Here is a 57,550-nt window from a genome sequence, read left to right as displayed (position 1 = left end):
GGCTTCATAGGTCGCCTCCAGCCCCGTCTGCCCCACCAGGTCCGTCGGCCGGTAGGTGGGATCCTGGCGGAGCTGCTCGGGCGTCACGGGGCCTAAGTACCCCAACACGTGGCTGGCCAGGGCCCCTTCGGGCTTGGGGTAGGTCCTGGCCGGCTCCTGCTCCACCAGCACGCCGGGCAGCTCGTCCCGGTGCTCTTCTAAGCTGATCACCTCGGCCCGGGTGAGGTCCCGCTTGATCCGGATGGGCTCGTAGGCGTACCCATCGGCGGTCCGCAGGGCTTCCAGGATCTCCTCGGGCGTCATGTGGATCAGCTCGCCGAAGCGTTGGAGGAGGTCCTGATCGGTGGGATCGAACCGGCCGGGGAGAACGGAAGCGGTGAAGCTGCTCCGGATGGTAGCCAGGGGCCGGCCGTGCCGGTCCAGGATCTCGCCCCGGGGGGCGGGGATGGGGAGCTGGCGGAGGCGGTTGCTGACGGCGAGCTCCTGGAAGTGGGGCCCCCGGACCACCTGGAGGTACCAGAGCCGGAGGCTGAGAACGACGAAGACGATGGCCGTCACCCAGAAAAGGGTCCGCACCGGCCTGGTCTCTTCCCGTGCCCGCGCCACTCCGTCCGCCCCCTCGGTCCCTGCCGGTGCGGGCGAGGGCCCCTACTCTTCGGGCCGCAACCGGCGACCTTCATCCAAAATGGGCCCCATCCGCCGGATCAGGGCCAAGACCGCTGGCACCAAGGGAACGGCGAGCAGGGCCCCGTACCACCCGGTGGCCAGCGCTGAAAGAAGAAAACCCTCCTGCCACGGTGCCGCCAGGCCGTAGACGGAGGCCCCGGCCACATAGAGCCCCTGCTCCAGGATCGTCCCGAGAAGGACCGCCACGACCGGAACCAGCCAGTTCTCGCTGAAGATCCGCCGGCCCAGCAGGCCGCTGACCCAGCCCACCACGCCCCGGGAGAGCAACCCCAAGCCCACCAGACGCCCCGCCAGAAGATCGACCAGGAGCCCGCCCACACCCCCCAAGACCGCCCCGGTCCGGGGGCCTCCGTAGAGGCCGAAGAGGACGGCGAGGACGGTGACCAGGTCGGGCCGGGCCCCAAAGAGGGTGAAGGTGGGGAAGAAGGCGGACTGCAGGAGCACTGCGGCGAGGAGCATGCCCCCGGCCACCATCAGGCTGCGGTGGTCCCCGTCCACCGGTCACCCCTCCCCTTCTTCGGCCTCCGGCGGCGGCTCCACCAGCACCAGCACCACATCCAGGCGCTTGAGATCGGCGAAGGGGACCGCGTAGCCCGTCTGGCTGAGGCCATACGCCTCGGACTCCACCCGGGTGAGGCGGCCGATGGGAATCCCCGGCGCGTAGATGGAGGAGAGGCCCGAGGTGACCAGGATCTCCCCGGCGCTCAAGCTCGCGTGCGCGTCCAGGGGCCGCACCCGGAGCTCTTCCTCGTAGGAGCCTGTCCCCTCCACCAGGACCAGCTCCCCGCCGGGCTCGGTCCGGGCCCCCACCGCGCTGGAAGTGTGGGTGATGAGGATCACGTCCGCCGTCCGGGCGGTGGTGAGGCCCACCCGGCCCACCAAGCCCTCGGCGCTGACGACGGGCTGGCCCTCCTGAAGCCCGTGGACCCGGCCCCGGTTGATGGTGACCACCTTCAGCCAGTTGTTGGGCGAGCGGGCGATCACCTCGGCCGCCACCCACTCGCCCGGGCGCTCCCGGGCCAGGGAGAGGGCCGCCCGGAGCCGCTCATTCTCCCGCTCCAGCTGGTGGAGCCGGAGAAGATCCTGCTCTAAGGCGGCCAGCTGCTCCTGCAGGTGCCGGTTGGTCTCCTCCAGCCGCCGCCAGCCCTGCACCCGCTCCCAACTGGCCTCCAGCCAGTGGGCGGTCCGGGCCAGCGCCGTCTGGAAGGGGGCCAGCCCCTCCCGGACCACCCACTCCACCGGGCTGAACCGGATCCGGTCGTAGGCGGTCGCGTAAATGGAAGCGCTCACGGCCAGGAGCACCAGAATGAAGGCCGCCACCCGCCAGCTGAACCGCACGGCTCCCCCTCACCTCACGGGCCGGGTCCCCAGGGACCGGTAACGCTGTGGGAGAAGACCTCCCTCTTTACCCTTCGGCACGTCGCGGTCCGGTGGTCACCCGGCTGAGGAGGTCGAAATGCTCCAGGGCCACGCCCGTTCCGATGGCCACCGCGGTGGTGGGGTTCTCGGTGACGTGGACGGGCATCTTGGTCTCCTCCGCGATCAGCCGGTCCAAGCCCTTGAGCAGGGCGCCGCCCCCGGCCATCACGATCCCCTTCTCCATCACGTCGGCCGCGAGCTCGGGCGGCGTCCGCTCCAAGGTCTGACGGACCGCCTCCACGATGGTGGCCACGGGCTCGGCAATGGCTTCCCGGATCTCCTGGGAGGTGAGGGTGATGGTCTTAGGCAGCCCCGTCACCAGGTCCCGCCCCCGGACCTCCATGGTCATCTCTTCTTCGGGAGGGAAGGCGGTGCCGATGGTCTGCTTCACCTGCTCCGCCGTCCGCTCGCCCAAAAGGACGTTGTAGGTCCGGCGGACGTGCTGGATGATGGCCTCGTCCAGCTCATCCCCCGCCACCCGGATGGAGCGGTGGGCGACGATGCCACCCAGGGAGATGACCGCCACCTCGGTGGTGCCGCCGCCGATGTCCACAATCATGTTCCCGGTGGGCTCCTGCACGGGCAGGCCCGCACCGATGGCGGCCGCCATGGGCTCCTCGAGAACCCGGGCATCCCGGGCCCCCGCGGAGAGGGCCGCATCGATGACCGCCCGCTTCTCCACCTCGGTCACGCCCGAGGGCACACCGATGACCACCCGGGGACGGAACAGGCCCCCGCCCTGCATGGCCCGCCGGATAAAGTGGCGGAGCATCTTCTCCGTTGTCTCAAAATCGGCGATGACCCCGTCCTTCAGGGGGCGGACCGCCACAATGTTGCCCGGGGTGCGGCCCACCATCCGCTTGGCCTCTTCCCCCACCGCCAACACACTGCGGGTGTGGGTGTCCAGGGCGACCACCGATGGCTCGTGCACCACCACGCCCCGGTTCTTGATGTAGACCAGGGTGTTGGCCGTCCCCAGGTCGACACCCATATCTCTGTACCTGCCCAGCATCTTCCGGCCCCTTCCCTCTACCGCTCGAGGAGTCCCTTCGCCCGAAAGCTCACGAAGCCTCCCTGGGCGACGATGATGTGATCGACCACCTCGATCCCCAGGATCTCACCGGCCCGGCAGAGCCGGCGGGTCACCCCAAGATCGGGAGCACTCGGTTCGGGATCGCCACTGGGATGATTGTGGGCCAGGATCACCGACGCCGCGCTCCGCTTGATGGCCTCTTTGAAGACCTCCCGGGGGTGGACCGGCGCTGAGTCCAGCCCCCCGACGGCCACCACATGCTGGTGGATCAGCCGATTCCGGGCATCCAAGAGCAGAACCCGGAACTGCTCCCGGTCCAGGTGGGCCATCTCCACCCGCAAGAAAGCCGCCACCCGTTCAGGACGGTCCAAGGTGATCCGGTGGGGCACCTGCCCCGCCAGGCGGCGGCCCAGCTCCACCGCCGCCCGCACCTGAGCCGCCTTGGCCAGCCCAATGCCGGGGACCGCCCGCAGCTCTTCCACGCTGGCCTCGGCCAGGGACCGCCCGTCCCCGAACTGGACCAGAAGGCGCCGGGCCAGCTCCAAGGCCGACTCGGCCTGGCTCCCCGTCCCCAAGAGGATGGCCAAGAGCTCCTGGTCGCTCAGGGCCTCGGCCCCCAGCCGCTGCAGCCGTTCCCGGGGGCGCAAGGCTTCAGGCAACTCCCGGATGGTCAGACGCCGCCTCGTGGCAGGCAAGAGCGTTTCCTCCTTCACGCTCCCCCTGCGAGGCTCACCGGGCCCCCCTGGCCAGCTCCGCCTGGGCCGCCCGGAGCTCCTCCGCCAGGCGGGCCAGGGGCAACCCCATGACACTGAAGAAGCAGCCCTCAACCCGGCTGACAAAGGAGGCCGCCTGCTCCTGGATGCCGTACGCGCCCGCCTTGTCCATGGGCGCCCCCGTGGCCACGTACGCCTCGATCTCCCGGTCATCCAAGGGGCGGAACCAGACCCGGGTGCTCTCGTGGCCCGTCCGCCGCACCCCGGGCCCGACCAAGGCCAGCCCGGTGTGCACCCAGTGGTGCCGCCCGCTCAACAGCCGGAGCATGGCCACGGCCTCGTCCCGGTCCCGGGGCTTGCCCAGGCTCCGGCCGTCCACGTCCACAACGGTGTCGGCGCCGATGACCAGGCTCTCAGGATGGTCCCGGAAGACGGCCTCCGCCTTGGCCAGGGCCAAGCGTTCCACCCGGATCTCGGGCGGCGCCTCGGGAGCCACCTCATCTTCAGCGACGTTGGCGGGGATCACCTGGAAAGGGACGCCCAACTTCTCCAGCAGCAGCTTCCGGCGGGGAGAGACAGAGGCCAGGATGATCCGGGGCTGCTCCCCGTGCCGAGCGCCTTCTGTCCCCGTAGCCAGGGCGTTATATTCCACCATCTTGCGTGGATCTCCTTGTCTCCTCGTCGTTGCCACAAAAAGGGCTGGGCACCCCTGCCCAGCCCCATCCAGCCCCGCGGGCCTCACCCTTGAGCCGCTTCGACCCGGCCCGGGCTCGGCAGCGCTTCCACCAGTTTCCGGCCCAGGTCCGCGAAGACCTCCCCGATGACCGGATCGGTCAGGGCCGCCGGCGTGCCGACGTCGCCCCCTTCCCGCACGCTGAGGGTCATGGGGATCTTGGCCAGAAGCGGCACCGCCAGCTCCTCCGCCAGCCGCTGGCCGCCCCCTTCTCCGAAGAAGGCCGTCGGCTCGCCGCAGTGCGGGCAGATAAAGGTGGACATGTTCTCCACCACGCCCAGCACCCGCTGCTCCGCCTTCCGGGCCATGTGGGCCGCCCGGCTCGCCACCCCGGAGGCGACCGTCTGGGGCGTGGTCACAATGACCAAGCCGGCCTTGGGCATGAGCCGGGCCACGTCCAGAGCCATGTCGCCCGTGCCCGGCGGCAGGTCGACCAGGAGGTAGTGGGGCTCGCCCCAGAGAACGTCGGCAACGAACTGGTTCAGGACCTTCCCCAGCATGGGCCCCCGCCAGATGATGGGGGTTCCCTCATCGACGAAGTTGCCCATGGAGATGACCTTCACATCGTGGGCGACCATGGGGATGATCTTGCCGTCGACGACGGTGGGCTGCCGGCCCGAAAGGCCAAACATACGCGAGATGCTGAACCCATAAATGTCCGCGTCGAGGAGGCCCACCTCATAGCCCAGCCTGGCCAGGGTGACGGCCAGGTTGGCGGTGATGGTGGACTTGCCCACCCCGCCCTTGCCGCTGGCCACCGCGATGATCTGGGTCTGGGACTCGGGGGCCAGGACGGGCGCCCGTTCCACGGTGTTGTTGAAGAGGTTGGCCCGCTCCTGGGGATCCATCTCCACCAGCTCGACCACCACCTCGCCCACACCGGGCATCCCCGCCAGGCGCTCCTTCACCATGCCCTCGATCACCGCCTGGAGCGGGCAGTTCATGGTGGTCAGCTTGATCTCTACGATGACCCGGTCGCCGTCGGCCTCCACCCGGCCCACCATGCCCAGGTCGCTCAAGGGGCGCCGCAGCTCAGGCTCCCGCAGCTCCCCAACCGCCTTCCGTACCGCCTCCAGATCGACCAACGAAACCCCTCCCTACAGCCTCGGCCGGCCGTTCCCATTCTAATGGTTCCTGGGATCCTTGCCAAGGACGAGGCGCTCTCGGATGGCTGGCTGCCGCGCCTTTCCCATGGGGCTGGGGCTCCTCGCCAGCGGGCGCTGGCTCCACCTTCCCGACTCTGCCGGCCCTTGAGGTCGCCGGGCGAGGAGACCCAGCCCCAGAGGGACCGTGTCGCGACACCCTGGCTCCGGAGACCGGTCGGCCCGCCCCCTACCCCAGCCCAGCCCGGTACCGCCGGAGGAGCCAGAGGAAGAAGGGGACGCCGGCCAGGGCGGTGACCACGCCCACGGGGAGCTCGACGGGGCTGAGGAGCATGCGGGCCAGGGTGTCGCTGGCCACCAGGAGCGCGGCGCCCAGGAGGCCGGCCAACGGAATGAGGAGCCGGTGGTCGGGGCCGGTCACCAGCCGGACCGCGTGGGGCACGATCAGCCCCACAAAGCCGATGACGCCCGCGGCGGAGACGGCGGCCGCGGCCATCACCGACGCGGTGAAGAGCAACCGCCGCTGAACCCGCTCGGGCTCCACCCCCAGGTGGTAGGCCGCGTCCTCGCCCAACAAGAGCACGTTCAGCTCCCGCGCGTGGGCGAGGGCGAGGAGGAGCCCGCCGGCGACGTAGGGAGCCACCTGCCCCACCTCCCGCCAGCCCGCGCTGGCCAGGCTCCCCAGGAGCCAGAAGAGGGCCTTGTCCGCACTCTCCCGGTGGAGGGTGAGGAGGAGGGAGACGATGGCCGAACAGAAGGCGGAGACGGCCACGCCCGCCAGGAGGAGGGCCGTGAGGGGGGCCCGGTCGCCCACCCGGGCCAGGCGGTAGACGGTCACCACCGCCGCCAGGGCGAAGAGGAGGGCGACGGCGGGCACCGTGTGGTCGCTCAGCCAGGGCACGGCCGGGGCAAGGGTGACGGCCAGGACGGCCCCCACGGACGCGCCGCCCGAAACGCCCAGGATGTAGGGGTCGGCCATGGGGTTGCGGAAGAGCCCCTGCAGGGTGGTGCCCGCCACCCCCAGGGCGCCTCCGATGAGGACACCCAAGACCACCCGCGGCAGGCGGACCTGGAAGAAGATCACCTCGTAGCTGGCTGGCCACGTGGGCTCGAGCCGGAGCCACCCCAGGCGCCGCAGGGTCATCTGGGCCAGGGTGCCCGGGCCGATGGCGGCAGGCCCCAAAGCCAGCGCGGTGATGGCGGCGCCGGCCAGGATGGCCAGGGCCAAGGCAACGGCGACGGCGGGGCTGGGGCTGAGCCTGGGGCGCGGCTGAAGATCGGCCGGTGTCACGCCGTTCCCTCCTGGGCGGCCCCAGGGGCCTGGACGGTGCCGCCCGCCTCGCCGCCTTCCAGCGGGAGGAGGTGGACGGCCGGGGTCTCCACCGCCGGATGACGGCCCAACATCACCCGGGTTCCGTAGACTGCTTCCAGGATGGGAACGGCCAGCACCTGGGCCGGCGGGCCATCGGCCACCACCCGGCCCCCGGCCAGGAGGACCAGGCGGGGGGCGTAAAGGCTGGCCAGGTTCAGGTCGTGGAGGACGGCCACCACCGTCACCCCTTCCTCCCGGCAGAGGCGGGCCAAGAGGTCCAAAACCTCCACCTGGTGGCCGATGTCCAAGTGGCTCGTGGGCTCATCCAGGAGGAGGAGCTGGGGCTCCTGGGCCAGGGCCCGGGCCAGGACCACCCGCTGGCGCTCGCCCGCGGAGAGCTGGTTGAAGGGCCGTCCCGCCAGGTGGACCACCCCCGCCCGGCCCATCGCCTCCCGGACCTTCCGGCGATCGGCGGGCCCTTCCCGCTGGAAGCGCCCCAGGTGGGGCGTCCGGCCCATGGCGACCACCTGTTCCACCGGAAGGGCGAACGGCGCCGGCTCTTCCTGGGCGACCACCGCCACCCGGCGGGCCAGCGCGGGAACGGACCACTGGGCCAAGGGCCGGCCCCACAGGTGGATCTCGCCACCCCAGGAGGGGAGGCGCCCGGTGATGGCCCGCAAGAGGGTGGACTTGCCTGAACCGTTGGGACCGATGAGGGCCACCAACTCGCCCCGCTGGACGACCAGGGAGAGGTCGTGTAAGACGGTGGTGCCGCCGTACCCGGCGGTCAGCCGGCGGATGGCCACGAGCGGCCGGTCGGGCGTGAGGCGTTGGTCCTGGAAGGTCTGGCGCACCGGGATCCCTCTTTCCGCGCGCCCTCAAGAGAAAACCCGGCCTGCAAGCCGGGGGAAGGAACCAGGGCCCGACGGGATCCGGCTCAGACGGTTCCCCCATCCCTCGGAGGGCGTCGTCTGATGGGCGCGTGGCAGGTCTCCTGGCTCCCGGATCATCGCCAGCCCTCACCTTCCCCAGCTCCAGCCAGGTGGTCTGTCGAGGGGGGCTCCCCGGTCACAGTGGCGGGGCCGCTCGGGATTCCCACCCGATTCCCTATTCTCCGCCCCGGAGGGCGGCACCCCGCGCCCGTCTTCCATGCTCTTGTCCATCATACGGCCGGTCCCCCGGCCCGTCAATGGACCCCCGTCACCGGCCCCCTCCGTCGCCCGGCCAGGTGGTGAGCACCGTTCCCGGATAGTAGTGGGCCAGGATCTCCCGATAGGTCCGGCCGGCCCGGGCCAGCCCGTCCGCCCCGTACTGGGACATGCCCACGCCGTGCCCGTAGCCCCGCAGCAGGAATCGGGCGCCGTTCCCCTCCCAGATCACCTCGAACCACGTCGAGGGCAAGCCCAGGGCCTCCCGGATCTGGCGTCCCGTGTAGATCCGAGAGCCGTACTGGACCCGTTCCACCCGGCCCGAGGGGTACCGGCTCAGCACGAAGAGCGGCGGCTCCTCGCCCCGCCACTCCAAGGGACCCAGGCGGCCCGCCAGTTGGGCCCGATCGATGAACCGCTCCGTCTGGGCGTAGGGGCCCCGGGCGCCGTAGGGGTCGTAAAGGCTGACCAGGTACGGCAGCGCCTCCCGCCAGACGTTCTCCGACGCCTCGGTCTGGCCGCCGCTGGTGGAGTGGTACGCGGCAAAGATGGGCTCGCCCTGGTAGGTGAGGATCTCGCCCTCGGTCGCCAGGACCGCCTCGGCGATCTTCCGCCAGGCGAAGGGATACCGCCACCAGCCCCAGCGGCGCCGCAACGCCTCCTGGGAGCTCCACGCCTGGTCCCGGGAGGCCTGGTCGGTCAGGGCCGTCCCGTCGGTGGCCCTGGGTTGGACGAGGCTCCGCACCGCCAGGGTCCGGGCGGCGACGGCCTGGGCCTTCAGCGCCTCAGGATGGAAGGTGACGGGCATCTCCGCGGCCACCACCCCGGCCACGTAAAGCTCCAGGGGGATGGCCTCCACCTGGCCCAGGTCGCTCCGCCAGAGGGCGACCGGCGGTCCCTCCAAGGGTGGCAGGGGCGGCCAGAGCGCGGTGAAGACGGCCAGCCCCAGGCCCAGCAGGAGGCCGGCCAGGGCCACCCACCCGTAGACCGACCGGGAGGCCCGGCGGGCGGCCGCTCGCAGGCGGACGGTGGTGTTGGCCAGGCGGCTCATGGCGATCGCTGGATGAACGCGTCCGGGTAGCCCGCCGCGCGCAGGGCCTCCAGACGGGCGGCCGCCCCCGCCTCGCTGCGGAAGGCGCCCGCCTGGACCCGGTAGGGCGGGCCCGATGTGATGCTGGCCTCGAAGCCCTGGGCCTGCAGCTGCTCCACCAGCGCTTGGGCCCGGTCCCGATCCATGAAAGCCCCGACCTGCACCCGGTAGAGGCCGCCGGAGCTCTCTCCGCTCCCGCTGGACGGCGCCGACGAGGCCGGCGCCGGGGCCGGGGCGCTCGACGACGGGGCACTCGAGGAAGAGGTGGTTGAGGCGGGCCGCTCCTGAGTCCGGGCCGCGGGCGTGGTGGCCGGACTGCTGACGGCCACCGAGGATGGCGGCGGCGGTGAAGAGACCAGGGTCTCCCCCACCGACGGCTGGGGCATGGTCAACAGCGAGATCAGGTAGTAGCCCAGGCCGTATCCGATGGCCAAGGCCACCAAACCGACCAAGGCCACCTGCAGGCGGAAGGGAATCCCCCGACGTTTGGGCCGCCGCACCCGCCGGGTCGCCCCGTCGCGTTCACCTCTCATGCCTGTTCCCCCCGCCTCTTACTTCCCTAGCCGGTCAGGCGCTCCTGCCGTGGAACCATCTTTCCCCCGAGGCCAGCCGGGCCTTCACCTCGCCCACCAGATAGAGGGAGCCGCAAAGGCAAATCCAGTCGCGGGGCCCCCGCACCCGGTGGGCCTGGCGGAGCGCAGCCACGGGATCGGCGACGGTCCAGACCTGGGAACAGTGAGCCCGGGCGGCCGCGGCGATCCGTTCGGGCGCCAGCGGAGGCAGGCGGCCCTGCCCCGTTTGGGTGACCACCACCCCCGCGGCCAGGGGGGCCAAGGCCGCCAGCATGGCATCCACCGGCTTGTCTTCCATGCAGCTGAAGACCAGGTAGAGGGAAGGCCTCTCCCCCTCCCCGGCCCCGGGGCCGAAGCAGGGAGCCAGGGCCTGGGCCAGCGCCCGGGCCCCTTCAGGGTTGTGGGCCCCGTCGAGGATGAGCCGTCCCGGGACGATCTCGAACCGCCCGGGCCAGCGCAAGCCCCGCCAGCCCTCCTCCAGCCAGCGGACCGCCTCCCGCTCCCAGGCCACCGACTGCCCACCCTCGGGGTCCCCCCGCCGGGCGGCCAGGGTGAGCACCGCGGCGGCGGCCACCGCGCCGTTGAGGGCCTGGTGGGCCCCACCCAGGGGCAGCTGGAGCTGGTGGGTGCTGCCCCAGGGGGTCGCCACGCGGAAGCGGACCCGCCCCAGCTCCACGTCGTCCACCTGGTAGGCGAAGGCGCCGGGCCCGCGGCCCTCCACCACCCGGACCACCGGCGCGCCCACCGCCTCCGCCTGGGCGAGGAGCACCTCCAAGGCCTCGGGCGGCTGGGGGGCCAGAACCACCGGCCGGTCCGCCTTGATGATCCCCGCCTTCTCCCCCGCGATGGCGGCCAGGCTGCCCCCGAGGACCTCCATGTGATCGTGGCCGATGGGGGTGATCACGGCCAGCTCCGGCACCACCAGGTTGGTGGCGTCCCAGCGGCCGCCCAAGCCCGTCTCCAGGACCGCCCACGCCACCCCCTGGCGGGCGAAGTGGTCGAAGGCGATGGCCGTCGCCACCTCAAACTGGGTGGGTCGGCCCACCTCCGGGGTGGCGGCCGCTCGCTCGGCCAGGGGGCGGACCCGCTCCACCCCCTCGGCCAGCGCCTCATCGCTGATGGGCTGGCCGTTCACCCGGATCCGTTCGTGGAAGCGGACCAGGTGGGGCGAGGTGTACAGCCCCACCCGGAAGCCCGCGGCCTGCAAGGCGGCCGCGATGGCCGCAGCCGTCGAGCCCTTGCCGTTGGTCCCCGCCACATGGATGCTCCGGAAGGCCCGCTGGGGCTCGCCCAGGCCCTGGGCCAGGAAGGCGATCCGCTCCAGCCCCGGCCGGGAACCGAACCGGGCCAGGTCGGCCAGGTAGGCCAAGGCCTGGGCCGCCGGCCCGGTCTCCGCCACCGGTTCATGCCCCATGGGCGCCGTTCCCACCCGCGCCCGCCCGCTCCAGGGCGGCCAGCTGGTCAAGCAGCTTGGCCTCCTTGGCCTCCGCCTCGGCCAGGCGGGCCTCCTGCTGCTGGACCACGTGGGCCGGCGCCTTCTCCTTGAAGCCGGGTCGCTCCAAGAGGGCCCGGGCCCGGGCGGCCTCCTCCCGGGCGGCGGCCAGCTCCTTCTCCAGGCGGGCCCGCTCCTTCTCCAGATCGACCAGACCCGCCAGGGGGAGGTAGATCTCCACCCCGCCCGCCACCGCGGTGACCGCCGCCTCCCGCTCGGGCACCGCGCCGCCGGGCGCCACCAGCTCCAGCCGCTCCAGCCGGGCCAAGGCGCGGATCTCCCGCTCCATAGCCTGAAGGGCCTCCAGAAGGGCGGGCTCCGCCCGAAGGACGGCCGTCACTCTCCGGGAAGGCTCCACGCCCCGCTCTGCCCGGAGGTTCCGGATGGCCCGGATCACCTCCAGCACCCGGCCCACCTGCTTCTCCGCCTCGGGATCCTCCAGGCCCTGGGGCCGGGGCCAGGCCGCCCGGGCCAAGGTGGGGCCATGGACAGGCAGGCGCTGCCAGATCTCCTCGGTCAGGTAGGGCATGAAGGGGTGGAGGAGGCGGAGGCTTCCGTCCAGGACCGCGAAGAGGGTGGCCTGGGCAGCCCGGCGCTGGCGGGCCGCCTCGCTCTCCGGATCATCGCCCCCCTGGTAGAGCCGGGGCTTGACCAGCTCAATGTAGGCATCGCACAGGTCGCTCCAGATAAACTCGTAGAGGACCTGGGCCGCCTCACCCGGGTCGAACCGCTCCAAGAGCCGGTGGACCTCGGAAGCCGCCCACTGGTACCGGGACAGAATCCAGCGGTCGGCCAAGGTGAGGGCCTCCCGCTCCTTCCAGGCCTGCAGGCCGTCAGGCGACCCGGCCAGGGCTTCCAGGGCCGCCCGGTCGGCATCGGCCAGGTTCAAGATGGCAAAGCGCGACGCGTTCCAGACCTTGTTGGCGAAGTTCCGGGCCGACTCCACCCGATCGGTGCGGAAGCGGAGGTCGTTACCGGGCCCCACCCCCTGGACCAGGCTGAACCGGAGCGCGTCGGCCCCGTACTCGGCGATGACCTCCATGGGGTCCACACCGTTCCCCAGGGACTTGCTCATCTTCCGGCCCAGGCTGTCCCGGACGATGCCGTGGATGAGCACGGTGGGGAAGGGAGGCTCGCCCATGAACTCGATCCCCATCATGATCATCCGGGCCACCCAGAAGAAGATGATCTCGTAGCCCGTCACCAAGAGGTCCGTCGGGTAGAAGCGGCGCAGGTCCGGGGTGTCGTCGGGCCAGCCCAGGGTGGCGAAGGGCCAGAGGGCCGAGCTGAACCAGGTGTCCAGCACGTCCGGATCCTGCTCCAGCCGCTCCGACCCACACTCGGGGCAGCGGACCAGATCCTCCTCGGACGCGCTCTGGGTGCCACAGGCCTGGCAGGTCCACACAGGGATGCGGTGGCCCCACCACAGCTGGCGGGAGATGCACCAATCCCGGACGTTCCGCATCCAGTGGAGGTACATGCGGGTAAAGTGCTCGGGCACGAAGCGGACCCGGCCTTCCTCCACCGCCCGGATGGCCGGCTCGGCCAGGGGCTTCATGCGGACGAACCACTGGCGGGAGACCAGCGGCTCCACCACCGTGCCGCACCGGTAGCAGCGGCCTGGGGCATGGCGGAGGGGCTCCTCGCCCACCAGGAAGCCGCCCGCCCGCAGGGCCTCCAGCACCGCCTGCCGGGCCTCCTCCCGGGTAAGGCCTTGGAAGCGGCCCGCCTCGGCGGTCATGCGGGCATCCTGGCCGATCACCTGGATCTGGGGCAGGTTGTGCCGCTGGCCGATCTCAAAGTCCGTCGGGTCGTGGGCCGGCGTCACCTTGACCGCGCCCGTCCCGAAAGCGGGATCCACCGCCTCGTCGGCCACCACCGGGATCTCCCGGTCCATCAAGGGCAGCCGCACCCGCCGGCCGATCCAGGCGCGGTACCGCTCATCCTCGGGGTGGACGGCCACCGCGGTATCGCCCAGCATGGTCTCGGGCCGGGTGGTCGCCACCCGGATCTCCCCCTCCCCTTCGGCCGCCGGGTAGCGGAGGGTCCAGAGGCGCCCCTCTTCCTCCTCGTGCTCCACCTCGATGTCCGAGAGGGTGGTCTGGCACCGGGGGCACCAGTGGACGATGTAGTCCCCCTGGTAGATCAAGCCCTTCCGGTAAAGGTGGACGAAGACGTGGCGCACCGCCCGGGAGCAGCCCTCATCCATGGTGAAGCGCTCCCGCTCCCAGTCGCACGAGGCGCCCAGGCCCTTCAACTGCTCGAGGATCCGCCCGCCGTAGTGGTGCTTCCACTGCCAGACCCGCTCCACAAAGGCCTCCCGGCCCAGATCATGCCGGCTGAGCCCTTCCTTGGCCAGCTCCTCCTCCACCCGCACCTGGGTGGCGATGCCCGCGTGGTCCGTCCCCGGCAGCCAGAGGGTCTCCTTCCCCTGCATCCGGTGCCACCGGGCGAAGATGTCCTGCAGGGTCTGGTCCAGGGCGTGGCCCACGTGGAGCACCCCCGTCACGTTGGGCGGGGGGATGACCATGGAGAACCGGGGCTTGTCGCTGTCGACCCGGGCATGGAAGACCCGGTTCTCCTCCCACCAGCGGGTCCAGCGCTCCTCCGCCTGGCGGGGGTCGTACCGGTGGGGCATGGCCGCCGGACCGGCCTCGGTCTGGTTCGCGGCCAGCGGCTCCTCACCGCTGGTCGTCTTGGATTGGGCACCGTGCGTCGCCATACCATCCACTCCTCACAAGAAAAAAGCCCTTCCGTCCAAGGACGAAAGGGGCAACCTTCCGCGGTACCACCTTGCTTCCCGCCCCGCTGGGCGGGCGCTCAGATCGCTGTAACGGCGCGACCGGCCGGGCCTACCGCCGCGCTTCGACCCGGCAGCTCAGGGGCGACCTTCGGCACCGACCACCCAGGAGGCCTTCCAGCCTACGAGCCTCCCTCTCTAGGGGCGCTTCCGGCGCCTACTCCTCCCCGTCCTCGCTTTCTCCGCTCTCCCAGGTTAGCGATATTCTACCGACCGCCTCCTCGGGGTGTCAAGCCCGGCCCCATCCGCTGGGGGAGCCGGGTCATGGCGGGGGGCGTCGGCCTGGGGAGCCGACTGGGACCTGGCCTCTTGGGCGTTCGACGCGGGGCCCAGCCAGTACCACTGGCCATCCCGGCGCTCAAAGCGCTGGAGGCCCTGATCCGTCTCGAAGAGAAACCGCTCCGCCCCATCGGGCTCCGCCGGCTCGTGGGCCACCAGGGCCCGGACGCGGAAAAGCTCCTCGCCACTCCAGAATGAGGCGGGCAGGAGGTTCCCCTGGCGGAAGCCCGGAACGGCCAGACGCCGGACGACCGGCTCCGGGGGCTCCCAGCGCGGTTCCGGCGGCCGGTGGCAGGCGGCCGCCACCTCAGCCGCCTCCGGCCCCAGGCGGGCGGCGGCGACGATCCGGTTCTTCCCTTGGGCCTTCGCCACCCGCAGGGCGATATCGGCCCGTTGCACCAGAGTCTCCGGATCGCTCCCGTCGGCTGGGAAGCTGACCGCGCCGCCGCTGAAGGTGATGGTGAGGCAGCCGTCGAGGAACGCCCGCTGGGCCACCTGGCGCTGGAGGCGCTGGCCCACCTCCAGGGCGGCTTCCAGGCCCGTCTCGGGCAAGAGGAGAAGGAACTCCTCGCCCCCGTAGCGGAAGACCACGTCCATGGCCCGGGCGTTCTCCCGCAGCACCTGGCCGAACTCGGCCAGCAACCGGTCCCCCGCCGGATGACCGAAGCGCTCATTCACCGATTTGAAATCGTCCAAATCGAGAAACAAAAGACTGAACGACCGGTGGTACCGCTGGGCCCGGTTCAGCTCCTCGACGAGCCGGACTTCCAGGTACCGGCGGTTGTAGAGCCCGGTCAGCTCATCGGTCAGGATCAGGTGTTGCAGGCGCCCGATCTCGTGGCGAAGACGGGTCAAGGTCTTCTCCACATCGTTCAGCAGCGCCTGGAAATCACCCGACATCGATTGGGGCCTCTGGCCCTCGGGGGCGCCGCGCTGCAGGGTCCAACCCGCTCCCGTCTACTAAGCTTCTGGCACGTGCACATTCTACCATATTGTCGAACAAAGACAAGCGAGGAGTCCCCGCGCCGGTCTGCCCTCAGGCCCTCGCCGGGAGGGAGGTGGGTTGGGCTGAAGACGGCGGGCCAGGAGCCCGGGGGGCGAGGCCTCGGGCCCCGCCTCCCCGCGCCGCCGGGTCCAGTCTCAGGTGAGGTACGCTTCCAGCTGGTGAGCGAGGCCTTCCCGCCGCAGCTTGCGCAGGGCCTGAGCCTGGATCTGGCGGACCCGTTCCTTGGAGACGTCGATCTCCCGGCCTACCTCGGCCAGGGTCATGGGCTGGCCCCCGTCCAGGCCGAACCGGCGCCGGAGGACCTGGAGCTCCTTCTCGTTGAGGATGGAGAGCAGCTCGTTCAGCTCCTCCTGGAGGCTGCTCTGGGGCACCTGCTCATCGGGGTTGGCCGCGTCCTCATCCTCGATGATGTCGCCCAGGCTGAACCCGTCCTCGTTGATGGGGTTCTCCAGGGAGAGGGGCTCATAGGTGGCCTGGCGCACCTGGCGGATCTGCTCCACATCCATCTCCAGGGCTTCGGCTAGCTCGTAGTCCGTCGGCTCCCGGCCCTCCTCCCGGAGGTAGGTCTCCCGCAGGCTGAGGATCTTGCGGACCACATCAAACTTGTTCACGGGCAGGCGGATCCCTGAGGACTGGTCCAGAACCGCCCGCCGGATCCGCTGGGTGATCCACCAGGTGGCGTAGGTGCTGAACCGGTTGCCCCGGCGCCAGTCGAACTTCTCGACAGCCCGGATCAACCCCAGGTTCCCCTCCTGGATCAGGTCCAGGAGCGGAACTCCCCGATGGGCGTACCGCTTGGCAATGCTCACCACCAGCCGGAGGTTGGCCTCGATCAGCCGGCGGCGGGCGTCCTCATCCCCCTGCTCGGCCGCCTTGGCCAGCTCCACCTCCTCCTCCGGCGTGAGGAGCGGGACCTGGCCCATGTCGGTCAGGTAGGTCTGGAGCAGGTCTTCGCCCACCGACAGCTCCTCGGCGGCTCCTCGGGAGGAGCGGGCCTCCCGGGCTACGGACGGCTCCTCGGCAACGGCACGCATCTCAACCCACCTCCTGCGGGCGATGCTCCTCCAGAGGCCTGGAGGGCTCAGCTTCGTGGTGTGCTTGATCGTCGGCGGCAGGATCGGCTCGGTTCACCCTCTGGCAGGAGGGGCAGATCCCGTACACCTCATGGCGCTCCCGGAGAACCTGGAAGCCGGCCTTCTCCCGGGCCACCTGGGCCACCCGCTCCAAGCCCTCCACCGGCAGGTCCAGGATCCGCCGGCACTGGAGGCAGACCATGTTGAGGTGGAGGTCGGGCTGGCCATCGTACCGGGTCACCTCACCGCCGAAGGCCAGCTCGCCCACCAGTCCCAGCTCCACCAGCAAGTCCAAGGTCTTGTAGACGGTCGCGGGACTCATGGTCGGGTAGCGATCCTGAAGGGCCCGGTAGATCTCCTCCGCGCTGGGGTGCTCATCGGTGGTGACCAAGTACTCGTAGATCCCCACCCGCTGGGGCGTCACCCGGTAGCCCCGCGCCGCCAGCAGCTCCCGGAATGCTTGGACTCGGTGGTTCATGGGATCTCACACCTATAAATATTGGTTATCTATAGCGATTGTACCCAGGGCCCACGCGACCGTCAAGCGCTCGCCGGTGAAACCCGAGTAGATCGGTTGGTTTTCTCTACGAATAAATCTACCATGGGTCTTAGGGGTCGTCAACCCACGGCTGGAAAAAGGCGAGAAGGCAGGCGGGTCACGCCGGGCCGGAGGCTTCCCGGTCCGATCGGGGACGGTCCCCGTCGCCGTCCGACGGTTTCTGGCAGTTGGGACAGAGGCCGAAGAGGAGGAGGGAGTGGTCCACCACCCGGAAGCCCGTCTCCCGCTCCACCGCCCGTTCCACCCGGTCGAGGAGGTCCTGTTCGAACTCGAGAATCTGGCCGCACTCCAGGCAGATGAGGTGGTGGTGGTAGTGGCCCGCGCCTTCGGGGTGGAACTCGTACCGGGCCACCCCCTCGCCGGCGTCCAGCCGGCGGACCACGCCCAGGCGGGCGAAGAGGTCAAGGGTGCGGTAGACGGTGGCCAGGCCCAGCTCCGGCGCGCGGTTGCGGGCCTCCAAGTAGACTTCTTCGGCGGTGAGGTGGGTGTCGGCGTGATCCAGAAGCACCCGGAGCACCGTCTCCCGCTGGGGGGTCAACCGTTGGTCCTGCTGGGCCAGCCGCTCCCGGACGTACTCGATGGGGTCGCTCATCTGTCGGCCCCCTTTACAGCGCCCCGAGGCGCAGGTAGAAACCCCCGACCAGCATCAGAAGGCCCAAGCCCCACCAAAAGACTTCCAGAAGTTGGGGCTTGCCCCTGGTAGCGTACCGCACATCCCCCTCCCAGGGCAAGTCGTCTCCCTGGAGGCGCCCCCGGAGCCAGAGGAGCCCCAGACCTACGGCCAGAAGGGCCCCCCACTGGTCGTACCCCAACCTCCAGAACCGCTCCCCTTCCCGCAGAAAGCCGGCCCCGAACCGGATGAGCCCGTCACCCACCAGCCAGAAGAGGAACTGCTCCCCGTCGAACCGGATCCGGCGGCGGCGCCGCCACAGGAACACAAAGAGAAGGTAGAGAGCCACCAGCCAGTAGACCTGGAGGGGGTGGACCTGCACCCCCGCCGGTGAGGTGACGCTCCAGGGCAGCCCCGTCCGGCGCCCGAAGAGATCGGAGCCCACCAGGGCCACCGCGCTGCCTAAGGCCACTCCGGGGGCCAGGGCATCCAGCAGGCGGTAGAAGGCGCCCCGTTCCCGCTGCCAGACCCAGGCCAGGAGGAGCAGCGCGGGAACAGCCCCGTAGAAGGTGAGGCCCCCATCCTGCAAGAGGAGGATCTCCCAGGGGAAGGTCCGGTAGTACTGGCGGTTGAGCAGGACGAAACCGGCCCGGGCCCCCACCAGGCCGACAACGATGCCCACCGCCAGGAAGTCCCCCATCCGCTCGGCCGGGATCCCCCGCCGCCGGCCCTCCCGGATGGCGACCAGCGCCGCCAGCAGGAAGCCCAGCGCCAGGGTGAGGCCGAAGGTGTAGACGGGCAGGGGCCCAATCTGGACCAGAACCTCGCTCACCGTCCATCCCTCCCGCGGGCCCGGCGGGCCTGCCCTCGGATGGGCAGGGTGGAGCCCGCCCTGCGCTCCCGGGGGGCCCCCTCCGCCTGGGGTGCCCGCCCGCCCAGCTCGGTCAAGAGGAGCCCCGCCAGGACCAGAACCCCGCCCAGCAGACCCGCCTCCGTCATCCGCTCACCCAGGAAGAGCCAGGCCAACAGGGCCCCAAAGAGGGGCTCGGTGCCCAGGATGATGCCCACCCGGGTGGGATCGGTCCGGTGCTGGTAGCGGATCTGAACCCAGAGGGCGACCGCGGTGGCCGGGACGGCCAGGTAGGCCAGGCCCAGCCAGAGACGGGGCGGGTGGCGGAGGGGCAGCCCCTCGAAGGCGATGGCCGCGGGCAGGCTGAGGAGCGCCACGGTGGCCAGCTCCACCCCGGCGAGGAGGAGCGGGTCGTGCTGGGCGCCCCACCGGTCCACGAGGAGGATCTGGAGGGCGAAGGCCGCCGCGCCCAGGAGCACCAGGAGGTCCCCCGGGGCCGGCAGCCACCCCTCGCCGCCGGGCAGGCTGAGGCAGGCCAGCCCTCCGGTGGCCACCGCCACCCCCGCCCAGACGGCCGGGGCCGGCCGCCGGTGGAAGAAGAGGGCGCCCAGCAAAGGGACGAAGACCACGCCCAAGGCGGTGAGGAAGGCCGCCTTGGAGGCGGTGGTGAGCCGCAGGCCCGCGGTCTGGAAGAAGTACCCGGCCCAGAGGCTCACGCCCAAGAGGAGGCCGTGCCGGAGCAGGCTCCGGAAGGCAGGACGGTCCAGCCGGCCTCCCCGGGTCCAGGCGGGCAGCAGGAGGAGGATGGCCGCCGCGGTGAAGCGCAGGGTGAGGAGGGTGTGGGGTGGCACCTGGCCGACCAGGGCCTTGATGACCGGGAAGGTCCCGCCCCAGACCGCGGCCACCCCCAGGAGCAGGAGCTCCGCCTGCCACGAGGAGGGGCCAGCCCGCCGGACCACCATCCCTACCCTCCGACCCCGAGCCGCTCGTGCAAGAGCTCCCGCACCTGCTGGGGGTTGGCCTTCCCCTGGCTGAGGCGCATCACCTGGCCCATGAGGAAGCCGATGGCCTTGGTCTGCCCGGCCCGGATGTCCTCGACGGGCTTGGGGTTCTCGGCGATCACCCGGTCGACGAGGGCTTCCAGCTCGCTCCGGTCGCTGATCTGCTCCAGGCCCCGCTCAGCCACGATCTCCCGGGCGCCCCGCCCCGAGGCGACCATCTCCTCCAGGACCGACTTGGCCGCCGCTTGGTTGATCACCCCTTGCCGCAGGAGGCCCAAGAGCTCCGCCAGCCCTTGGACCGAAACGGGGAGCTCCACCACCTCGCCCCCCTCGGTCTTGGCCCAGCGGAGGACCTCGCCCATCACCCAGTTGCTGGCCAGCTTGGCGTCACCCACCTCCTGGGCAACCGCCTCGAAGAAGTCGGCCACCAGCCGGGAGCTGGTGAGCACCGAGGCGTCGTACTCGGGCAGGCCGTAGCTGGCGACGAACCGCTCCCGCCGGGCGGCGGGGAGCTCGGGCAGTTCGGCCCGCCAGCCCTCGATTCGCTCCTGGGTGAGGACCAGGGGGACCAGGTCGGGCTCGGTGAAGTACCGGTAGTCGTCGGCCTCCTCCTTGGCCCGCATGGCCACCGTCACCTGCCGGGCTTCATCCCAGGCCCGGGTCTCAGGCCGAACCGCCTCCCCGCTGCGGATCACCTCCGCCTGGCGCTGGGCCTCGTAGGTGAGGGCCCGGACCACCGCCCGGAAGGAGTTCATGTTCTTCACTTCCGTCTTGGTCCCCAGCGCCGTTGAACCCTTGGGGCGGAGGGAGATGTTGGCGTCGCAACGGAGGGAGCCCTCTTCCATGCGCACGTCGGAGACGCCGATGTACCGCAGGATGGTCCGGAGCTCCTCCAGGAAGAGGCGGGCCTCCTCGGGACTCCGCAGGTCAGGGGCGGTGACGATCTCGATGAGGGGGATGCCCGCCCGGTTGTAGTCCACATGAGTCGCTTCCGAGCCGATGATGCTGTCCCCCGAGTGGACCAGCTTGCCCGCCTCCTCCTCCAGGTGGACCCGGACGATGCCGATCCTGCGGAGCCCCTCGGGTGTCGTGATGGTAACCGCCCCGTTCCGGCAGAGGGGCCGCTCGTGCTGGGAGATTTGATACGCCTTGGGCAGGTCCGGGTAGAAGTAGTTCTTCCGGGCGAAGAGGCTCCGCTCGGTGATCTGGCAGCCCAGGGCGAGCCCCGCCTTCACCGCGTACTCCACCGCCCGCGCGTTCAAGACGGGGAGGGTCCCCGGCAAGCCCAGGCAGACGGGGCAGACCTGGGTGTTGGGGGGCGCCCCGAAGGTGGTGGCGCAGCCGCAGAAGAGCTTGGACTGGGTGGCCAGCTCCACGTGGACTTCCAGGCCGATGACCGCCTCCAGATCCCCCAGATCCAACATCTCCAGCTGAGCCTCAGCCATGGATGGTCACCTCCCCTGCGCCGGTCCCCAGGTGGGCCAGAGGCGGCACCGCCGCCCGGCAGCCTGCCACCTGCTCGAAGGCGTAGGCCGCCCGCAAGAGCCCCGCCTCATCCAGATAGCGGCCGATAAGCTGGAGGCCCACCGGCAGCCCGCCGGCGTCCTGACCGCAGGGCAGGGAGATGGCCGGCAGGCCCGCCAGGTTGACGGGCACCGTGCACAGGTCGCTCTGGTACATGCGCATGGGACGTTCCAGCCGCTCCCCGAGGCGGAAGGCGGTGGTGGGCGTGGTGGGCGTCGCCAGCACGTCCACCTGCTCGAACGCCCGTTCGAAGTCCTGGCGGATCAGGGTCCGGACCTTGAGGGCCTGGAGGTAGTACGTCTGGTAGGCGCCGGCCGAAAGCACGTAGGTGCCCAAAAGGATCCGCCGCTTCACCTCGAGGCCCAGGCCCTCCCCCCGGGTGGCCAGGAACATCTCAGTCACGTCCTTGGCCGGCCGGCCGTCGGGCTGGGCCCGGAACCCGTACCGGACCCCGTCGTAGCGGCCCAGGTTGGAACTGGCCTCTGCCGGGGCGAGAACCAAGTAGCAGGCCAGGGCGTGCTCCACCGTGGGGAGGGAGAGCTCCACCACCTCGGCCCCCGCTTCGGCCATCCGGTCCACCGCCTGGCGGACCGCCTGCCGCACCGCCGGGTCGATCTGATCCCCGAAGAACTGGACGGGCAGGCCGATCCGCAGGCCCCGGGGCTCAGCCTGGAGTGCCTTCCGGTAGGCGGGCACCGGCGCGTCCACCGAGGTGGAGTCGGCCAGATCGTGGCCGGCAAGCACCTCCAGGAGGTGGGCCGCGTCGGTCACGTCCCGGGTGAGGATCCCCACCTGGTCCAAAGAGGACGCGAAGGGGATGAGCCCGTACCGGGAGACACGCCCGTAGCTGGGCTTCAGGCCCACCACCCCGCAGAAGGCCGCGGGCTGGCGGATGCTGCCCCCCGTGTCGCTCCCCAGGGCCCAGGGCACCTGGCCAGCCGCCACCGCCGCGGCCGAGCCGCCGCTGGAGCCCCCGGGCACCCGCTCCCGGTCCCAGGGGTTCCGGGTGGGGCCGAAGGCCGACGCCTCGGTGGAGGCGCCCATAGCAAACTCATCCAGGTTGGTCTTCCCCACCAAGGGCAGGCCTGCCTCATGGAGCCGGGCCACCGCGGTGGCGCTGTAGGGCGGCCGGAAGTTCTCCAGCGCCCGGGAGCCGGCGGTGGTGGGCACCCCTTCGGTACAGAGGTTGTCCTTCACCGCCACGGGGATCCCCGCCAGGGGGTGGACGGGCTCCCCCTGGGCCCGGCGCCGGTCCACCTCCCGGGCCGTCGCCAGGGCCTGCTCAGGGGTCCGGGCGAGGAAGGCGTGCACATGGGGCTCCAGCCGCTCCATCCGGTCCAAGTAGGCTTGGGTCACCTCTTCAGCCGAGATCTCCCGCCGCTCGAGCCGCTCCGCCAGTTCGTGGGCATGCTGCAGGATCTCCATCACGACTCCTCCAGAATCCGGGGAACTCGGAAGAACCCATCGCGGGTCTCGGGGGCGTTGGCCAGCACCTGCCCCTGGGGCAAGGAGGGCCGGACCGTATCGGGCCGGAGCACGCTCTCCTGAGGCACCAGGTGGGTGGTGGGCTCCACGCCCTCGGTAAGCACCTCCCGCAACCGGTCAAAGGCCTCCAGGATCAGGGAGAGATCCCGCTGGAGGTGCTCCTTCTCCTCATCGGTCAGCCCCAGGTGGGCGAGCCTTGCCACCCGCTCCACATCTTCCCGGGTCAGCCGAAGTTCCTGGCTCATCTCGGGGTCACCTCGCTCCCAACCTGGCGCTGGGCCTCCTCCACCATGGCCCGGAAGGTGGCCTCATCCACCACGGGCCGGCCCAACTGCCGCGCTTTCTCCAACTTGGAACCGGGATCGGTGCCCACCACCACGTAATCGGTCTTCCGGCTGACCGATCCCACCACCTGCCCGCCCAGGCTCTCAATGAGCTTGGTCGCCTCCGCCCGGGTCCAGCCCTCCAGGGTGCCGGTCAGGACGAAGGTCCACCCCTGCCAGGGCAAGGGGGTCCCCTCCCGGGCCTGGGAGGCCGCGGTCATCACCACGCCGGCGGCCGCCAGCCGATCCACCAGGCGCCGGTTCTGCTCCTCGCCGAACCACTGGAGGATGGCCTCGGCCATCTTCTCCCCCACGTCCTCGACGGCCAGAAGCTCCTCCCGGGTGGCCTGGCGGAGCCGCTCCATGCTCCCGAAGTGCTGGGCCAGGGTCTGCGCGGCCCGCTGCCCCACCAGGCGGATCCCCAGGGCGAAGAGGAGCCGCTCCAACCCCCGTCCCTTGCTCCGCTCAATGGCAGCCACCAGGTTGGCCGCCGACTTGGCCCCCATCCGCTCCAGCTGGGCCAGCTCCTCGGCTCGGAGTTGGTAGAGGTCGGCCGCGTCCTTCACCCAGCCCCGCTCCACCAGCTGCCGGATCACCGCCGGGCCGAGACCGTCGATGTCCATGGCGTTCCGGGAGCCGAAGTGGATCAGCCCCTCCACCAGCTGGGCGGGGCAGGCGGAGCCCATGCAGCGGGCGATGGCCTCCCCCGGGGGCCGGTAAACCTTGGCGCCGCAGACGGGGCAGTGGTCGGGCATCTGGAAGAGGCGCTCCTCCCCCGTCCGCCGCTCGGGCAAGACCCGGACCAGCTCGGGGATCACGTCGCCCGCCTTCTGGATGACGACCATGTCACCAATACGGATATCCTTCTCCCGGATGTAGTCCTCGTTGTGGAGGGTGGCCCGGGAGACGGTGGAGCCCGCCACCCGCACCGGCTCCAGCACCGCGTAGGGGGTCACCGCCCCGGTGCGGCCCACGTTGACCCGAATGTCCAGGAGGCGGGTGACGGCCTGCTCCGCCGGGAACTTGTAGGCGATGGCCCACCGGGGCGCATGGGAGGTGGCTCCCAGCTGGGCCTGCTCGTCCAGCCGGTCCACCTTGATGACGATGCCGTCCGTCTCGTAATCCAGCTGGTGGCGGAGGTCGGTCCACTGGGTGATGGTCTCCACCACCTCGTCCAGGGTGGCACACCGCCGCACGTGGGGGTTGGTCCGGAGGCCCAGCTCCCGCAGGAGCTGAAGGCTCTCCCACTGGGTGGCCGGCCGGGGCGCCCCTTCCACGTCCGCCACCGTGTAGGTGAAGATGCTCAAGGGCCGCCGGGCGGTGATGCTGGGATCCAGCTGGCGGACCGAGCCGGCCGCGGCGTTGCGGGGGTTGGCGAAGAGGGGCTCGCCCGTTGCCTCCCGCTCCTGGTTGAGCTGTTCGAAGGCGGAGCGGACCATGTAGACCTCGCCCCGCACCTCCAGGTTGACGGGCCGGCGGAGCCGCAGGGGGATGGCCCGGATGGTCTTGAGGTTGGCCGTCACATCCTCCCCCGTGCGCCCGTCGCCCCGGGTGGCCCCCCGGACCAGGAGGCCCTCCCGGTAGGTGAGGGCGACGGCCAGGCCGTCGATCTTCAGCTCCACCACGTACCCGCTGGGCTTGTGGCCCAACATCCGGGTGATGCGGGCCTCCCAGGCGGCCAAATCTTCGGTGTCAAAGGCGTTGTCCAGGGAGAGGAGCGGGATCCGGTGCTCCACCGGGGTGAACCCTGCCGCGGGCGGCGCCCCCACCCGCTGGGTGGGCGAGTCGGGCGTGACCCACTCGGGGTACTGGGCCTCCAGCTCCCGCAGCTCCTCCATGAGCTGGTCGTACTCCGCGTCGGTGATCTCCGGATCGTCGAGGACGTAGTAGCGGTAGTTGTGATGCTCGATCAGGCGGCGCAGCTCCTCCAGCCGCTGGCGGGCGGCGTCGCGAGCGGTGTGGGTGGTCACGGCCGTCACCTCCGCAGTCACCCAGATTCCCTGCCGGGCCCACCCTTCCTGCCGTTGCCAGGTCTGAGCCTCTGGTCTCCATCATAGCTTTGCGGTGGTCCGGCCTGGAAGGGGAGGCACGCTCCGTGGTCATCACCCGGCGCCAGCTCCTGCGCTCTGCCCTGGCCGTCCTGGTGGCGGCGCCCACCGTGGCGGCGGCCCGCCGCCTCCTGGGGGGCAGCCGGCCCGCCTGGGTGCCCGCCGCGCCGCCGCCGGAGGTGGTCTACTGGCCCGGCGCCCGGGAGGAAGGCCCGCGGCTGGGCGCCCGGGCCGCCATCCTCCTGGAGGTTTCCACCGGAACCATCCTCTATGCCCGGAACGAGCACCAGCGACGGGCGCCCGCCAGCACCACCAAGATCGTCACCGCGCTCCTGGCGGTGGAGCGGGGCGGCCTGGACGAGCCGGTCCAGGTGAGCCCCCAGGCGGCCGGCACCCGGGGGTCCAGCGCCCACCTCCGGGCGGGCCAGACCCTCTCCCTGCTGGACCTGCTCCACGCCATGATGCTCCCCTCGGGGAACGACGCGGCCGTCGCGGTGGCGGAACACCTGGCCGGGTCCGTCCCCGCCTTCGCCCGGCTGATGAACCAGCGGGTTCGAGAGCTCGGCGCCCGCAACAGCCTCTTCCAGAACCCCCACGGGCTGGACGCGGCCGGCCACTACAGCACCGCCTACGATCTGGCGCTCATCACCCGGACGGCCATGACCTACCCGGTCTTCGCCCAGATCGTCCGCACCCGGGAGCACCGGACGGAAGGGGGCCACTGGAGCAACACCAACCGTCTCCTCTGGAGCTACGAGGGGACGGTGGGCGTCAAGACGGGGACCACCAGCGACGCCGGCCATTGCCTGGTGAGCGCCGCCAACCGGGACGGCTTGGAGCTGTTGAGCGTCGTCCTGGCCAGCCCCGACCGCTGGTCCGAGTCCACCCGGCTGCTCGAGTGGGGCTTCACCACCTTCCGGCGCCTGGAGCTGGCCCAAGCTCACGAGCCGTTGGTGGAGGCGGCGGCGCCCGGCACCGACGAGCCCATCCCCCTGGCCTCGCCCCAGCCCGTCCAGATCCTGGTCCGGCACGACCAAGTCCACGACGTCCACCTGCGGATCCGGCTGGCCCCCGTCACCCTGCCGGTCCGCCGCTTCGAGCCCCTGGGCCAGGTGGACCTGCTCCTGGGAGACCAGCTGGTCCGGACCCTCCCCCTGGAGGCGGCCGCCTCGGTGGGGCGGCCTGCCTGGTGGCGGCGGTTCCTGGGCCTGGGGGCGTGAGCTTATCCCGCCGGCTCCAGCGGGGCCAGGGAGCGGATGAAGGTCCGGATCCCCTGGTCGGGGAAGGCGACGGTCACCTTCTCGTCCCGGCCCGAGGGCTCCACCCGGACCACCGTCCCCACGCCGAAGTGCTTGTGGCGCACCCGCTGCCCCGGCCGGAAGCCCCCCGGCAGACCTTGGGCCGGCTCAGCCTCCGCCGTCTCGGAGGCGTCCCCCGCCCCCTCGTCCAGCAGGCCCCGGACCCCCACAAAGGTGAGGTCTTTTCGCAGGTGCTCGGGGATCTCTTCAATGAAGCGGCTCATGGCGTTGAGGTTGGTGGAGCCGTAGAGGGTCCGCTGCCGGGCGCAGGTGAGGAAAAGGAGCTCTTCCGCCCGGGTCATGCCCACGTAGGCCAGCCGCCGCTCCTCCTCAATCTCGCCCGGCTCCCAGACGGCCCGGCTGTGGGGAAAGACCCCCTCCTCCATCCCCACCAGGAAGACCACGGGGAACTCCAGCCCTTTGGCGGCATGGAGGGTCATCATGGTGATCTTGCCCGTCTCCTCGTCGTAGGCGTCTGCGTCGGAGACGAGGGCCACCTGCTCCAGGAAGGCGGCCAACTGGCCGGGCTGGCCGCCCGTCTGGTCGTCGAATTGTTGGGTGACGGTGAGGAACTCCTGGACGTTTTGGAGGCGGCTCTCCCCGTCGGGGCCCGGCTCCGCCTGGAGCTCGGCCAGGTACCCCGACTCGTGGAGGACTCGCTCCACCAGCTCGGTCACCGTCAGCTGCGCCGCCTTCTCCCGGAGCCCCTCCATCAGGGCGTAGAACTCGGCCAGCCGGCGGCGGTACTGGACCGAAAGACCTTCCACCCGCCCGGCGTGTCCCATCGCGGCGTAGAGGCTGAGAGGTCGGCCCGTCTCGTCGAGCTGCTGGCGCGCGTAGGCCTCCACCTTGGCCAGGGTGGCCGGGCCGATCCCCCGCCGGGGCACGTTGAGGATCCGCTCCAGGCTCACCCGGTCCCGGGGGTTGGCCAGCACCCGCAGGTAGGCCAACAGGTCTTTGATCTCTTTCCGGTCGTAAAAGCGCAAGCCCGCGACGATCTGGTAGGGCAGCCCCCGCCGGACGAACTCCTCCTCGAAGGCCCGGGACTGGGCGTGGGTCCGGTAGAGAAGGGTGAAGTCGCCGTAGCTCCGCCCCTGCCGGTGGAGGAGCTCGATGACGTTGGCGACGAAGGCCGCCTCCTGCCGTTCGTCCACCGCCTGGTAGACGTAGACGGGATCCCCCTTGGGCCCGTCCGTCCAGAGCCGCTTGGGCGGCCGGCCCGGGTTGTTGGCGATGACGTGGTTGGCCGCCTCCAGGATGTGGCCTGTGGAGCGGTAGTTCTGCTCCATCAGGACCACATGGGCATCGGGATAATCCCGCTCGAAGTCAAGGATGTTCCGGATGTCCGCCCCCCGCCAGCCGTAGATGGACTGGTCCGCGTCGCCCACCACGCACAGGTTCCGGTGGGCGGCGGCCAGCCGGTTGATCAAGAGGTACTGAGCGTGGTTGGTATCCTGGTACTCATCCACCAAGATGTGCTGGAAGCGGTTCTGGTACTTCTTGAGGACCTCGGGCGCTTCGGCCAGCATGCGGTTGGCCTGGATCAAGAGGTCGTCGAAGTCCAGGGCGTTGGCCTCGGCCAGGCCCTCCTGGTAGAGCCGGTAGACCCGGGCCACGGTCCGCTCCCAGGCGTCCACCGCCCGGTCGGCATAGGCCTCGGGCGAGATGAGCTCGTTCTTGGCCGTGCTGATGGCGGCCAGGATGGAGCGGGGTTCGTACCGCTTGGGGTCGATGTTCAGCTCCTTCATCACCCGGCGGACCAAACTCAACTGGTCGGAGCCATCGAAGATGGAGAAATCGGGCCGCAGCCCGATGCTCGGCCCGGACTGGCGGAGCATCCGGACGCAGGTGGCGTGGAAGGTGCCAATCCATGCCTGCTCGGCCTTGGGTCCGATGAGCCGCTCGATCCGCTGGCGCATCTCGGCGGCCGCCTTGTTGGTGAAGGTCACGGCCAGAATGGCATGGGCCGGCACGCCCCTGGCCTCAATCAAGTAGGCAATCCGGTAGGTGAGGACCCGGGTCTTCCCCGACCCGGCCCCGGCGATGACCAAGAGGGGGCCATCGCCATGCTCCACCGCCTCCCGCTGCCGCGGGTTCAACCCTTCGAGCCAATCGGTCACCGTCACGCCTCCTGGCAAGTCCCGGCACGGGTTCCATTATAGACGGCCCCCAGCGGGATGTCACGCGTCCCGGGGCCCCTCCGGCGAGGACCCCAGGGAGCGCGGTTCTGCCGAGGGTCCAGACCGATCGGCCGGGCCGAAGGGCCGGGCCTCGTCCCGCGACCCCGGCAGGAGCCTGCCTCCGGGCGGCTCCTCCTCGGCCAGGCCCACGATCCGTCGGGCCAGGTCGGTCTTCAGGTTTACCTCCTCCCCGGTCGCCAGCTGGACCACCGGACGGGCGGGGACCCCGTCGTTCAGCCGGACCACCCGGCCCACCTGGCCGGTATTGAGGCGGACCCGGCTGCCCACCGGGTAGGGGGCCACCCGGGCCAGGAAGGTGCGGACCACTGTGGGATCGAAGCTGCGGCCCGCCTCCGCCTCGATGTAGCCCAACACCTGGTGGACAGGCCGGGCTGGCCGGTAGACCCGGTCGGTGGTGAGCGCGTCGAAGACGTCCACCACCGCCACCACCCGGGCCCACAGGTGAATCTTCTCCCCGGTCAGACCCCGGGGGTAGCCGCTTCCGTCCCACCGCTCATGGTGCTGGTAGGCCACATGGGCCGCCCGCCGGTCGAAGGCGGGGTTGCGGCGCAGGATGTCAAAACCGTACACTGTGTGGCGCTGAATCTCTTGGAACTCCCCCGGGCTGAGCTGGGTGGGCTTGTTCCACAAGGCGTCGGCGATCCGCACCTTCCCCACATCGTGGAGGAGGGCCCCCAAGCAGAGGCCCACCAGCGACCGGTGATCCAGCCCCAGATGGATACCCATGAAGGAGGCGGTCACCGCCACCCCCACCGAGTGGCTGAAGAGGTACCCCTCCACCGCCCGGATGTCGGCCAGTTGGAGGATCACATCCCTGTTGGCCAGGACCTCATCCACAATCTGCCTGACCACCAGGCTGAGGCGCCGGCCCTCCTGGACCGGGTTGACCAGGCCCGCCTTGAGCCGGGTCATGTACTGCTGGACCGCCTGGTACGCCTGCCCGCGGGTCCGCTCCGAAACCACCTCGGTGGCCTCCGCCACCACCTTGGGGTCCACGTCGCCCGGCTCCCGGACGTAGAGGGTGCTGATCCCCAACTCCTCCAGCCGGTGCAAGACCCGGGCGGTGAGGACCACCCCCGGCGCCAAAAGCGTCCGCCCCTCGGCGGAGACGGGCCGGGCCAGGACCATCCCTGGCCGGGCATGCTTGACCAGGAGCCACCTCACCCGCGCTGCCTCCCCACCAGCCACCCTCGCGTGCCGCTTCTGAGACTGTTGCGAATGCCAAGAGCCTTCCGTCCGATCACGGCCGCTTTAGAGTTCCCATTCGTACGCATACTTCCGAGTCCCTGCCGCAATTCTAATAGGAAGGTCATCGGGCGACGAAGTTCGAAAGTGTTATCGGCACTGGATGAGACTGGGGGTAGGGGCATGCGAGTCGTCATCGCGCCCGATTCGTTCAAAGGCAGCCTAAGTGCGGTGGAGGTGGCGGAAGCCTTGGCCCGGGGGGTCCGCCGGGCCTGGCCCGCGGCCCAGGTGGAGCTCCTGCCCGTCGCCGACGGGGGCGAGGGCTGGGTGGAGACTCTGGTGCGGGCCACCGGCGGCCGCTTGGTGACCCGCCAGGTGACGGGCCCCCTGGGCGAGCCGGTGGAGGCCCAGTACGGCCTCTTCCAGCAGGACGGTGAGGAAGTGGCCGTCATCGAGATGGCGGCCGCCTCGGGGCTCACCCTGGTGCCGCCGGACCGGCGGGATCCCCGGGTGACCACCACCCGGGGGACGGGCGAGCTGATCCGGGATGCCCTGGATCAGGGAGCCCGGCGCTTGCTGGTGGGCATCGGCGGGAGCGCCACCAACGACGGAGGAGCGGGCATGGCCCAAGCCCTGGGGGTCCGCTTTCTGGATGAGGCGGGGGCCGAGCTGCCCCCCGGCGGGGCGGCGCTGGCCCGTCTGGCCCGGGTCGACCTGAGCGGCCTCGACCCCCGCCTGGCCCAGACCGAGGTGGTGGTCGCCTGCGATGTGGACAACCCCCTCACAGGCGAGCGGGGCGCCGCGGCGGTCTACGGCCCCCAGAAGGGGGCCACCCCCGAGATGGTCCAGGAGCTGGACGCGGCCTTGGCCCACTTCGCCGACGTGGTGGAAGGGGTGATCGGCCGCTCCTTCCGGGAGCTGCCCGGGGCGGGCGCGGCCGGTGGCTTGGGCTTCGGCCTCATGGCCTTCGCCGGGGCCCGCCTGCAGCGGGGCATCGAGCTGGCTCTCGAGACCCTCCAGGCCGACCGGCACTTCGCCTGGGCCTCCCTGGTCATCACGGGCGAGGGCCGGATCGACCGCCAGACCCTCCACGGCAAGGTCCCCTTCGGGGTGGCCCGGCGGGCGGCCGCCTTCGGCGTCCCCGTGGTGGCCGTGGCCGGGTGTGTGGGCAGCCTCACCCCGGAGGAGCTGGACGCCCTCCGGGCCGCGGGCTTGGCGGCCATCATTCCCGTGGTGGAGAGCCCCTGCACCCTGGACGAGGCGATGAATCCCGACGAGACCCGGAAGCGTCTGGAACGGACTGGTGAGCGCTTGGCCCGGCTCGTTGGCATCGGGCTGGCTTTGAAGGCTCAAGGATAACCTACCCACCAAGGGAGGTGCGGCCTGTGGTTCAAGGCGGTTGGTTACTGGTCATCCTCCTGGCGGCCATCGTCTTCATCATCTGGGGGACCGCCAAGCTTCGGCTTCATGCGTTCCTCGTCCTCTTGCTGGCCGCCTACGGCGTCGGGTTGGTGGCCGGGTTGCCGGCCAACGATGTGATCGGAGCCATCACGTCCGGCTTCGGCGGCACCTTGAGCAGCATCGGCATCGTCATCGCCGCGGGGACCATCATCGGCTTCATCCTGGAGCGGAACGGCGGCGCCCGGGTGATGGCCGACGCGGTGCTCAAGGTGCTGGGTGAGGCCCGCTCCGCGCTGGCCATGGCGGTCACCGGCGCGGTGGTCTCCATCCCCGTCTTCTGCGACTCGGGCTTCGTCATTCTCTCGCCCCTGAACCGGTCCCTCGCCGCCCGGTCGGGCAAGTCCATGGCCCTCTACGCGGTGGCCCTCAGCATGGGGCTCTACGCCACCCACGTCTTCGTCCCGCCCACGCCGGGCCCCATCGCGGCCGCGGGCACCCTGGGCGCCGACCTGGGCCTGGTCATCCTCCTGGGCCTGGTGGTCTCCATTCCGGTGGTGGCGGCGACCTACTGGTACGCCACCGTGATGGGGCGGCGGATCCAGATCGATCCCCCCGCGGCGACGGCCGGCGAGGGGTCGGAGGCGCCGGAGCGGCGGCCCTCTGTCGCGGCCTCCTTCGCCCCCATCCTGGTCCCCGTCATCCTCATCGCCCTCAAGTCCGTCGCCGACTACCCCACCCGGCCTTTGGGGACGGGCTTCGTCGCCGACTTCTTCAGCTTCCTGGGCAATCCGGTGACGGCCCTGCTGCTCGGCGTCTTCCTGGCCTTCTGGGCCACGGCCCGGTGGGATGAGACGGTCATCCGGGACTGGGTGGAGACGGGCTTGAGGAGTGCGGGGAACATCATCCTGATCACCGGCGCGGGTGGCGCCTTGGGGAAGGTCCTCCAGACAACGCCCATCGCCGATTACCTGGGAACGAGCCTGGCTGCCTTCAACCTGGGCATCTTCCTCCCCTTCCTCATCGCCGCCGCCCTGAAGACGGCCCAGGGCTCGTCGACGGTGGCCATCATCACCACCTCGGCCATCGTCTCGCCGCTTCTCCCCGCTCTGGGGCTGGGCGGAGGGCTGGGGCCCGTCCTGGCGGTGCTCGCCATCGGCGCCGGCTCCATGACCGTCTCCCACGCCAACGACTCCTACTTCTGGGTTGTCTCCCAGTTCTCGGGGATGAACGTGGCGCAAGCCTACCGGCTCCAGACGGTGGCCAGCGGCATCGCCGGCGTGGTGGGGATCCTCTCCGTCTGGATTCTCAGCCTCATCCTCCTCTGACCGCTCGCTTGAGGCCTCAACGGTTCGTCCGGTGAGGCTCCCGGGCCGGCGACGGGCTCACCCGTCGCCGGCCCTTTTGTGTCCTGAAACCTCCGGGGCGGCCAGAAGCCGCCGTTCTGCGGGTTTCCAGCGCCTCGCCCGTGGGGGCAGGAGGAAAAAGGGGAACCCTCCGCCATGGGGAAAGAGAGGCACAAAACGGCAGAGGAGGATCCCCCGTGGGCCCGTTGCGCCCGTCCATCCCGCCCCAACCTGTCGAGTCTGGCCGTCGCGAAGCTTTCGCCGCCCGGGCGCCTCGGGCGGTGGCACTCCTCTTGGCGATCGTGCTCACCGCTGTCCTGGCACCAGGGGGGGCCGGCGCCGCCCGCCGCTTCACCCTGGAGACGGAGCACTTCCTCGTCCACTTTGATGGCGGGTATGAGGCGCTGGCCCACGAGGTGGCCCGCATCGCCGAGGAGGTCCACCGGGAGCTGGCGCCCCGGGTCGGCCACGTGCCGTCGGAGAAGACCCACCTGGTCCTGGCCGACACCACCGACCTGGCCAACGGCACGGCCGACCCCCTCCTCTACCCCAAGATCACCCTCTTCCCTGCGTCGCCCACGTTCTTCAGCCCCTATGGGTCGGGGATCAGCCCCCGCATGCGCGAGTGGCTCCGCCTGGTCATCCTCCACGAGTACGCCCACGTGCTCCACCTGGACATGAACGACGGCCCAGGGCGGGTGATGGCCCTCCTCTTCGGGCGGGTCCCCATCCTCACCAACCCCATGATGCTGCAGAGCTTCGCCTTCATCGAGGGGTTCGCCACCTACCAGGAGACGGTGGCCGATCTGGGCGGCCGGGGCCACGATCCCTACTACCACATGTTCCTGCGGGCCATGGTCTTGGAGGACGATCTCCTCCGGCTGGACCAGATCTTGGGCCATTACCCCTTGGAGCGGTGGAAGCCGGGCGGGATCGTCTACCTGTACGGCTACAGTTTGTGGGCGTTCATGGCGAGCCGCTCCGGCGAGGAGGCCTTGGAGGCCTTCAACCGGGCTTTCGCCCGGACCACGTCCTTGGACCAGGCCTTCCAGGAGGCCCTCGGAACCACTCCGGAGGCCTTCTACCAAGAGTGGCAGGCTCACCTGCGGCGGGTGTACGAGCCGGAGATCGAACGGCTCCGGGCTGAAGGCCTCACCCCCACCCAGCCCCTCGGGGGGCAGGGGTATGTGCCCGAGTCGCCCGTCGCCTCCCCCGACGGACGGCGTCTGGCCTACGTCACCGTCCACGGGCCTGTGGCGCCGGCCCTCCGGCTGATGGCGTGGGACGGGGAGACCGTGCGGGATCGGCAGCTGGTGGCGGGGCTCCTCATGGGCCCCATCGCCTGGTCGCCCGACGGGCAGAGCCTCTACTACGCCAAGGTGGAGGCGGATGGCGGCCGAACCTTCACCGACCTCTACGCCTACCATCTGGCCACCGGCCGGGAGGAGCGGCTCACCCGGGGCCTGCGGGCCTTCGGCCCCGCCCCCTCCCCTGACGGCCGGCGGTTGGTCTTCTCCAGCCGGGAGGGGCCCACCACCCGGCTCCTGGAGGTGGACCTGGCCGGCCCCTGGCCGGTGGAGCCCGACAGTTCCCGGCTCCGGGAGCTCCTCCCGGCCCGCGGGGAGCGCCAGGTGCTGGCTTTCGGCTGGTTCCCCGGAGGTGACGGCATCCTGGTGGCCAGCCACGAGCCCGGCGGGGGCATGGACCTCCTCCGCCTGGACCGGGCCACGGGCCGCCTGGAGCCCCTGGTGGTGGGGAGCCGGGCCCGGGGCGGCCCCGGGGTGGTCCACCAGAACGCCCAGTTCACCCCCGACGGGCGCTGGATCCTCTTCGACTCGGACCAGACGGGGATCCCCACCCTCTACGCCTACGAGCTGGCGTCCGGCCAGATCGTCCAGGTCGCCCGCACCCTTACAGGTCTCTTCGACCCCACCGTGATCCAGACCGACGAGGGGCCCCGGCTGGTGGCCATGGAGTACACGGCCAGGGGCTACCGCCTCAGCCTCCTGCCCTTCTCGCCGGCCCTCTGGACGCGGGTGGACCCGCCGGTCACGGCCCGGGATCCGGCGGAGGTGCCCGGCGTCGCTGCCCCACTCCTGGACCCTGACGAGCCGGACCCGGCAGCCCCGGTGGCCCCCAAGCCCCAGGGTGGGTCCCCAAGTCCCGGGCAGGGGGTTGGGTCGTCCAGCGCCGTCCGCCCCTACCGCCCCTGGGACTCTCTGCGGCCCCGGTTCGCCTTGCCCTTGATCCTCGAGGATGAGGCAGGCCCGGTGGTGGGCGCCCTCACCCTGGGCTACGATGCCTACCGGGAGCGGGTCTACGCCCTGACCGGCGGCTTGGGCCTGGTCAGCGGGCGCCCCTGGGTCGCCTTCGAGTACCAGGGGCCCCTCTTCGGCCACCCTCAGGCCACCTGGGCCCTGGGGGTCCGGCAAGAGACCCTCTTGGAAGACGGGAAGAAGGCCGGCCGGCTGGAGCGGGAGCTTCAGCTGGGCCTGGCCTACACCTGGCCGGGGGTGCTGGCGGCCACCTCGGTGGCAGCCACCGCCAAGCTCTGGGACGATGAGCCCGTCGGGGATGGATCGGGCCTGGCCGGGCCCGGCCAGGCGGTCACCCTGGGGGTGGGCCGGGAACAGGCTTGGCCGGTGGATGGACGCTCCTTCACCCTGGCCAGCGGCCTCTCCCTCACGGGCTTCCGGGAAGGCGCCGATGGGAGCCGGCAGGGCGTGGTCGCCACCTGGCGGGAACAGGCCGCTTTCAGCTGGAACCTGGGCCGGCAGCGGCTGGTGCTGGACGGGGTGGTGGGAACGGCCAGCCTGGAGGAGGCCCTGGCCGTCGGGGATCCTACGGCCTCCCGGGCCGTGGATCGAAGCCTCTGGACCCTCCAGGCCCACGGGCCCACCCTGACAGGGCGCCACGCCCTCCGGGTCACCCTCGGCCTGGAGAGCCAGCTGTACCGGTTCAGCCGGGGGGTGGGCACCTGGCCCCTCTTCTTCGACGACCTGGGCGGGCGGCTCTACCTGGAGGGAGGAGCCGTCTGGAGCGACACCGAGGCTGCCCTCCAAAGGCGTTGGGGAGCGGGCGCCGAGCTCACCCTGACCACGTACCTGGGGTACGCCACCCCCCTGACCCTGGGGGTGGGCGTGGCCTCCTCCATCGAGCCCGCCGGCAGCCCCACCCTCTACCTACGGGTGGACCTGACCGATCCCGTGGGCGCTGGAGCAGGCGGGAGGCTCAGCGGGGCCGGGGCGGCCGCGGTGGCCGGTCTGGGCCGTGGCGGCGGGTAAGCTCCGCCTCCACCTGTTCCAGGCCCACCCCCCGCTCCACCATGAGGACGGCCAGGTGGTAGAGGAGGTCGCCGATCTCGCCCACCAGCCCGTCCCGGTCGCCGTTCTTGGCGGCGACCACCACCTCCGTCGCCTCCTCGCCCACCTTCTTCAGGATCTTGTCCAGGCCTTGCTCGAAGAGGTAGGTGGTGTAGGAGCCGGGGCGGGGCCGGGCCTGGCGGTCCCGGACCACCTCCAGAAGCCGCGGCAGGGTGACGGGCCCGGAAGCCAAGGGGCCTTCGGCCGCGCCCCGAGCCCCGTCGGGAGTTCCGACGCCAGCCGTCCCTGGGTCCCCAGCCCCCCTGGCCTCCTCGGGACCGGCCTCCCCCTCTTGCGCTGGGGTCGGGAGGGGCTGGTGGAAGCAGCTCCACGCCCCGGTGTGGCAGGCGCCGGTGCCCTCCTGGGCCACCCGGACCAGAAGGGCGTCCCGGTCGCAATCGGCCCGCACCTCCACCACCCGCTGGCGGTTGCCTGAGGTCGCCCCCTTGGGCCAGAGCTCCTGGCGGGAGCGGCTCCAAAACCAGGTGGTGCCCGTGGCCAGGGTCTTCTGGAGGGCTTCCCGGTTCATGTAGGCCAGCATCAAGACCGCCTGGTCCTCGCCAGCCGACTGGACCACCACCGGGATCAACCCGTCGGGCCCGAAGCGGAGCCCGCCGGCCAACCCTTCCTCCGTTGAAGGGATCCCGTGACGAACGGGCACCCCCGCCTGGGCCAGGTACGCCTTGGCCTCGGCCACCGTGTGCCGTCCGTCGTGGAAGATGGAGGCGGCCAGGACCCCGTCCGCCTCCCCCTCTTGAAGGGCCGCCCGGAGGTGCTCCAAGGTCCCCGCCCCACCCGAGGCAATGACAGGGATCCGGACCGCCCGGGCCACCGCCCGGGTCAGCTCCAGGTCGTAGCCGGCCTGGGTCCCGTCGGCATCCATGCTGGTGAGGAGGATCTCGCCCGCGCCCAGCGCCTCCACCACCCGGGCCCAGGCGACGGGCTCCAGCCCCGCAGCCTCCCGTCCCCCGTGGGTGACCACTTCCCACCGGGGCGTCCCGTCCCGATCCCCGCCGGCCACCCGCCGGGCGTCAATGGCGACGACGATCCGGGCGCTGCCGAAGCGCTCAGCCGCCTCCCGGACCAGAACCGGCTGGGCCACCGCCGCGGTGTTGAGGACCACCTTGTCGGCGCCCGCCTGGAGCACCGCCTCGATGGCCTCCAAGCTGCTGATGCCGCCGCCCACGGTGAAGGGGATGGAGAGCTTCTGAGCCACCGCCCGGACCCAGTCGAGGCGGGTGGCCCGGCCCTCCGGGGTGGCGGAGATGTCGAGGAAGACCAGCTCGTCCGCGCCCGCCTGGTCGTAGCGCAGGGCGAGCTCCACCGGGTCCCCGGCATCCCGCAGGTTGGCGAAGTGGACCCCCTTCATCACTCGGCCGCCCGCCACATCGAGGCAGGGGATGACCCGCTTAACCCGCACCGGCCACCACCTCCAGGGCCTCCTCCAAGGTCAAGCAGCCCTCGTAAAGCGCCCGCCCCACAATGACACCGGTGAGGCCCATAGGTTCGAGGGCTTTCAGCTGGCGGAGGTGCTCCAACCGGCCCACCCCACCCGCCGCCACAACAGGCAGCCCCAAACCCAAAAACGGCCTCAAGGTCTCCAGATCGGGCCCGGCCAGGGTCCCATCCCGCCCCACCGCGGTCACCACCAGGCCCCCGGCCCCCGCCTCGCGCGCCCAGCGGGCGATGGCCAGGCCGTCCTGCTCCCCCTCCTCCTCCCAGCCGGCCACCGCCAGCCGGCCCTCCCGCAGGTCGAGGGAGACCCACGCCCGGCCGCCCAGGGCCTCAAGGATCCGGGCCGCCCTTTCGGGCGCCCGGACCACCACCGTCCCCAAGATGACCCGCTCCACCCCCAGGGCCAGGGCCGCCTGGGCCGCCTCCAGGCTCCGGATGCCCCCGCCCAGCTGGACGGGCACCGCCACCGCCTGGCAGACCCGGGCGACCGCCTGGCCGTTGGGCGTGGCGCCGGGAGCCGCGCCTGAGCGGGCGCCGTCCAGGTCCACCAGGTGGAGGCGCTGGGCCCCCGCGGCCACCCACTGGCGGGCCGCCTCCACCGGGTCCAGGGGGTAGCGGTGCTCCTGGTGGAACGCCCCCTGGACCAGCCGGACCACCCGGCCCTCCCGCAGGTCGATGGCGGGGATCAGCTCCACGGGCCCCCACCCCCCGCCCCGGGATGGGACTCCGGTGCCGGTTGGGAACCAGCGGCTGGGGCCGGGCCTGGAAGGCCACCCGCCTCCTCGTCGTCCACCAGGCGCCCCTTGGTGGAGGGCACCCCTTCCACCCGAGGGTCCAAGCCTGTCGCCTGGTCCAAGGCCCGGGCGACGGCCTTGAAGGCCGCCTCCACCACGTGGTGGTCGTTCTCCCCCTCCAGCTGGTGGATGTGGAGGGCGAAGCCGCCCCGGGTGGCCAGGGCCCGGAAGAACTCGGGCACCAGCTGGGTCTCCATGGTCCCCAGCCGGGGCCCCTGCAAGGCCAGGCGGCAGACCAGGTACGGCCGGCCCGACAGGTCCACCACCGCCCGGACCAGGGCCTCATCCATGGGGATGGTCGCCTCGCCGAACCGCCGGATCCCCCGGCCCTCCCCCACGGCCCGGCGGAAGGCCTCCCCAAGGCAGAGGCCCACATCCTCCACGGTGTGGTGCGCGTCCACGTGGAGGTCCCCCTGGGCCTCCACCGTCAGGTCAAAGAGCCCGTGCCGGGCGAAGCTCTCCAGCATGTGGTCGAAGAAGCCCACCCCGGTGGTGACGGCCGCCTTACCCTTGCCGTCCAGGTTGAGGACCACCCGGATCTGGGTCTCCCGGGTCGCCCGCTGGTAGGCCGCCTGGCGGGCCGGCTCCCGCCCGGTCTCCCTCATCCTTCCGCCTCCTTTTCCTGGGCCTCGCCCGCCACCCCCTGGGCCTCCAGGCGGAGGGCCACTGCCCGGGCGTGAGCCTCCAGCCCCTCGGCCCGGGCCAGCTGGACCACCGGGGGCCCATCCCGCCGGAGGGCCTCCCGGGTGTAGGCCACCAGGCTGGTCCGCTTGAGGAAGGTCTGGACGCTCAGGCCCGAGCTGAACCGGGCCGCGCCGTTGGTGGGCAGGATATGGTCCGGCCCCGCCAGGTAGTCGCCTAGGGGCTCGCTCGACCAGTGGCCTAGGAAGATGGCCCCCGCCGACTCCACCATCCCCACCCAGCGCCAGGGGTCGGCAACGGCCAGCTCCAGGTGCTCGGGCGCGAGGCGCCCCGCCCAGGTGACGGCCTCCTCCAGGTCCCGGCAGAGGAGGGCCTTCCCCCAGCGCTGGAGGGCCTCCCGGGCCACCGCCCCGTTGGGGGCGGGGAGTTCCGCCAGCTGCCGGCGAAGGGCGCCCTCCACCGCCTCCAGGAGGGGCGCACTGGGGGTGATGAGAACCGCGGAGGCCTGGGGATCGTGCTCCGCCTGGGCAAGAAGATCGGCGGCCACCCAGTGGGGGTTGGCCCCGTCGTCGGCCACCACCAGCACCTCGCTGGGACCGGGGAGCCCGTCGATGCCCACCTGGCCGAAGACCTCCCGCTTGGCCAGGGTGACGAAGAGGTTGCCCGGCCCCACGATCAGCTCCACCGGCTCCAGCACCCCGGGCAGGCCATAGGCCAGCGCGCCCACCCCTTGGGCCCCGCCTGCCCGGAGGATCTGGGTGACCCCCGCTTCCGCAGCCGCGGCCAGGATGGCCGGGTGGATGCTCCCGTCGGGCCGGGGCGGGGTGGCGACGATGATCTCCTCCACCCCCGCCACCCGGGCGGGGACCGCCCCCATGAGGAGGCTGGAGAAAAGAGGCGCCCGGCCACCCGGCACGTAGAGCCCCGCCCGCCGGACAGGCCGGACCTGCTGGCCCAAGAGGAGCCCCGTCTCATCCACCTGGTGCCAGGAGCGGGCCACCGGCTCGGCCCGGTGGAAGGCCTCGATCCGTTCCTTGGCCAGCCTGATGCGGGCGAGCAGGGCCGGGGAGACCTGGCGCCGGGCCGCCTCCAGCTCGTCCGGCGAGACCCATACGGCCTCAGGCCCCAGCCGGGCCCCGTCCAACCGCTCCGTCCAGCGGAGGAGGGCGGGCAGCCCTTCGTCTCGCACCTCATCCAGGATGGCCCGGACCCCCTCCTGGGTGGTGACCGCCCGGCCGAACAGCTCCTCCCCGCCGGGCAGGGGCTGGCGGGCCAGCGCCTCCAAAGGCGGCCGCCGGAGGGCGGCCACCAGGCGATCCCAAGACGTGTTCCAGCTCTCCCACCGTTCCAAAAGGCTCACGGCTGCTCCCCTCCTCCGCGGGCGGCCGCCTCGATCCGGGCCAGCCAGGGGGCCAGCTCCGCCTCCCGCAGCCGGAGGCGGACCGGATTGGCGATGAGTCGGGCGGTGCTCTCGGCCACCTGGGCGATCACCCGGAGCCGGTTGGCCTCCAGGGTCCGGCCCGTCTGGGTCAGGTCCAGGATGGCATCGGCCAGCCCCATGGCCGGCGCCAGCTCGATGGATCCTTTCAGGGTAATCAGTTCAACAGCCAAACCCTGTTCCTCGAAAAACTGGGCCGCGATGCGGGGGTACTTGGTGGCCACCCGGGAGTGGAAGTCCAGCTCGTCGATCTCCGTGATGGCCGATCCTTCCGGGACGGCCACCACCAACCGGCAGGCGCCGAAGCCCAGGTCGGCCACCTCGGCCACCGCCGGCTCCTGCTCCAGGAGGACGTCTTTCCCCACCAGCCCCAGGTCCGCGGCGCCGTACTCCACGTAGGTGGGCACGTCCGCGGGGCGGACCAGGAGGTAGACCCAGCCGTCCTTCTCCACCCGGAGTTGCCGGCCCGGGTCGTCCGGCGCGGGCAAGCCCGCCTGGGCGAGGAGGGGCGCCGCCTCCTCCAGGAGGCGACCCTTGGGCAGGGCGAGGGTGATGGGCCGGCCCCTGGGCGCCGGGCCCGGCGCTGGGGGTTCAGCGCGCCCGTCCACCGGCGGTCACCCCCTCCTCCCGGGCTCGGAGCACCTCGGCCACCCACTCGGCCACGGGTTTCACCCTCGAGCCAGCCTCGTCATCCAGCGGCTCCACGCGGACCATGCCCCGCTCACCCTCCAGGAAGCGGGCCCAGAGCCGCACCCGCCTCTGGCGGGCGTAGCCTCGCTGGGCCACCTCGTCCCGGCGGGAGACCTCGACTTCGACGGGACAGCCCCCCTCCCGGAGCCGGGCGGCCGCCGCCAGCGCCTCCTCCCGCCGGGCGGGGTCAAAGGTGATGAAGAGGGGGCCTGCGGCGGGGGGCAGGCCCCAGACACCCTGGCGCTCCAGCGCCAGCAGGAGCCGCTCCAACCCGACGGCAAAACCGGTGGCGGGCAAGGGCCGGCCGAACCGGGCCACCAGGTCGTCGTACCGCCCCCCGGTCACCAAGAGGTAGCCCACATCCTCCACCAGGCCCTCCAGCACCATGCCCGTGTAGTAGCTCACATCCCGGACCAGGGCCAGATCAAGCTTGACGTGCGCCCCCACGCCGTGGGCCCGCGAGAGCTGCCAGATCTCCTCCAGGTTGGCCAGGGCGGCCTGGGCCTGGGGCGTCCGGGCCAGTTCCCGGGCCCGGTCCAGCACCTCGCCTCCGCCCCGGAGGGAGGGGAGCCGGAGGAGCCCCTCCCGCAGACCGTCGGGCAGGGGGGCGGAGGTGACGAGCCGTTGGTAGGCGACGTAATCCCGGAGCTGCAGGGTCCGCCGGAGGAGCCGTTCCATCTCCGGGCCCAGGCCCAGCCCTTCCAGCACTCCCTGGACGAAGCCCACGTGGCCAATCTCCAGGCGGAAGTTCCGGAGCCCCAGCCCCTCCAGCAGGCGGCTGGCCAAGGCCACCACCTCCGCGTCGGCCTCGGGGTAGGGGCTGCCGATCAGCTCCACCCCCGCCTGGCGGAACTCCCGGCTCCGGCCAGCTTGGGGTTCTTCGTAGCGGAAGACGTTCTCGGCGTAACAGAGGCGCAGAGGCAAGGGCGCCCGCCGCAGCCGTCCGGCCACCAGGCGGGCGATGGGTGTGGTCATGTCCGGTCGCAGGGCGAGCCCGTTCCCTTCCCGGTCGGAGAAGCGGAAGAGGCGCTGGTGCCAGCCCGACAGGTCGTCCTGGGGAGCCGCCCGGAGCAGCGCTTCCTCAAATTCATAGGAAGGGGTCCGGACCGGCTGGTAGCCCCAGAGGCTGAAGACCTCGAGGAGCCGTTCTTCCAGGGCCTTCAGCTCCCGGAGCTCGCCGGGAAGGAGGTCGCGCACGCCCCGGGGCATGCGCGGGCGATTGAAGGATGGGGCCTCCGTGCTCACCAGTTGCTCCCACTCGATCCTTGTTTACTCCCACTCGATGGTCCCGGGCGGCTTGGAGGTGATGTCGTACACCACCCGGTTGACCTCCGGGATCTCGTCGGTGATCCGGCTCGAGATCCGGGCCAGCACCTCGTGGGGTAGGGGCACCCAGGTCGCCGTCATGGCATCGACGCTGTGGACAACCCGGACCGCCACCAGGGAGCCGTAGGTCCGCTGGCCGTCCCGCATCCCCACCGTCCGGATGGGGGTCAACACGGCGAAGGCCTGCCACACGTCCTGGAGGAGGCCGGCCCTCTCCAGCTCCTCCCGCACGATGGCGTCGGCCCGGCGGACAATGGCCAGCGCCTGGGGCTCCACCGGCCCCACGATCCGCACCGCCAACCCCGGACCGGGGAAGGGGTGGCGGTCGATCAGCGCCGGGGGCAGGCCCAGCTCCCGGCCCAGCTCCCGCACCTCATCCTTGAAGAGCTCCCGCAGGGGCTCCACCAGCTCCATGGCCAAGCGCTCCGGCAGGCCGCCCACATTGTGGTGGCTCTTGATGACCGGGCCGTCCTTCCCGCCGGGCCCGCCGCTTTCGATGACATCCGGGTAGATGGTCCCTTGGGCGAGGAACCGGACGGGCCCCAGCTTCCGCGCTTCCTCTTCAAAGACCCGGATAAACTCGTTGCCGATCCGGCGGCGCTTCTCTTCGGGATCGGTCACCCCCGCGAGGCGGGCCAGGAACCGCTGGGCCGCGTCCACCACCACCAGCCGGTCCCCCAGGAACCGGAAGGCCTCCCGGACCGCCTCCACCTCCCCTTCCCGGAGGAGGCCGTGATCCACGAAGATGCAGGTGAGCTGGTCCCCCACCGCCCGGTGGAGGAGCGCGGCGGTGACCGTCGAGTCCACCCCGCCGCTCAGGCCGAGGATGACCCGTTCCCCCCCGATGCGCGCCCGCAGGGCGGCCACCTGCTCCTCCAGGTAGGCCCGCATCTGCCAGCGGCCCTGAAGGCCGCAGACCCGGAAGAGGAAGTTGCGGAGGAGGCTCTCCCCTGGGGGCTCAGCGAGCCTTCCAGGGTGGACGGCCAGCCCAAAGAGGGGCCGCTCCCGGTGGCGGAACGCGACGGGTCGGTCCCCGGCGGTGGCGATCACCTCCAACCCCGGGGGCGGCACAATCCGCTGGCCAGCGGGCATCACGGGAACGGTCCACGGTTCGTCGGGCTCCAGGCCGTGGAGGAGGTCGGACCCATGGAGGATCCGCACAGGCTGCGGCCCGTCCAGTCCGCCGGCCGCCTCCAGCCCGCCGCCCAGCTCCCGGAGCACGGCCAGAAGCCCGGCCCCGATGGCCAAAAGAGGAAGACCCGAGCTCAGGAGCTCGGGGTCGAGACGGACCGTGTCGGAGTCGGGTTCCAGCCCGGCCTCGCCGGCCAGGATCAGCCCCTTGGGCTGAAGGGCCAGGAGCTCCGCCGCCGGTGTGCTGGCCGGCACCACCTGGGAGTAGACCTGGGCCTGCCGGACCCGGCGGGCGATGAGGGAGGCCGCCCGCCCCCCCACGTCCAGAACCAGGACCCGCTCCGCCCGGGCCGCGGCCGCCTCCCCACAGGCAGGACCCATCAGGACTGAACCTCCGAGTAGACCTCAGGCTTGAGGATGCCCACGTAGGGCAGGTTCCGGTACTTCTCCGCGTAGTCCAGGCCGTACCCCACCACGAAGGCATCGGGAATGGTGAAGCCTGTATAGCGGATGGGCAGGGACGCCTTCCGGGGCACCTGCTTGTCCAGGAGGACGCAGACCTCCAAGGAGTTGGGCCGGCGGGAGCGGAGGTTCTCCAGGAGGTAGGCCAAGGTGAGCCCCGAGTCGATGATGTCCTCGACGATCAGGACATCCTTCCCCTCGATGCTCCCATCCAGGTCCTTCAGGATCCGGACCACGCCGCTGCTGCGAACGTTGTTCCCGTAACTGGAAATGGCCATGAAGTCGATGGTGACCGGAATGGTGATGGCGCGCAACAGATCGGCCATGAAGACCACGGCCCCGCGCAAGATGCAGACCAGGACCAGGGGACGGCCAGCGTAATCCCGGCTGATCTCCTCCCCCAGCTCCTTCACCCGGCGGGCGATCTGCTGCTCGTCGACCAGAATCTCCCTGATATCCGAATCCAAGGCGGACCCCCCACGAAGGTTGTCCCCATTCTAGCACAGGGAAAGGAGGGGGGCAATCGGCTGGCGGCCGGCGGGGCCAGGCGGAAAGGGCCTTGCCACCTGGGCGGCCACCACCGGGCCGTTGCCAACTTCGGGAAGGGGAGCCGCCCTTCGTGGCGAATCGGCTACACTGCAACACGTGCCAAGGGGCGAGGGCGCTCGGCGCGGGCCTCTCCCGGCGGTAACGGTGGTGGGGAGCATGACGGTGATCAGCCTTCGGGAGTACGTGGACGAAAGCGGGTCCACGGAGATGGGGCCCTTAGCCCGGTTTGCCGCCTACCTGGGCCGGATCGTGGCCGCTGCCCAGGCCTACCCGGCCGGCCCCATCATCCCCTCAGCCATCCGTTGCCGGCGCCGGCCCAACCGCCGGCGGTGCCCCGGGTATCTGGATATCGTCCGGCTCGACATTCCCCGGGAAATCCGCTGGGAGTGCATCGAGTGCGGTGACCAGGGCGTCATCCGCGACTGGCACGGCACCCCCTGGGACCTCCGCCTCCCCCAGCGGCCCCTGCCGGAGGAGGCCTCCTTCTGGCTGGTGGTCACCGAGGACGAGCTCCAGGCCCTGGTTGCCCTCATGCCGGGCATGGCCCCGGAGGGGGCGCGCATGGTGGCCGCCGCCTTGCGGACCAGCGAGGGGCTCACCTTGGTGGGTGAGGTGGAGGCTTTCATGGTTGTGGCTGATGCCATCCGCCTCGCGCTCCTGGACGGCGTCTCCCGGAAGACCCGCCAGCTCCTGATGGGCCTGCTGGAGCGTCTGGCCATGGTCGTCTCTGACACCGACTGGATCTAGACCCAACCTGGATGGGCACAGCCTCGGTCCGGCACTCTCCGAGCGCCGGACCGGTCCGGACCAGACCCCCCCAATCCGGACCCGGGCCAAGGCGTGCCCCGGCCGTCCCCTACTGGTAATAGACCACACAGATGGCCCCAGGGCCCGAGTGGGTGCCCAAGACCGGGGAGAAGTCGGTGAGGATGGTCTCCACCGGCTTCACCCGCTCCACCAGCTGCTCCAGCACCCTCTGGGCATCCTCCAGGGCGTCGGCATGCATCACCGCCAATCGGCCCTGGCCGGGGGTGAGCTCCTCCACCGCCCGGTTCATGATGTAGCCCAGGGCCCGCTTCCAGGTCCGCAGGCGGGCCACCGGGGTCACCACTCCGTCCTGATCGCCCACCACCGGCTTGATCTGGAGAAGGTTGCCCACCAGCGCGGCCGCCCGGCCGATACGCCCGCCCCGCCGCAGGTACTCCAGGGTGGGCACCGCGGCCAGGAGCCGGGTCCGCTTCAGCACCCGCCGGGCCTCGTTGGCCACCTCTTCCAGGGAGGCCTGGGCCCGGGCGAGCCGGGCGGCGGCGAGGGCGCCAAACCCTTGGGCCATAAGGGCCGTCCGGCTGTCGATCACCTCCACCGCCCGCTCCTTCCACATCCGGGCGGCCTGGAGGGCCGAGTTGAACGTGCCGCTGATCCCGCTGCTCAGGGTGAGGACCACAATGCCCGTCGCCCCCTGGGAGGCGAGCCGCTCGAAGGCCCGCACGAAGTCCCCCGGTGTGGGCTGAGCGGTGGTGGGCAGCTCGTCGCTGGCCCGCAAGCGGGCGAAAAACTCCTGGGGCTTCAGATCCACCCCGTCCCGGTAGGTCTCCCCTCCAAAGGTGACGTAGAGGGGGACCACTTCAATCCCCTCGGCGTCGGCCAACTCAGGGGGCAGGTCCGACGCGCTGTCGGTCACGACGCGGATCACCTGGTCGCCTCCTTCGGGTAGCCTTTCCTCATCTCCGGAGGAGCAGCACCACTCGCGGGCCACCAGGTTGACCGGTCGGGACCTCGCACCGGCACTCCTCCCCATCAGGGGATACGGACAGGCCCCCCGGAAGGTTCAAATCGGTTCCCGAGCCGGCCGCAGCCAGCCATCTTCCAGGCGGATCACCCCCGGCCACACGTCCCGCTGAGCCGCCAGAGCCAAATCCTGGGCGAAGCCCAACCCGACGAGGTACTGGCCGTGCTCCGCGGCCCGCAGGGCTTCCAGCTCCCGCCCCTCCCAGGCCACCGCCAGCGCCTCCGCCACCCGGGCGGTGTCGGCCAGCTGGAGCTGGACCCCCAGCCTCTGGAGGTGACGGACGACCCACCCGGCCGCGAGGAGATCTTCCAGGGAGAGGCGGCCTTCCGTCCCGGCGCAGACCAGCCGGACGGGCCGGCCTCGCCGGGCCAAGTACCGGGCCGTCGCCTCCCCGTGGCGCAAGGAGGTGACCAACACCTCCCCGCTCCCCGCCACCGCCTCCAGGGCCCGGGTGCCGTTGGTGGTGGTCAAGACCAGCCGCCGGCCCCGAAGCTCCAGGCCCATCAGCTCCGCGGGCGAGTTCCCCAGATCGAACCCCTGGGGCGGCAGGCCCCCCCGCTCGCCGGCCAGGAGCACCCCCTGGCCCGCCTCCCGGAGGCTCTGGGCCAATGCCCGGGCCGCCTCCACCTCCCGCACGGGCCGGACGCCCCAGGCGCCCCGCTCCAGCGCGGTTGCCACCCAGGTGGTCGCCCGCAGGACATCGATGACCACCGCCACCCCATCGGGGTTGGGCGGGCCCGCCTCCTCCGTTCGGAAGGCTACCTCCACCCTCACCATGTCCGCCTCCTTCACCCATCCGGCCCCGGCTTCAGCTGCTTCGGCGGGAGATTCCGCATGGGACCCGCCGTCCCCCAGACCCGGGCCTTCCACCGGGCGCCGGCATCGCTCTCGGCCGTCGGCTCCGGAAGGGGGCCCAGGCGGCGCAGGGCGCCCGGTGGGCTGCCCTCTTCGGGGGTCCCCGGGGCCCGCCGGGCCAGCTCCGCCGCCACCTCCCGGTAGACCTCCGTCCCCGGGTTGCCCGGCGCGAAGGCGAGAATGGGCTGGCCGGCCTGGGCCGCCTCGGAGAAGCGGATGCTCCGGGGGACCACCTGGGGGAAGACGGGATACTCGCCGCCGAAGTGGCGGTGGATCGCCTCCAGGCTCTCCCGGGCGTGGCGAGTGCGGGTGTCGTACAGGGTGGGGAGGATCCCCACCACCCGGAGCCGGCTGTTGAGCCGCACCCGGACCTTGCCCATCATCCGCAGGAGCACCTCCACGCCCCGCAGGGAGAGGTACTCGCAGGCGACGGGGATGAGGACCTGGTCGCACGCGGCCAGGGCGTTGATGGTCAGGAGGCCCAGGCTGGGCTGGGAGTCGATGAGGACCCAGTCGTACCGGTCCCGGAGCGGGGCAAGCAGGGCCGCCACCCGCCGCTCCCGAGCGACCAGGTTGATCAGCTCCATCTCGGCGAGGGAGAGGTCCACGTTGCTGGGGAGGAGGTCGGGGCCGAAGGCGGTGGGGAGGAGAAACGCCTCGGCCGGCACCTCCTTCAGCAGCCCATCGTAGAGGCTGACCTCCAGCGCGTCGGGGGCGAACCCCGAGGCGAGGGTAAGGGAGCCTTGGGGGTCCAGGTCGACCATCAGCACCCGGGCCCCGCCCTCGGCCAAGGCGGCCGCCACGTTGAGGACGGTGGTGGTCTTGGCCACGCCGCCCTTCTGGTTGGCCACGGTGATCACCCGGACCATGCTCCTCGCTCCTTTCCGAATCCGGCGGCCATCTTGCCCAGGCGACCCTCTGCCGGGAATCTCGCCCAGCACACCCTCCGCCTGCGAATCCTGGGATCCGTTTGGGACCCTTTTCAGTTCTCGCCGTCTCAGGGCCTCCCAGCCAGCCTCACCCGCTCCAGAGAGGATTTCCAGCGGGGACGGCCCACCCGGGCTCAACTATGCTGGGGACAAGCCCGCCCATCTCTGGGCAGGGCTGGCATCTTTTGCACCGTTCATGCTGCCAGGCAGCATGCACAGACGCAGAAGGAGATGACCTGATGAACCTTGTGCGCTCCATCGCCTTCGGCGCGTTGCTCGCCTTGGTCGCCAGCCTTCCGGCGGCGGCGGCCACCTACACCGTCCGGCCGGGCGACACCCTCTGGCTCATCGCCCAGCGTCACGGCACCACCGTGGCGGAGATCCAGCGGGCGAGCAACGTCTGGACCACCTGGATCTACCCGGGCCAGACCCTCACCATCCCAGGCTCCGGCGGCACCGCCCGCATGAGTGCCAGTGACCACGACCTCCTGGCCCGCCTGATCGAGGCCGAGGCCCAGGGTGAGCCCTATGCGGGCATGGTGGGCGTGGCCGCTGTGGTCTTCAACCGGGTGGAGGACGGCCGGTTCCCCAAGACCATCCCCGGGGTGGTCTACGAGCGGGGCGCCTTCGAATCGGTCTCCAACGGCTTGATCTGGCGCCGCCAGCCCTCCGCGACGGCCTACAAGGCCGCCCAGGATGCGGCCAACGGCTGGGACCCCACCTACGGCGCGCTCTTCTTCTGGAACCCCTCGGTGCCCGTCAACCCCTGGATGTGGAGCCGACCCACCACCACCCAGATCGGCAACCACCTCTTCGCCCGCTAGCCCCTCCCCGCGCCTCCTGGGAGGAGGGTCGCCCCTCCCCGCAGCCGGGGCCCCAGGCCCCGGCTGCCTGCTTCCTCCCTCGCCCCGCCGAGCCATCAACCCCCGGCCTCACCTCCCCGGCCGGCCCGCCGCCCGACCTCAGCCGTCCGAGCGGGCGTAGGCCTCCAAGCGGAGCAACCCCTCCTCAATCTGCTCCATCGACGTCGCGTAACTCAACCGAAGGTACTCCTGGTCCTCCTCGGGGGCGGGCGTGCCGAAGGCGCTCCGGCTGAGGACGGCCACCCCCGCCTCGGCCAGGAGCGCCTCTTGGAGATCCCGGGCCGACTTCAACCCCTTGGCCCGAACCAGTTCCGTCACGTTGGGAAAGACGTAGAAGGCGCCCTGGGGCACAGGACAGCGGATCCCCGGGATCCGGTTCAAGCCCTGGACCATCCGGTCCCGCCGGGCCCGGAAGGCCTCCACCATCTGCCGGACGGGCTCCTGGTCCCCCGTGAGGGCGGCCAGGGCGGCGTGCTGGGTGAAGGTGGCCGTACACGACTCGGCATTGGTCACCAACCGGGCCACGTCCTCGGCCAGGGCCTGGGGCATGACGCCGTAGCCGATCCGCCAGCCCGTCATGGCGTAGGCCTTCGAAAAGCCGTCCAAGAGGATAGTCCGCTCCTTGGCCCCCGGCAGGGCATAGGGCGAGTGGTGGGGTTCGTCGTAAACGATGCGGCTGTAGATCTCGTCGCTCAGGATCCAGAAATCGTACCGCTGGGCCAGGCGGACCAGGGCCTCCAGGGCCTCCTGGGAGACCACGCTCCCCGTGGGGTTATGGGGCGAGTTGATGATGACCATCGCCGTGCGCGGCCCCACCCGGGCCTCCAGGTCCTCAGGGGTGAAGGAGAAGCCTGCCTCCTCCCGCAAGGGCAGGGGGACGGGTGTGGCACCCACCAGCCGGATGACCGACTCGTAGATGGGGAAGCCCGGATTGGGGTAGACCACCTCGTCACCAGGGCCGGCGACGGCCAGGAGGCTGTGGAAGATGATGGGTTTGGCGCCCGGGGTGATCACCACCTCTTCCGGCGCCACGGGCACGCCCCGGGTCTGGGTGACGTGGACCGCCACCGCCTCCCGCAGGGGCCAGATCCCGGCGGAGGGACTGTAATGGGTCTCGTTCCGCCGGATCGCCTCGATCCCCGCCTCCTTCACCGCCTCAGGGGTGGGAAAGTCGGGCTCGCCGATGCAGAAGCTGACGATGCTCCGCCCTTGCCGCTCGGCTTCCGCCACCCGGGCCAGCACTTCGAAGGCCGTCTCCGTTCCCACCACCTGCATCCGCGCCGCTCGTCGCACCTGCGCGACCCTCCCCGCATGCTGAGATGGAACCCAGCCGTCCCTCCCCGTCGCGCCGGCCCTTTTGACCCGGATCTCTGCCCGGCCTTCCCGAGCCTGGTCACCCTTTGTCCGAATTGACGGACAGCGCCGCGCGTTGCTATAATGAGGCCCACATCAGGCACGCCCGCCACGCCTTGCGAAGGGGGCACGCGCCGTGCAGTCCAAGGTCTCCTCCCTGCCCACCGATCGGAAGCCCAAGGGGCGCCTCCCACGCTTGCCCGTCAGGCTCGGGGCCCGGATGCTCCCGTTCTACCGGCCCCTGGTGCAGTTGGGTCCCCTCCAGCTCCTCCGTCGGGCCGATGGCAGCCTCTTCTGGCGCTGGAAGGGACGCCGGCGCCACCGGCTGGGGGCCGCCCCGGCCGCGGGTCGCGCCGCCCGCCAGCGCCCCGCCCGCCGCCAGACCCTTCCCCCTACCCGTCCAAGCTGAGGTTGGGCACGGCATTCAGGTCGAGGCCTGCCCGCTCCCCCCGCTGCCAGCGCACGTAGCCGGCCGCCGCGATCATGGCCCCGTTGTCGGTGCAGAAGGCGGGCCGGGGGACGTAGAAGGGCACGCCGAGGGCCGCCGCCCCCTCACTCAGGAGCTGGCGGAGGCGGCTGTTGGCCGCCACCCCGCCCGCCACCGCGATGGCCTGGGCGCCCACCTCCCGGGCGGCGGCCAGGGTCTTCTCGGCCAGCACCCCCACCACCGCCTCCTGGAAGCTGGCGGCAAAGTCGGCCAGGGGCACCTCCTCTCGGTCCTGGAGCTGGCGCCAGAGGGTGAGCGCGGCCGTCTTCAGCCCGCTGAAGCTGAAATCGAACCCCTCCCTGAGGGCCCGGGGGAAGCTGAAGGCCTCGGGGTCGCCCTCCCGGGCCAGGCGGTCCAGCTCGGCCCCCGCCGGGTAGGCGAGCCCCATGGCCCGGCCGATCTTGTCGATGGCCTCCCCCGCCGCATCGTCCCGAGTCTTGCCCAGGCGGCGGTAGACGCCCCAGTCCACCACCTCCAGGAGTTCCGTGTGGCCCCCGGAGGCGATGAGGCAGAGGAAGGGCGGCTCCAGCTCGGGGAAATCCAGCCGGTTGGCGTAGATGTGGCCTTCGATATGGTTGACCGCCACCAAGGGAAGCCCCGCCCCGTAGGCCAAGGCTTTCGCGCCGGCGATCCCCACCAGCAGGGCCCCCACCAGGCCCGGCCCCTGGGTGACCGCCACCGCGTCCAGATCGCTCAAGGCGAGGCCCGCCTGATCCAGGGCCTGGCGGACCACGGGCAGGAGGGTCTCCACGTGGCGCCGGGAGGCGATCTCGGGCACCACCCCGCCGAAGCGCCGGTGGATCTCCACCTGGGAGGCGACCACGTTGCTCAAGAGGCGGGTCCCCCCCGCCACCACCGCCGCCCCCGTCTCGTCACAGCTGGTCTCGATGCCCAGGATCAATCCGTCTCGTGCAAGCCCCGCCATACCGCTCCCTCACGTCCTCCCGCCGGCCGGCTTGGCGTGCGGCCGACTCGCCGGTCCTTCGCCATTCACAAGTCCTTCCACATGATAAAGGCGTCTTCGTTGTTGTCCCGGTAGTATCCCCGGCGGACGCCAGCGCTCCGGTAGCCCAGGCTCCGGTAGAGGTTCTGGGCGATCAGGTTGCTCCGGCGGACCTCCAGGGTCATCCGCTTGCCGCCCTTCTGCCGCACCAGGTCCTCCACGGCCAGCATCAGCTTCCGGCCGATGCCCAGCCCCCGGTAATCGGGGTGGACGGCCACGTTGGTCACGTGCCCCTCGTCCAGGACCAGCCAAACCCCCACGTACCCCGCAGGCCGGGCCCGCCGGGGCCGGGGCGGCACGGGAGGCACCAGCCGGGCCACCAGGTAGTAGGCCCGGTCATTCTCCAAGAGCTCCGAGAGGAAGGCGTACCGGGACCAGGGGGTGGGAAAGGAGAGCCGCTCAATGGTCAGCACATCCCCCAGGTCCCGCAGGCGCATGGGTTCAACAACGACCTCGAAGGACTCTCTGGCTTCTGTCGCCATCCTTGTGCCGGCCAGCCCCAAGCCCTGGCCGGGCTCCTCCTTCCTCGGGACGTCCCCTCAGCCTGCGCCTTTCCGCCCCTCGTCGTCCCCGCCGGCCGCCCGGCGCTCCGCCTCCGTCTCCCGCAAGTACCGGGGCAGGACCTCCATGGGATCCTGGGCCTGGCCCGCCCGCCAGCGCCGCGCCCCCAAGAGGGCGACCGCCCCCGGACGGAGGTGGTCCAGGCTCCAGTGGGCGGGGATCACCCGGTCCCGGAAGGCTGCCCCTGCCTCCGAGGCGAGCCATTGGTGGAAGCCCTCGGCCCCCTCCCCCACCAGGCAGACACGGCCCGGTCGCTCCACCAGGGGAGCCAGGAGCTCCTGGGGCGTCCAGCGGCCCGGCGGCACGGGCTGCTCCCACTGGGCGGGCTCCCCGTCCCCAGGCCGGTACAGGGCCCCGAAGTAGGCGCCCCGCCGGGCGGGCAGGACGGGCAGCAACCACGCCGCGGGCACCGCCCGGGCCTGCCAGGCGAGGGCCTCCAGGCTGAGGACGGGCACCACCGGCACCTCCCAGGCGAAGCCCAAGGCCTTGGCCGTCATGACGCCGATGCGGATCCCTGTGTAGGAACCGGGGCCCTGGCTGACGGCCACCGCGGCCACCTGATGGGGCTCCACCCCCGCCGCCGCCATCACCGCCTGGAGGGCGGGCATCAGCCGCTCCGAGTGGGTCGCTTCCACACCGGCCAACTGCTCGGCCCGGAGGACGATCCCCTCCTCCACCACCTCGGCCACCGCCGCGCCGCCCAGGCGCCCTGAGCTCTCCAGCCCCAGCACGTACCGGCGGGGCCGGCTCCTTGGAAGATTATTCCTTTCGCTGCTCGTCATCCGGTCCCTGCTGAACCCCCTCACCCATGGCCAGCTGGCCCAGGAGCCCTTCCATGCGGCGGCCCCGGGCCACCAGCTCCACCGCCCGGACCTGCTCGTCCACCACGTCCAGGCGCACCACCAGCCCCTCTTCGGGCCGGAGGCCCTCAGGCAGGTGGGCCGCCCACTCGACGACGGCCACCCCGTCCCCCTCCAAAAACTCCTCCAGCCCCAGGGCCTCCACGTCGGCCGCCCGCTCCAGGCGGTAGAGGTCCATGTGGTACAGGGGGAGCCGCCCGTGGTGGACCTGCATCAGGGTGAAGCTGGGGCTGGTCACCTGCTCTGGGTCGATCCCCAAGCCGAGGGCGATCCCCTTGGTCATCAGGGTCTTGCCCGCCCCCAGATCCCCCTCCATCAGGAAGACATCCCCCGCTTGGGCCCGCTCGCCCAGCCACCGGCCCAGGGCCAGGGTCTCCTCAGGGCTGGTGCTTCGCCACGTCCAACGCTCCACCCGGAACCCCCTTCCTCTTACGGAATGATGCCCCTCTCACCGCGGTGCGGTGCCGCCGCAACCCGGGCCGCCTCCACCAGCCCCCGGAAGAGCCCCCGCTGCTCGGGCCACCGGCCCACCAGGTGCTCCGGGTGCCACTGGACCCCCACGCAGAAGTGGTCCTCCCCAGCCCGCTCGATGGCCTCCACCACCCCGTCGCTGGCGTGGGCCACCGCCCGGAACCCGGGGGCCACCTGGCGGACCGCCTGGTGATGGAAGCTGTTGACAACCACCTCACCGCCCGGCGTGTCCAAGAGCTGGGCCAGCCGGGAGCCGGGGTGGACCCGAACGGGGTGGCTCCGGTGCCAGCGGGGCGCCCGCTGGCTGTGCTGGAGGCGGGCGACCTCGCCCAGATCCTGGTGGAGGTCGCCCCCGGCGGCCACGTTGAGCACCTGAACACCCCGGCAGATGGCCAGGAGCGGCGTCCGGCGCCGGAGGGCCTCCTGGGCCAAGGCCAGCTCCAGCGCGTCCCGATCCGGATCCACCCAGCCCAGCCGGGGGTCGGGCTCTTGGCCGTAGTGCCGGGGATCCAGGTCATCGCCGCCCGTCAAGAGCAGCCCATCCACCCGGGCCAGGAGGGCGGCGGCCACCTGGGCCAGGTCCAGCCCCCCGGGCTCCAAGGGCGGGAGCACCACGGGCAGGCCGCCGGCCGCCGCCACCGCCTCCAGGTAGGCCACATGAAGAAAGGCCTGGCTCTGGTCCTCCCGCCGTCCGCAGCTGAGCCCGATCACCGGTCGCTCCACCGCGCCCGCCCTCCTTCCCCGGCCAAACCGCGCTCCGGACCGCTGGGCGCCTCCAGGGCCTGCTTCGCCCTCATCCAGGTCTTCCCTGCCTCACCAGGACTCCCCGGCAGGAGGCCCTTCCATGCCAAGAGAAGGCGTCTGTGCCTTCGGTTGCACATGCGTACCGGGGGGCTGCCCGCAGGCGGCTCCCGTCCCGGTACCCCCACGTCGCACCTGAAGTCGAGCGACCACATGGAACAGATCTATGCCGCAGAAGGGGTGTACCAGGTGTTCCAACGTATCCGCCGTCTTCTCTTCGCCCTCATGGCCCTGGCGCTGGCCTACAGCCTGCGGGCACCCGCAGTCCTCGCCGTCAGCCCAGAGCTTTCCATGGAATACTGGCTGTCCCGCCTGGCCCGGGAGGACCGGGCGGGCAGCCAGATCACCCGGACCAGCGAGGCCGCGCCCCAGCTCCTGGCCCAGTTCGGCCTGGAGCTCACCCCCCGGCTGACGGTGGCCGGTGAACTGGCCACCACCCCCGACCAGGTGGCCCAGACCGTCGACGGGCTGGCCGACGGCGCGGCGACCTGGCCCGTGCCCGGCTACCGGGTGGAGGCCACCTACCGCCTGCCCCTCCTGGGGGCCGCCGTCGGGCCCACCTATGTCCACTCGGTCCTTCCCGAAGGGGAGGACTCGCCGGTGACGGTGACCGGCTTGGGTGGCCTGGTGGCCGGTGGGGTGAACCTCTCGAAGCGGGTCCGCCTCGAGGGTTCCGTCCGTCACGTGCCCCAGGCGGAGGTGCTGGAGGCGGGCCAGACCCGGCAGGGTACCTACACCCAGTTCCAGGTAGGCGCCAGCCTCAACCTCTGGCGGGGGCTGGAGGCCCACGCCGGGTACCGCCAGGAGCAGACCGAGATTCCCAACCCGGCTGAGGGCCTCCAGGAGCGGGGGTACCAGCAGAGCGGGTACACCCTCGGCCTGGCCTACCAATTCTGAGGCCGAAAGCCCAAAGGAGGTTGGGTGACCCATGCGCACCACGGCGCCCGAAACCAGGAGCCTGCCCCGGACCGGCCAGCCCGGGCCTGGGCTCCGGATCCTCACCGTCTGCCTGCTGGTGGCCGGGCTCCTCGCCGCGGCAACGCCCCAGGCTGGCGCGGTCAGCTCCTTCATGGAGGTGAACCGGGGCCAAGACCGGCTGGTGGACAGCTACCGCTCCAACGTGGACGGCATGACCGCGTCCTTCGATGTCCCCCTGGAGACGACCGCCATCACCACCGCCCTGAGCCTCGCCCCGGGCACCGAGTTCCGCCTGGTCACCGAGGCCAACCGGATTCCCGCCGACCGGGATCCGTCCCGGCCCGCCAGCCACCTGCTCCGGGCCGAGGCGTGGGCCGGCCTGAGCCCCTGGCCCGTCGCCCTGGGCCTGATCCACCAGGCGGTCTCCTGGCAGTGGGCCACCGACGGGGCCGACGAGCAGATCCCCTTTGAGGCGGCCGGCTGGGGGCTGGGGTTGGAGACCCGCCTGGCTGTCACCAACCAGCTGGCGGTGGGGGCCAGCCTGCGGGCCACACCCTGGGCCCGGTGGACCGACGAGACCATGAACGCCATGGACCCCCACCGGCTCTTCTTCCTGGGCTACGACCTCCAGGCCCGGTACTTCCTCTCCCCCACCATCTCCCTCCAGGCAGGCTACCGGGCCGACACCCTCCGGGCCGTGGCCTTCCAGGGCGCCATCAGCCGGGATGTGACCCGTTCGGGCTTCTACGGCGGCCTGGCCATCGGCTTCTAGCCCGAGGCGTTCCAGGTTGAGGCGGGGCGGGCCCTGGCGGGCCCGCCCTTCTCCGCTGGCCTTTCCGTCCCCCAGCCCGCCTCTCCCAGAAACGTCCGCCGGAGGAGGAGGGGCCCGGGGTCCCGGCGTAGACTCCCAATACGGGATTCATCCGAAGACTGAAACGATTTCGGGGCCACGTTGTGCTCAGTTTGGGGCACACCCCGCTTCTCGCCGCCCGGGAGGTCCAGGGGCCCGGGCGCGGCTCAGGCGGCCGCGGCTCACCCGGCTGGGCTGGCGGCCCCGTGCCTGGGAGGTGACCGTTGTGGCCACCAGCCTGCCCACCACCGTCCTCCTTGTGGAGGACGATCCCCTGGCCCGCCACGCCTACCGGAGCCTCCTGGAGAGCTTGGCTCCCAGCATCCGCCTGGTGGGCGAGGCCGCCTCGCCCGAAGCCGCCCTGGAGCACGCCTTCGCCCTCCAGCCCCGGGTGGTGCTGGTCGACCTCCAGCTGGGGACCGCCGACGGCCTCGACCTGACCCGGGGCCTCATCCACCGGGGGTTCACCGGCGGGGTTCTGGTGGTCAGCGTCCTGCCCGACGAGCCCTACGCCCTGCGGGCTCTGGAGGCCGGGGCCAGGGGGTACCTGCGGAAAGACCACGTCGCCCACGAGTTGGAACGGGCCATCAGGGCCGTCGGCCGGGGGGAGACCTACCTCCACCCCGCCGCCGCCCCCCACCTGGTCTCCTCCCTCCTCCAGGCCTGGGTGCCCCGGCCGACAGGGCCCCGGACGGCCCTGACCCCCAGGGAGCTGGAAACCCTGGCCCTTCTCACCCAGGGACTGAGCAACAAGGAGATCGCCGCCGCCCTCCACTGTTCCACCCGCACCGCCAAAGCCCACGTCTCCCGGATCCTCCAGAAGCTGGGCGTGGAGGACCGGACCCAAGCCGCCCTCCTGGCGGTCCGCTGCGGGCTCGTCAAGCCCCAGCTCTCCTAGACCCCCTCGATCGCCTCCCAATCGAACGTCAGTTTGTTGTCCTGGCGGCCAAGGGCCCTGGGACCAGGGGGTGTGCTCCCCTGGCCGATTGTCGCCTCCGGCGCCCTTTCCCTATACTTGCCCACGGCTGGGAGCACGGGGAGAGGGTGAGCCGCATGGCTGGCAAGGGACGCAGGATTCCAGGACACCTCCTGGGCATGGTGGGGGCCGCGTTCCTTTGCCTCCTCCTCACCGTGCCGGCCGGGGCCGCCTCCCATCCCCTGGTCGTCACCTACGAGATCGAGGCGGTCACCGACGGCGTGGTCCGAGACGCTGACGGCTTCTGGCTGGTCCCCCTCGGTGAAGAGGTGGAGTGGCAGGTCGTCTGGACGGTGACCAACACCTCCCTGGCCGCGGTCCGGCAGGTCGCCCTGCGGAACAACTACGGGGCCGAGTTGGAGATCGACCCCCGGTCCGTCATGGGGTCCCGGGGCCACGTGGACGTCCGCCGGCTCGGCCAAGGCCGGGGGGCCACTCAGGTCCTCTGGTCCGTCGGCGACCTGCCCAGTGGGGCATCGGCCAGCCTCACCTTCCGTCTCCGCACCGGACGCAACCCCGCTGGGAAGCAACAGTACCACGAGCCAGGCCAGTACTGTCTCGACTCCGCCCTCACCGTCTGGTGGAAGGGGGGCAGCTTCGCCCACCCCTGCATCCCGGTACGCGTTCCGGAGAGGCACTGGCTCCGGGTCGAGGTGCCCTTCACCCGGAAAGACTGGCGGGTCCGCAAGCCCGGCGA

50 protein-coding genes, 2 pseudogenes and 1 riboswitch (1 of these 53 cut by a window edge) are annotated in these 57,550 nt (G+C 71.4%); of the genes and pseudogenes, 10 read left to right on the top strand and 42 right to left on the bottom strand.

Annotated features, from left to right (window positions below):
• From mrdA to ligA, 23 genes and pseudogenes are all read right to left on the bottom strand, one after another.
• Positions 1-606, bottom strand: the 5' end (the start) of a protein-coding gene (gene mrdA, locus FWJ67_RS05270; RefSeq protein ID WP_414482255.1) for a penicillin-binding protein 2. The gene continues 1,257 nt to the left of window position 1, outside the view; 606 of the gene's 1,863 nt are visible here — the first part of the coding sequence; it begins with the start codon at positions 604-606; its stop codon lies beyond the left edge, outside the window.
• Between the two features lie 42 nt (positions 607-648).
• Entirely contained in the window at positions 649-1,185 is a 537-nt protein-coding gene (mreD, locus tag FWJ67_RS05265; RefSeq protein WP_304171322.1) for a rod shape-determining protein MreD, read from the bottom strand.
• A 3-nt stretch (positions 1,186-1,188) separates the two neighbouring features.
• Positions 1,189-2,025, bottom strand: a complete 837-nt coding sequence (gene mreC, locus FWJ67_RS05260; protein ID WP_304171320.1) for a rod shape-determining protein MreC — start codon at positions 2,023-2,025, stop codon at positions 1,189-1,191.
• A 67-nt stretch (positions 2,026-2,092) separates the two neighbouring features.
• A complete protein-coding gene (locus tag FWJ67_RS05255; protein ID WP_414482616.1) occupies positions 2,093-3,097 on the bottom strand; it encodes a rod shape-determining protein in 1,005 nt (334 codons plus the stop codon).
• 38 nt (positions 3,098-3,135) lie between these two features.
• A complete protein-coding gene (gene radC / locus FWJ67_RS05250; RefSeq protein WP_304171315.1) occupies positions 3,136-3,834 on the bottom strand; it encodes a RadC family protein in 699 nt (232 codons plus the stop codon).
• A 34-nt stretch (positions 3,835-3,868) separates the two neighbouring features.
• Positions 3,869-4,507, bottom strand: coding sequence for a Maf family protein (locus FWJ67_RS05245; RefSeq protein ID WP_304171313.1), 639 nt, complete (start codon positions 4,505-4,507; stop codon positions 3,869-3,871).
• A gap of 83 nt (positions 4,508-4,590) precedes the next feature.
• Positions 4,591-5,670, bottom strand: coding sequence for an Mrp/NBP35 family ATP-binding protein (locus FWJ67_RS05240; protein WP_304171311.1), 1,080 nt, complete (start codon positions 5,668-5,670; stop codon positions 4,591-4,593).
• A gap of 247 nt (positions 5,671-5,917) precedes the next feature.
• Positions 5,918-6,979 carry a FecCD family ABC transporter permease gene (locus FWJ67_RS05235; protein WP_304171309.1) on the bottom strand — a complete coding sequence of 354 codons (1,062 nt, stop codon included), beginning with the start codon at positions 6,977-6,979 and terminating at the stop codon, positions 5,918-5,920.
• The gene (locus FWJ67_RS05230) at positions 6,976-7,854 is read right to left on the bottom strand and encodes a heme ABC transporter ATP-binding protein (RefSeq protein WP_304171307.1); all 879 of its coding nucleotides are present in this window, start codon (positions 7,852-7,854) and stop codon (positions 6,976-6,978) included. Before FWJ67_RS05230 ends, FWJ67_RS05235 begins: the two co-directional genes overlap by 4 nt.
• A gap of 112 nt (positions 7,855-7,966) precedes the next feature.
• A riboswitch (cobalamin riboswitch) is annotated at positions 7,967-8,152 on the bottom strand.
• 48 nt (positions 8,153-8,200) lie between these two features.
• The gene (gene spoIID, locus FWJ67_RS05225; RefSeq protein ID WP_304171305.1) at positions 8,201-9,199 is read right to left on the bottom strand and encodes a stage II sporulation protein D; all 999 of its coding nucleotides are present in this window, start codon (positions 9,197-9,199) and stop codon (positions 8,201-8,203) included.
• Positions 9,196-9,771: an SPOR domain-containing protein gene (locus tag FWJ67_RS05220; protein ID WP_304171303.1), complete on the bottom strand. Its 576-nt coding sequence runs from the start codon at positions 9,769-9,771 to the stop codon at positions 9,196-9,198. The genes spoIID and FWJ67_RS05220 overlap by 4 nt, the downstream gene beginning before the upstream one ends.
• Positions 9,772-9,805: 34 nt before the next feature.
• Positions 9,806-11,224, bottom strand: coding sequence for a bifunctional folylpolyglutamate synthase/dihydrofolate synthase (locus tag FWJ67_RS05215; RefSeq protein WP_414482615.1), 1,419 nt, complete (start codon positions 11,222-11,224; stop codon positions 9,806-9,808).
• Positions 11,214-13,940 (bottom strand): valine--tRNA ligase, encoded by a 2,727-nt coding sequence (locus tag FWJ67_RS05210; RefSeq protein ID WP_414482257.1) that lies wholly within the window; start codon positions 13,938-13,940, stop codon positions 11,214-11,216. The genes FWJ67_RS05215 and FWJ67_RS05210 overlap by 11 nt, the downstream gene beginning before the upstream one ends.
• Positions 13,941-14,297: 357 nt before the next feature.
• Complete coding sequence (locus FWJ67_RS05205) at positions 14,298-15,281, bottom strand: GGDEF domain-containing protein (protein ID WP_414482614.1); 984 nt, start codon at positions 15,279-15,281, stop codon at positions 14,298-14,300.
• Positions 15,282-15,521: 240 nt separating this feature from the next.
• Positions 15,522-16,409: pseudogene (locus FWJ67_RS05200) on the bottom strand (RNA polymerase sigma factor RpoD/SigA); the annotation flags it as partial.
• A 13-nt stretch (positions 16,410-16,422) separates the two neighbouring features.
• On the bottom strand, positions 16,423-16,938 hold the full coding sequence (locus FWJ67_RS05195; protein WP_304171293.1) for a Fur family transcriptional regulator: 516 nt from the start codon (positions 16,936-16,938) through the stop codon (positions 16,423-16,425).
• Positions 16,939-17,116: 178 nt separating this feature from the next.
• Entirely contained in the window at positions 17,117-17,611 is a 495-nt protein-coding gene (locus tag FWJ67_RS05190; RefSeq protein ID WP_304171291.1) for a Fur family transcriptional regulator, read from the bottom strand.
• 13 nt (positions 17,612-17,624) lie between these two features.
• Positions 17,625-18,461 (bottom strand): prolipoprotein diacylglyceryl transferase, encoded by an 837-nt coding sequence (locus tag FWJ67_RS05185; RefSeq protein ID WP_304171289.1) that lies wholly within the window; start codon positions 18,459-18,461, stop codon positions 17,625-17,627.
• Positions 18,458-19,441 carry a DMT family transporter gene (locus FWJ67_RS05180; protein ID WP_414482613.1) on the bottom strand — a complete coding sequence of 328 codons (984 nt, stop codon included), beginning with the start codon at positions 19,439-19,441 and terminating at the stop codon, positions 18,458-18,460. Before FWJ67_RS05180 ends, FWJ67_RS05185 begins: the two co-directional genes overlap by 4 nt.
• 2 nt (positions 19,442-19,443) lie before the next feature.
• Positions 19,444-20,925: an Asp-tRNA(Asn)/Glu-tRNA(Gln) amidotransferase subunit GatB gene (gatB, locus tag FWJ67_RS05175; RefSeq protein WP_304171285.1), complete on the bottom strand. Its 1,482-nt coding sequence runs from the start codon at positions 20,923-20,925 to the stop codon at positions 19,444-19,446.
• On the bottom strand, positions 20,918-22,429 hold the full coding sequence (gatA, locus tag FWJ67_RS05170) for an Asp-tRNA(Asn)/Glu-tRNA(Gln) amidotransferase subunit GatA (RefSeq protein ID WP_304171283.1): 1,512 nt from the start codon (positions 22,427-22,429) through the stop codon (positions 20,918-20,920). The genes gatB and gatA overlap by 8 nt, the downstream gene beginning before the upstream one ends.
• Positions 22,429-22,734, bottom strand: a complete 306-nt coding sequence (gatC, locus tag FWJ67_RS05165; RefSeq protein ID WP_414482137.1) for an Asp-tRNA(Asn)/Glu-tRNA(Gln) amidotransferase subunit GatC — start codon at positions 22,732-22,734, stop codon at positions 22,429-22,431. The genes gatA and gatC overlap by 1 nt, the downstream gene beginning before the upstream one ends.
• Positions 22,731-24,782, bottom strand: coding sequence for an NAD-dependent DNA ligase LigA (ligA, locus tag FWJ67_RS05160; protein WP_414482138.1), 2,052 nt, complete (start codon positions 24,780-24,782; stop codon positions 22,731-22,733). Before ligA ends, gatC begins: the two co-directional genes overlap by 4 nt.
• A gap of 125 nt (positions 24,783-24,907) precedes the next feature.
• Between ligA and FWJ67_RS05155 the strand changes: the two genes are divergently transcribed.
• Positions 24,908-26,080, top strand: coding sequence for a D-alanyl-D-alanine carboxypeptidase family protein (locus FWJ67_RS05155; RefSeq protein ID WP_414482612.1), 1,173 nt, complete (start codon positions 24,908-24,910; stop codon positions 26,078-26,080).
• Positions 26,081-26,082: 2 nt separating this feature from the next.
• On the opposite strand, the gene pcrA is transcribed toward FWJ67_RS05155, so the two are convergent.
• Positions 26,083-28,278, bottom strand: a complete 2,196-nt coding sequence (pcrA, locus tag FWJ67_RS05150; protein WP_304171275.1) for a DNA helicase PcrA — start codon at positions 28,276-28,278, stop codon at positions 26,083-26,085.
• Between the two features lie 60 nt (positions 28,279-28,338).
• The gene (locus FWJ67_RS05145) at positions 28,339-29,523 is read right to left on the bottom strand and encodes an HD-GYP domain-containing protein (RefSeq protein WP_414482139.1); all 1,185 of its coding nucleotides are present in this window, start codon (positions 29,521-29,523) and stop codon (positions 28,339-28,341) included.
• A 204-nt stretch (positions 29,524-29,727) separates the two neighbouring features.
• Between FWJ67_RS05145 and FWJ67_RS05140 the strand changes: the two genes are divergently transcribed.
• From FWJ67_RS05140 to FWJ67_RS05130, 3 genes are all read left to right on the top strand, one after another.
• The gene (locus tag FWJ67_RS05140) at positions 29,728-30,903 is read left to right on the top strand and encodes a glycerate kinase (protein ID WP_304171271.1); all 1,176 of its coding nucleotides are present in this window, start codon (positions 29,728-29,730) and stop codon (positions 30,901-30,903) included.
• A 26-nt stretch (positions 30,904-30,929) separates the two neighbouring features.
• Entirely contained in the window at positions 30,930-32,270 is a 1,341-nt protein-coding gene (locus tag FWJ67_RS05135) for a GntP family permease (protein WP_414482140.1), read from the top strand.
• Positions 32,271-32,485: 215 nt separating this feature from the next.
• Complete coding sequence (locus FWJ67_RS05130) at positions 32,486-35,572, top strand: TolB family protein (RefSeq protein WP_414482611.1); 3,087 nt, start codon at positions 32,486-32,488, stop codon at positions 35,570-35,572.
• Here the strand turns inward: FWJ67_RS05130 and hisF are convergent.
• The 8 genes and pseudogenes from hisF to hpt all read right to left on the bottom strand — a co-directional run bounded on the left by hisF (position 35,520) and on the right by hpt (position 44,055).
• Entirely contained in the window at positions 35,520-37,070 is a 1,551-nt protein-coding gene (hisF, locus tag FWJ67_RS05125) for an imidazole glycerol phosphate synthase subunit HisF (protein ID WP_414482142.1), read from the bottom strand. The genes FWJ67_RS05130 and hisF overlap by 53 nt on opposite strands.
• Positions 37,060-37,800: a HisA/HisF-related TIM barrel protein gene (locus FWJ67_RS05120; protein WP_304171263.1), complete on the bottom strand. Its 741-nt coding sequence runs from the start codon at positions 37,798-37,800 to the stop codon at positions 37,060-37,062. Before FWJ67_RS05120 ends, hisF begins: the two co-directional genes overlap by 11 nt.
• Positions 37,801-37,898: 98 nt before the next feature.
• Positions 37,899-38,504, bottom strand: a pseudogene (hisB, locus tag FWJ67_RS05115) (imidazoleglycerol-phosphate dehydratase HisB); the annotation flags it as partial.
• The gene (hisD, locus tag FWJ67_RS05110) at positions 38,501-39,901 is read right to left on the bottom strand and encodes a histidinol dehydrogenase (RefSeq protein WP_304171259.1); all 1,401 of its coding nucleotides are present in this window, start codon (positions 39,899-39,901) and stop codon (positions 38,501-38,503) included. The pseudogene hisB and the gene hisD, both read right to left, overlap by 4 nt.
• A complete protein-coding gene (hisG, locus tag FWJ67_RS05105) occupies positions 39,898-40,587 on the bottom strand; it encodes an ATP phosphoribosyltransferase (RefSeq protein WP_304171257.1) in 690 nt (229 codons plus the stop codon). The genes hisD and hisG overlap by 4 nt, the downstream gene beginning before the upstream one ends.
• Positions 40,571-41,914, bottom strand: a complete 1,344-nt coding sequence (hisZ, locus tag FWJ67_RS05100) for an ATP phosphoribosyltransferase regulatory subunit (protein WP_414482143.1) — start codon at positions 41,912-41,914, stop codon at positions 40,571-40,573. Before hisZ ends, hisG begins: the two co-directional genes overlap by 17 nt.
• Before the next feature lie 24 nt (positions 41,915-41,938).
• Positions 41,939-43,507, bottom strand: coding sequence for a glutamine-hydrolyzing GMP synthase (guaA, locus tag FWJ67_RS05095; protein ID WP_304171253.1), 1,569 nt, complete (start codon positions 43,505-43,507; stop codon positions 41,939-41,941).
• Entirely contained in the window at positions 43,507-44,055 is a 549-nt protein-coding gene (gene hpt, locus FWJ67_RS05090; RefSeq protein ID WP_369686529.1) for a hypoxanthine phosphoribosyltransferase, read from the bottom strand. Before hpt ends, guaA begins: the two co-directional genes overlap by 1 nt.
• 238 nt (positions 44,056-44,293) lie before the next feature.
• Between hpt and FWJ67_RS05085 the strand changes: the two genes are divergently transcribed.
• Positions 44,294-44,884 carry a hypothetical protein gene (locus FWJ67_RS05085; RefSeq protein WP_304171251.1) on the top strand — a complete coding sequence of 197 codons (591 nt, stop codon included), beginning with the start codon at positions 44,294-44,296 and terminating at the stop codon, positions 44,882-44,884.
• 109 nt (positions 44,885-44,993) lie between these two features.
• Here the strand turns inward: FWJ67_RS05085 and FWJ67_RS05080 are convergent, their stop codons facing one another.
• The 3 genes from FWJ67_RS05080 to FWJ67_RS05070 all read right to left on the bottom strand — a co-directional run bounded on the left by FWJ67_RS05080 (position 44,994) and on the right by FWJ67_RS05070 (position 47,650).
• Positions 44,994-45,830, bottom strand: a complete 837-nt coding sequence (locus tag FWJ67_RS05080; RefSeq protein ID WP_414482610.1) for a DegV family protein — start codon at positions 45,828-45,830, stop codon at positions 44,994-44,996.
• A gap of 135 nt (positions 45,831-45,965) precedes the next feature.
• Positions 45,966-46,700, bottom strand: coding sequence for a 2-phosphosulfolactate phosphatase (locus FWJ67_RS05075; protein WP_304171247.1), 735 nt, complete (start codon positions 46,698-46,700; stop codon positions 45,966-45,968).
• Positions 46,701-46,714: 14 nt separating this feature from the next.
• A complete protein-coding gene (locus tag FWJ67_RS05070; RefSeq protein WP_304171245.1) occupies positions 46,715-47,650 on the bottom strand; it encodes a ParA family protein in 936 nt (311 codons plus the stop codon).
• Positions 47,651-47,949: 299 nt separating this feature from the next.
• Between FWJ67_RS05070 and FWJ67_RS05065 the strand changes: the two genes are divergently transcribed.
• The gene (locus FWJ67_RS05065; RefSeq protein WP_304171243.1) at positions 47,950-48,534 is read left to right on the top strand and encodes a cell wall hydrolase; all 585 of its coding nucleotides are present in this window, start codon (positions 47,950-47,952) and stop codon (positions 48,532-48,534) included.
• 138 nt (positions 48,535-48,672) lie between these two features.
• On the opposite strand, the gene FWJ67_RS05060 is transcribed toward FWJ67_RS05065, so the two are convergent.
• From FWJ67_RS05060 to FWJ67_RS05035, 6 genes are all read right to left on the bottom strand, one after another.
• Positions 48,673-49,866 (bottom strand): pyridoxal phosphate-dependent aminotransferase, encoded by a 1,194-nt coding sequence (locus FWJ67_RS05060; protein ID WP_304171241.1) that lies wholly within the window; start codon positions 49,864-49,866, stop codon positions 48,673-48,675.
• Between the two features lie 452 nt (positions 49,867-50,318).
• Positions 50,319-51,338: a tRNA (adenosine(37)-N6)-threonylcarbamoyltransferase complex transferase subunit TsaD gene (gene tsaD / locus FWJ67_RS05055; RefSeq protein ID WP_304171239.1), complete on the bottom strand. Its 1,020-nt coding sequence runs from the start codon at positions 51,336-51,338 to the stop codon at positions 50,319-50,321.
• A 65-nt stretch (positions 51,339-51,403) separates the two neighbouring features.
• Positions 51,404-51,853: a ribosomal protein S18-alanine N-acetyltransferase gene (rimI, locus tag FWJ67_RS05050; RefSeq protein ID WP_304171237.1), complete on the bottom strand. Its 450-nt coding sequence runs from the start codon at positions 51,851-51,853 to the stop codon at positions 51,404-51,406.
• 102 nt (positions 51,854-51,955) lie between these two features.
• Positions 51,956-52,759 (bottom strand): tRNA (adenosine(37)-N6)-threonylcarbamoyltransferase complex dimerization subunit type 1 TsaB, encoded by an 804-nt coding sequence (gene tsaB, locus FWJ67_RS05045; protein WP_304171235.1) that lies wholly within the window; start codon positions 52,757-52,759, stop codon positions 51,956-51,958.
• Entirely contained in the window at positions 52,737-53,249 is a 513-nt protein-coding gene (tsaE, locus tag FWJ67_RS05040) for a tRNA (adenosine(37)-N6)-threonylcarbamoyltransferase complex ATPase subunit type 1 TsaE (RefSeq protein ID WP_304171233.1), read from the bottom strand. Before tsaE ends, tsaB begins: the two co-directional genes overlap by 23 nt.
• Before the next feature lie 17 nt (positions 53,250-53,266).
• Entirely contained in the window at positions 53,267-54,031 is a 765-nt protein-coding gene (locus FWJ67_RS05035) for a gamma-glutamyl-gamma-aminobutyrate hydrolase family protein (protein WP_304171231.1), read from the bottom strand.
• Positions 54,032-54,298: 267 nt separating this feature from the next.
• On the opposite strand from FWJ67_RS05035, the gene FWJ67_RS05030 reads away from it, so the two are divergent.
• The 4 genes from FWJ67_RS05030 to FWJ67_RS05015 all read left to right on the top strand — a co-directional run.
• Complete coding sequence (locus FWJ67_RS05030) at positions 54,299-55,006, top strand: hypothetical protein (protein ID WP_304171229.1); 708 nt, start codon at positions 54,299-54,301, stop codon at positions 55,004-55,006.
• Between the two features lie 31 nt (positions 55,007-55,037).
• Positions 55,038-55,799 (top strand): hypothetical protein, encoded by a 762-nt coding sequence (locus FWJ67_RS05025; RefSeq protein ID WP_304171227.1) that lies wholly within the window; start codon positions 55,038-55,040, stop codon positions 55,797-55,799.
• Between the two features lie 304 nt (positions 55,800-56,103).
• Positions 56,104-56,775 carry a LuxR C-terminal-related transcriptional regulator gene (locus FWJ67_RS05020; protein ID WP_414482609.1) on the top strand — a complete coding sequence of 224 codons (672 nt, stop codon included), beginning with the start codon at positions 56,104-56,106 and terminating at the stop codon, positions 56,773-56,775.
• A gap of 155 nt (positions 56,776-56,930) precedes the next feature.
• Positions 56,931-57,550 (top strand): hypothetical protein (locus FWJ67_RS05015; RefSeq protein WP_414482608.1); only part of this gene is annotated, 620 nt, incomplete at its 3' end.

Source organism: Limnochorda sp., assembly GCF_047459355.1.
Lineage (GTDB): Bacteria > Bacillota > Limnochordia > Limnochordales > Limnochordaceae > Limnochorda.
Note: the sequence above shows the minus strand (reverse complement) of the source record. Positions and strands in the feature narration are given on the sequence as shown.

Bases quoted from the DNA above. Each gene is read 5' to 3' on its own strand.
- gatC (WP_414482137.1), bottom strand. From the start codon at position 22,734: ATGAGCCAGGAACTTCGGCTGACCCGGGAAGATGTGGAGCGGGTGGCA.
- FWJ67_RS05195 (WP_304171293.1), bottom strand. From the start codon at position 16,938: ATGAACCACCGAGTCCAAGCATTCCGGGAGCTGCTGGCGGCGCGGGGC.
- FWJ67_RS05215 (WP_414482615.1), bottom strand. From the start codon at position 11,224: ATGGGGCATGAACCGGTGGCGGAGACCGGGCCGGCGGCCCAGGCCTTG.
- FWJ67_RS05210 (WP_414482257.1), bottom strand. From the start codon at position 13,940: ATGCCCCACCGGTACGACCCCCGCCAGGCGGAGGAGCGCTGGACCCGC.
- FWJ67_RS05025 (WP_304171227.1), top strand. From the start codon at position 55,038: ATGCGCACCACGGCGCCCGAAACCAGGAGCCTGCCCCGGACCGGCCAG.
- tsaB (WP_304171235.1), bottom strand. From the start codon at position 52,759: ATGACGAGCAGCGAAAGGAATAATCTTCCAAGGAGCCGGCCCCGCCGG.
- tsaD (WP_304171239.1), bottom strand. From the start codon at position 51,338: ATGGCGGGGCTTGCACGAGACGGATTGATCCTGGGCATCGAGACCAGC.
- FWJ67_RS05085 (WP_304171251.1), top strand. From the start codon at position 44,294: ATGACGGTGATCAGCCTTCGGGAGTACGTGGACGAAAGCGGGTCCACG.
- spoIID (WP_304171305.1), bottom strand. From the start codon at position 9,199: ATGAGCCGCCTGGCCAACACCACCGTCCGCCTGCGAGCGGCCGCCCGC.
- FWJ67_RS05245 (WP_304171313.1), bottom strand. From the start codon at position 4,507: ATGGTGGAATATAACGCCCTGGCTACGGGGACAGAAGGCGCTCGGCAC.
- FWJ67_RS05190 (WP_304171291.1), bottom strand. From the start codon at position 17,611: ATGAGCGACCCCATCGAGTACGTCCGGGAGCGGCTGGCCCAGCAGGAC.
- FWJ67_RS05070 (WP_304171245.1), bottom strand. From the start codon at position 47,650: ATGGTCCGGGTGATCACCGTGGCCAACCAGAAGGGCGGCGTGGCCAAG.
- FWJ67_RS05220 (WP_304171303.1), bottom strand. From the start codon at position 9,771: ATGAGAGGTGAACGCGACGGGGCGACCCGGCGGGTGCGGCGGCCCAAA.
- FWJ67_RS05180 (WP_414482613.1), bottom strand. From the start codon at position 19,441: ATGGTGGTCCGGCGGGCTGGCCCCTCCTCGTGGCAGGCGGAGCTCCTG.
- FWJ67_RS05205 (WP_414482614.1), bottom strand. From the start codon at position 15,281: ATGTCGGGTGATTTCCAGGCGCTGCTGAACGATGTGGAGAAGACCTTG.
- FWJ67_RS05140 (WP_304171271.1), top strand. From the start codon at position 29,728: ATGCGAGTCGTCATCGCGCCCGATTCGTTCAAAGGCAGCCTAAGTGCG.
- FWJ67_RS05255 (WP_414482616.1), bottom strand. From the start codon at position 3,097: ATGGGTGTCGACCTGGGGACGGCCAACACCCTGGTCTACATCAAGAAC.
- gatA (WP_304171283.1), bottom strand. From the start codon at position 22,429: ATGGAGATCCTGCAGCATGCCCACGAACTGGCGGAGCGGCTCGAGCGG.
- rimI (WP_304171237.1), bottom strand. From the start codon at position 51,853: ATGCGCCTGCGGGACCTGGGGGATGTGCTGACCATTGAGCGGCTCTCC.
- guaA (WP_304171253.1), bottom strand. From the start codon at position 43,507: ATGGGTCCTGCCTGTGGGGAGGCGGCCGCGGCCCGGGCGGAGCGGGTC.
- FWJ67_RS05065 (WP_304171243.1), top strand. From the start codon at position 47,950: ATGAACCTTGTGCGCTCCATCGCCTTCGGCGCGTTGCTCGCCTTGGTC.
- gatB (WP_304171285.1), bottom strand. From the start codon at position 20,925: ATGGCTGAGGCTCAGCTGGAGATGTTGGATCTGGGGGATCTGGAGGCG.